Here is a 54,049-nt window from a genome sequence, read left to right on the forward strand (position 1 = left end):
GCGCGGAGGTCAGGGCCACGCACTGTTCGATAACGTTAACCAGCTGACGCACGTTGCCCGGCCAGCTGGCGGCCATCAGGCGCTTCATGGCGTCCGTGGAAAAGCTGCGTACGAAAGGTTTGTGGCGGTCGGCGGACTGGCGCAGCAGATGATTGGCCAGCAGGGGGATATCTTCCGCCCGCTCGTGCAGCGCCGGAATTTTCAGGTTCACCACGTTTAAACGATAAAAGAGGTCTTCGCGAAACTCGCCGCGCTCCATGGCCTTCGGTAAATCACGGTGGGTTGCGGAGATAATACGTACGTTGATATCCAGATCGCGGTTGCTGCCCAGCGGGCGTACTTTGCGCTCCTGCAACACGCGAAGTAACTTCACCTGCAGCGGGATCGGCATATCGCCAATTTCATCCAGGAACAACGTGCCGCCTTCTGCCGCCTGGAACAGCCCTTCACGACTGCTGACCGCGCCCGTGAACGCGCCGCGTGCGTGACCGAAAAGTTCGGACTCCAGCAGCTGTTCCGGCAGCGCGCCGCAGTTGATGGCGATAAACGCATTTTTGCCGCGCGGGCTGGCGTTATGAATGGCCTGCGCCAGGATCTCTTTGCCGGTGCCGCTCTGGCCGTTTATCAGCAGGCTGACGTCCGACTGCGCCACCATGCGGGCCTGCTCCAGCAGACGCAGCATGTTCGGGCTGCGCGTGACAATTGTTTCGCGCCACATGTCGTCGCCCGCGGCAACCGTGTGCTCCAGCGCATCATCAATCGCCTTATACAGCGCGTCTTTATCGACTGGTTTAGTCAGGAAGCTGAACACGCCCTGCTGGGTAGCTGCCACGGCGTCGGGGATCGAGCCGTGGGCGGTGAGGATAATCACCGGCATTCCCGGCTGTAATTTCTGGATTTCAGCGAACAGCGCCATGCCGTCCATCTCATCCATGCGCAGGTCGCTTATTACCAGATCAATCTTTTCGCGCCCCAGCAGCCGCAGCCCCTCCGCGCCGCTTTCCGCAGTCGTTACGGTAAAGCCTTCGCTGGTCAGCCGCATGCCGAGCAGCTTGAGCAGGCCCGGGTCGTCGTCTACCAGCAGCAGTCGTGCCGGTTTACGCTGCGTCATGGTTTAGTCTCCTGTTCGGGTTTGTCCGCGTCGCCCGACGGCGCAGGCCTGGTGATTTCATCGTCCGCATCGCCCTGAGCCGCCGGTGCCGCTGGTTTTTCAGCGCCTTTGCTTTCCGGCAGATAGCTGCCGGAAGGCTTGCGGCTGGAGAGCTGGCGTTCAATATCGGTCAGGTTTTCCAGCTTGCGGGTGGTCAGGTCCAACTGGCTTCGCAAGCGCTGCTGCTGCTCGCGCAGGGTATCCAGCTCGCCGTCCGTTGACTGCTGCAGCTTGCTGTAGCGGCTGCGCTCATCCGAAAGCTCCAGCAAAGAAGCCTGGCCGTCGCGCCAGACCTGGAACAGCGGCCGCACCTGGGTGGGCACTTCGCCGGTCATCGCATCCAGCTTCGTCATGTAGCGACGGCGTTCGGTGGGGGTAATTTTTGCGTTGGCGAGCAGAATGCCGCGCTTGAAGGTGTCCTGCCAGCTGTCGGATGGCCAGCGGCGGGCTTCCGCGCGGGCTTCAGCAGGCGGCAGGCGTTCAGCGCAGTCCATGCCGCGCAGCCAGAACAGCGGGTTATTAAGCGACTCGTGGGCCTGGATGTGCCAGATTTCCTGGCAGTCGGTGGAGAGGTAATCCGCCAGCTGCTGCTCCGGCTCCTGAGGCTGATGGGGTTGTTTAATGATGCTGGTCACCGGATTTTGCACGCAGCCTGCGAGCAGTAACGGCAGCAGAATCACGCCAATACGGCGACGAAGATTAAAAACTTTCATTGTTATTCATTCTCGGGAAAAACAGGCAATTCGATACGGAAACAGACGTCCGTCGTGTCATCGTCAACCAGATGCAGCTCGCCGTGCATTCGGCGGATGCAGTCCTGGGCAATGCTCAGCCCCAGGCCACTGCCTTTGACCGCACCTTTACGTTGTAAGCTGCCCTGATAAAAAGGCTCAAAGATCATCTCCCGTTCGGTCGCCGGAATGGGTTCTCCCGTATTGGCGACCTCGATACGCAGCACCTGTCCAACCCGGGCGCTGCGCAGATAAATGGTACCGGATTCACTGCCATAGTGCACCGCATTGGAGTAGAGATTATCCAGCACGCTCATCAGCAGCATGGGTTCAGCAAGGCAGGCCACCGGGCTCAGATCGCATTCCGTATGCATCATTTTAGCCCTTGCAGGCAAACTATGGGCCGAGATCACCACTTCCACCAGCGGCGCGAGCTCAACTTTTTCAAGTTCGACCTGGCCGTCCGCCAGTTTGCGGTTGTAATCGAGCAGCTGCTCGATGAGCTTTTGCAGGTGGCGGCTGCTGCTGTCGAGGATTTCAACGACCTCTTTCTGGTCCGTCGTCAGCGGCCCGGCAACCTGATCGGCCAGTAATTCCGTCCCCTCGCGCATGCTGGCAAGCGGCGTTTTCAGCTCGTGGGAAATATGGCGCAGAAATTCGTGGCGCTGGGATTCAAGCCAGGAGAGACGTTCGCTGAGCCACACGATGCGCTGCCCGACGGAGCGTAATTCACGCGGGCCTTTGAACAGAACGGAATCCCCAAGCGAGCGCCCTTCCCCCAGCAGATTAATCATTCTTTCAATGCCCTTCACCGGACCAATAATCATGCGGGTAAAGACGATGACCAGCCCGAGGCTCAGCAGAAAGAGCACCAGCGCCTGCCAGCCAAAGAACTGGCCTCGCTCGGCGATCTCCTGCTGCAGCTGCTGGCCGCGAGAGAAAACGACCGCGCGCGTCGCCTGCACCATTTCGGCATTAGCGTTGGCAAAGGTTTCAAGGTGCGCCGCAGCCGCCGCATCAGGGCCGCTATTTTTGCACTGCAGCAGCGCCAGATCTTTCAGGGAGCGGCTCAGGAGCTGATAGAGATGCTCGTCGGGCAGTACGTCAGCATGGGCCTCCAGCATCTGCGCGTAGCGCTTACGCTGTCCCTCATAAACTTTCGCCAGCGTCGCGTCATCCAGCACGCAGTACTGGCGATAGCTACGCTCCATTTCCAGGGCTGCGTTGGTCATCGCCTCGCTGCGACGCGCGTCAATTAGCGTGGTGCGGTTGGTCTGCGCAGCCTGGGCGCTCAGCGCATTCAGGCTTTGCCAGGCCTGCCAGGCAAGGACCAGCAACGGCACCAGCACCAGCAAAAAGGCCATCATCACGAGCTGTCGGAGCGAACGGGGGAAAAAGTGCCACTGGTTCAATAGCTTCATCTCATTCTACCTGCGAGACCTGATGCTAGCTGGGATTGGCGGGAGTTTAAAGGTTTGAATGCCAGAAACGACAAAGGCAGAGAAATTTCTCTGCCTTTGCTTTCGGAAACAGGCGGTGCCTTACTCAACGTTTCGCCCGATGCATGCCAGGTCTCGAAGACTGTTGGCAAAAGGTGGACGGCAGGCACCTTGAGTGCGTCATTCGATGGTTTATGTAGCGCGCTCTGTTAACAGAGGTCTGACATAAGAAAGTGAATGAGCCACTGGGCTAAGTAATGCAGTATGCGTGCCACTTTACAAGGCAAATACATACAATGATGAATTTAAAGGTTTTTTAACAAATATCGTTAAAACTGCGGTTGAGTGAAAATTCATCACCCTGTCGCTAATTAGCTACAGGTTCATAACACTTAAATAAACACACTTAAAAACAAGAAGTTAAATGTCTCTTTTTGGAGACACTAAAAATCAGCCGGTGTCGGGAATTGCAGACAAAAAAATCCCTTCGCCAGAGCGAAGGGATTATCAGGACCGCGACGAACCGGGTTCGGTTATCCCAGCTGTTTACGCGCGTTGCGGAAAATACGCATCCACGGGCTGTCTTCTCCCCACTCTGCCGGGTGCCAGGAGTTGCTCACGGTGCGGAACACGCGCTCCGGGTGCGGCATCATGATGGTGACACGCCCGCTTTCGTTGGTGACCGCCGTGATCCCGTTTGGCGAGCCGTTCGGGTTCGCAGGGTAGCTCTGCGTCACCTTGCCGAAGTTGTCGACAAAGCGCAGTGCCACCAGCCCTTTGCTTTCGATTTGCGCAAGGTGGTTTGCATCGCGCACTTCCACATGACCCTCACCGTGGGATACGGCGATTGGCATTTGCGAGCCGATCATGCCCTGCAGCAGCAGCGACGGGCTGGAGGCAACCTCCACCAGGCTGAAGCGAGCTTCAAAGCGGTCCGATTCGTTACGCACGAAGCGCGGCCACAGGTCGCTGCCCGGGATCAGCTCACGCAGGTTGGACATCATCTGACAGCCGTTACAAACGCCCAGCGCCAGGGTTTGCGGACGATGGAAGAAGGTTTCGAACTCGTCGCGCACGCGCTCGTTGAACAGAATGGATTTCGCCCAGCCTTCGCCAGCGCCCAGCACGTCGCCGTAAGAGAACCCGCCGCACGCCACCAGCGTCTGGAACTCTTCCAGACCTCGACGGCCCGCCAGCAGGTCGCTCATGTGTACGTCGATGGCGTCAAAGCCCGCACGGTGGAAGGCCGCAGCCATCTCTACGTGGGAGTTAACGCCCTGCTCACGCAGCACGGCCACTTTTGGTCGCGCGCCCGTCGCGATGAACGGCGCGGCGATGTCTTCTTTGATATCGAAGCTCAGCTTCACGTTCAGGCCAGGGTCGGTGTCGTTCGCCTTCGCTTCGTGTTCCTGGTCGGCACACGCCGGGTTATCACGCAGGCGCTGCATCTGCCAGGTGGTTTCCGCCCACCACATACGAAGCGTGGAGCGGCTTTCGCTGTAGACCGCGTGTCCAGCAGACTGGATGGTGAAACGGTCGCCGGAGACTGCTTTACCAATAAAGTGGGAGCAATCTGCCAGACCATGGTCGGCAAGGATTGTCTCAACCGCTGCGCGATCCGCTGCTTTCACCTGGATTACCGCGCCAAGCTCTTCGTTAAACAGCGCAGCCAGACGATCTTCACCCAGCGTGGCAATATCCGCTTCCACGCCGCAGTGGCCGGTGAAGGCCATTTCTGCCAGCGTCACCAGCAGGCCGCCGTCGGAGCGGTCGTGATAGGCAAGCAGCTTTTGTTCTGCCACCAGCGCCTGCATGGCGTTATAGAAACCTTTGAGCTGCGCTACGTTACGCACGTCCGCCGGCTTGTCGCCGAGCTGGCGATAAACCTGCGAAAGCGCCGTTGCGCCCAGCGCGTTATGGCCCGCACCAAGGTCAATCAGCAGCAGAGCGTTATCTTCCGTGCTCAGCTGCGGCGTTACGGTACGGCGCACGTCTTCCACTCGGGCAAAGGCGGTGATAACCAGCGACAACGGTGAGGTCATCTCGCGCTGTTCGTTGCCTTCCTGCCAGCGGGTTTTCATCGACATGGAGTCTTTGCCCACCGGAATGGTGATGCCCAGCTCCGGGCAGAGCTCTTCGCCAACGGCCTTCACCGCTTCGTACAGTCCGGCATCTTCGCCAGGGTGACCTGCGGCAGCCATCCAGTTAGCGGAGAGCTTAATGCGCTTCAGCGAGCCAATCTGCGTCGCCGCGATATTGGTCAGCGCTTCCCCTACTGCCAGACGGGCTGACGCGGCAAAGTCAAGCAACGCTACCGGCGCACGTTCGCCAATAGACATCGCTTCACCGTAATAGCTGTCCAGACTGGCGGTTGTTACCGCGCAGTTGGCAACCGGGATCTGCCACGGGCCGACCATCTGATCGCGGGCAACCATGCCGGTCACGCTGCGGTCGCCGATGGTTATCAGGAAGGTTTTTTCTGCCACCGCAGGCAGATGCAGAACGCGGTTTACCGCGTCGGCAAGGGTAATGCTGCTGTTGTCCAGCGCATCGCCCTTTGCCTTCAGGGTGGCAACGTTGCGCTCCATCTTCGGCGTTTTGCCCAGCAGCACGTCCAGCGGCATATCGATAGGCTGATTGTCAAAATGGCTGTCGTTCAGGGTCAGGTGCTTTTCTGCGGTGGCTTCGCCGATGACGGCATACGGCGCCCGCTCGCGGCGGCACAGCTCGTCAAACAGCGCAACCTGCTCCGGCGCTACGGCCAGAACGTAGCGTTCCTGAGATTCGTTACACCAGACTTCCAGCGGGCTCATTCCCGGCTCGTCGTTCAGGATCTCGCGCAGTTCAAACCGCCCGCCGCGGCCGCCGTCGCTCACCAGCTCCGGCATGGCGTTGGACAGGCCGCCCGCGCCAACGTCATGAATAAACAGAATCGGGTTGTCTTCGCCCATCTGCCAGCAGCGGTCGATCACTTCCTGGCAGCGGCGCTCCATTTCAGGGTTGTCGCGCTGCACGGAGGCAAAGTCCAGATCCGCATCGGACTGGCCGGAGGCCATAGAAGAAGCCGCACCGCCGCCCAGGCCGATATTCATCGACGGGCCACCCAGTACGATAAGCTTCGCGCCCGGAGGGATTTCGCCCTTCTGCACGTGGTCAGCACGGATGTTGCCGATACCGCCCGCCAGCATGATCGGCTTGTGGTAGCCGCGAAGCTCCACGCCGTTGTGGCTGTTAACCTGCTCTTCATAGGTACGGAAGTAGCCGGTCAGCGCCGGACGGCCAAATTCGTTGTTGAATGCCGCGCCGCCAAGCGGGCCGTCGGTCATGATGTCCAGCGCGGTGACGATGCGATCCGGCTTGCCGAAGTCTTCTTCCCACGGCTGTTCAAAGCCCGGAATACGCAGGTTAGAAACGGAGAAACCGACCAGCCCGGCTTTCGGCTTCGCGCCGCGCCCCGTTGCGCCTTCGTCACGGATTTCGCCACCGGAACCGGTAGCCGCGCCCGGCCACGGAGAGATCGCCGTCGGGTGGTTGTGCGTTTCCACCTTCATCAGGATATGCGCTTCTTCCTGATGGAAATCGTAGCGGCCCGCCTCGCGATCTGCGAAGAAGCGCCCGACGGAAGAACCTTCCATCACCGCGGCGTTGTCTTTATAAGCGGACAGCACGTGGTCCGGCGTCTGCTCGAAGGTATTTTTGATCATTTTGAACAGCGACTTCGGCTGCTGCTCACCGTCAATCACCCAGTCGGCGTTGAAAATTTTGTGGCGGCAGTGCTCGGAGTTCGCCTGCGCAAACATATACAGCTCGATGTCGTTCGGGTTGCGCCCAAGCTGCGTGAAGGCGGCCTGAAGATAGTCAATTTCATCTTCCGCCAGCGCCAGGCCAAGACGAATGTTTGCTTCGACCAGCGCATCACGGCCCTGCCCCAGCAGGTCTACACTCTGTACCGGAGCCGGTTCGTGGTGGGAGAACAGCTTCTCGCCGTCATTGAGGGAGGCAAAAACGGTTTCCATCATGCGGTCGTGCAGCAGGCCGTTAACCTCCTGCTGCTGTGCCTGCGTCAGCTCACCGCTGACGTAATAGGCTACTCCGCGCTCAAGGCGTTTCACTTTCGCCAGATCGCAGTTGTGGGCGATGTCGGTAGCTTTCGAGGACCATGGGGAGATGGTGCCGGGACGCGGCGTCACCAGAATCAGGTGGCCCGTCGGGGCATGGTCAGCAAGGGTTGGGCCGTACTTCAGCAACCGTTGCAGGCGTGCGTGCTCTTCATCAGTCAGCGGCGCATCGAGATCGGCAAAATGAACATACTCGGCATAGATATCGCTCACCGGTAGGTGGGCGTCTTTAAAACGGGCCAGCAGTTTGTTAATACGAAATGCCGATAGAGCGGGGGAACCACGCAGAATTTCCATCATCAAAGATCTCTCGTCTTCAAGCGTGAGCGACGCTCACGTGGGCGCAAGGGGAAAACGGGCGCCATTATAGAGAATCCAGGGCTGCGACGAAACCGTTTGCGTCGAAATAAACCGATAAGTTTTTTCGGTACAAATAACGCACGATATATCCGAATAAGTTGCTTACTGCCGTTTAGTTAAGCAAAATGCGCAGCATCTTACGATGGAACTACTGTTAGCATGACCAGTTGTTAGCGACCATGTGGCGCATATAAAAACAATAACCATTTGAAAAGATTCAAATTAAATTACCTCCTCATCGGTGTCGTAACCCTACTGCTGGCAGTGGCCCTTTGGCCCTCCGTGCCGTGGTTCGGGAAAGCCGAAAACCGCATCGCCGCCATTCAGGCGCGGGGGGTTTTGCGCGTCAGTACCATAGCCTCTCCTCTGACCTATACCAGCTTCAATGGCAAAGTTTCCGGGCTGGATTACGAACTGGCCCAGCAGTTTGCCGACTACCTCGGCGTGAAGCTGGAAGTCACTGTCCGCCCGACGATTAACGCGCTGTTTGACGATCTCGACAACAATGCGGCAGACCTGCTGGCCGCGGGCCTGGTCTATAACAACGATCGTAGCCAGCACTATCAGGCGGGGCCGACCTACTATTCCGTTTCGCAGCAGATGGTTTATCGCGTGGGTAGCCCACGTCCCCGAACGCTGGGCGGTGTGAAAGAGAACCAGCTTGTGCTTTCGCCTGGTCTTGCCGTGCTGAGCGACCTGCAGGCGCTTAAAGAGAGTAAATATCCCGACCTCTCCTGGCGCATTGACGACAAACGCACCAGCAACGAACTGCTGCAACAGGTTATCGATGGCAGCATCGCCTTTACGGTTTCTGATTCCATTGCCATCAGCATTTTCCAGCGGGTCCATCCGCCGCTTGCCGTTGCGCTGGACGTCACGGACGAGCAGCCGGTGACCTGGTACAGCCAGCGCGACAGCGACGACAGCCTCAGCGCCGCCCTGCTCGACTTCTACAATAAGCTGAGCGGTGACGGCACGCTCGCGCGCCTTGAAGAGAAGTATCTCGGACATATCGGCGACTTTGATTACGTCGATACCCGCACCTTCCTGAAGGCCATCGATACCGTGCTGCCGGATCTTCAGCCGCTGTTTGAGAAATACGCCACGGATATCGACTGGCGGCTGCTGGCGGCTATCTCCTACCAGGAGTCGCACTGGGACAGCCAGGCCACCTCCCCCACCGGGGTACGCGGCCTGATGATGCTGACCAAAAATACCGCCCAGAGCCTGGGCCTGACGGACAGGCTCGACCCGGAGCAGAGCATCGGCGGAGGAAGTCGTTACCTAAAGGACATGATGGGGAAAGTGCCGGAGACGGTGCCGGAAGATGAGCGAATCTGGTTTGCGCTGGCGGCCTATAATATGGGCTACGCCCATATGCTTGATGCGCGTCAGCTGACCGCAAAACTCAAGGGAAACCCGGATAGCTGGGCGGATGTAAAAATGCGGCTGCCTCTGTTAAGCCAGAAGCAGTACTACAGCAAAACCACTTACGGCTACGCGCGGGGCCATGAGGCCTACGCCTACGTCGAGAATATCCGTAAATATCAGCTGAGCCTGGAAGGGTATCTTCTGGAAAAGGAGAAGCAGGCGGCGCAGGAAGAGAAATTTGCCGAGGCGTACCCGGCGGTCGCCCCGGTAGAGCTGGCTATTCCCCGCTACGGGCCAGTTCCTTTAGGGCCTTTTTCTCCAGCCGACGGGCGCGAAAGAAATCACTCAGCATTGCCGAACACTGGTCTGCCATTACGCCCTCAATAACGCCACCTGGTGATTCATACCCGGGTGTCTGAGGACGTCCATCAATGAACCAATCGCGCCGGTCTTATTCCCGAAACTTTATGAGCATATGCCTGGCTGTAAATATTAATATGCTCGTTCTAAAAATTTATTACGTAATTTTTATTATTTAGCATTCACACAAAAGTCTAATAATAGACTTATCTGAAACGCCGGGCTTTGCTAAGTTAGCATATTAATAACCTTAATCCGTGAAGCGATTTCAATGCCTAATAGAAAATATGATTTATCTATCAACGAACATATCAAACTCATCATTGAACAGGGAAAAATAGAAAGAATTGCTCTACTAACCGAAATAAAAGATTTGCGCGATCGCTTATCATTCTATGGCATTAGTGATAATGACATTTCGTCTTGGGTTGAAAACAGTGATGATTTAATGGATAAATTATTACGCTATGAATTAGGTTATTGCGGCAAATTATTTAAAAGTAAGAAATTCTTCCTTCCTTATACTTTCCGACGCAGGACGAGAAAAAAATTATAATAAACCACTCTATGGGCATGCAGTTTGAAGGCTTCCTTGCCAGACATATATAATATTAAGCAGCTAATTATTGTACAGCTGTAGATACAAGTTTTTAATCTCTTTTTCTTTCTTCAAATCCCCGATTTTATGTGCAACGACAATCATATTTCGCAATATGTTTTTATCATTATGAAACTGGCTATATAATTCAGCCTGGCGCATATACTCCTTAAGATCATCAATATTTTTTGTTCTATTGTAATCCATTAGTAGCGCCACCATCCCATCGAAACGAGCCCGCTCTTGTTGAGTATTAAAATACCAAGGCATTTCTTCCGGATAGGCCTGTAATCCATTGCGCTCAAAAGTTGTCAACTGTTGACCAGCAGCAATGCCTGCAATGCTGAAAACAAGCAGGGCCAGCGCTACGGATCCATATAATATTCTCACCAGTAGCGAAGAAGATGTATCCGAACGTTTATAGCTTTCATCTATTACCCCCACGCGTAAAAGTAGGATAAACATCGCAAAGTGTATAAACGATTGATAAAACGGATATTCGGTATTTAGATGAATTAACAGCGGAAGAATCAGCAGCGTATAAGCGCCGGATAGTGGACTATTTCTGAAACCATCAACGACAATTTTAATCCATCCGATAAAAAGCATTAACATACCCGCGAGCGCCAGGACACCGCCCTGGAACCAGGCATAAAGTAGTTCATTATGCGGATGACTGAAGCTAGCAGAATTTTTAAAGTTTAGTTCAGGATGAGCCATAATATAGTGGCTAAATGCATGCTCAAAGCTACCATAGCCCCATCCAAACCAGGGTTTTTGGCCTATCATCATGCATGTGATTTTCAGGAGATTCCAGCGTTCGAAATTAGACTTAGTAAAATCACGAGCCAACAAATACTCTTTGCCATCAACGAGGAAATGAACGTGATTAGCGCACCACACGCCGACGAAAAAGGTCGCCAGTATTATTCCCCACGCAGCAAGCAGCCTTGATACGGACGTGGTTCGACATAAGGTTATAGTAATACCGATTAGCACTACCCCAGCCCCCAGTTCCCCAACCCGTGACTGGTTAATACCAAGAATAAAAGCTAAAGCACCCAACCCGGAAAGAATAGAAACAAGCCTGATGAGCTTCTTTTCGGTGATAAGCAGCAGGAAACCACACCCCAAACCGCTAGCAAGAAACGAGGCCACAACGTTGACCTGCTGAAAAATGCCGTAGGGTCTTCCCCCGTTTTTAAGCCAGACATATTCATACAGCTGGCCTGCCAGCTGCGGGAAAAATGACTGAATACTACAAACAATGGCCTGACTCAAAGCAAGAAAAAAGACCATCCATAAAATATATCTACGATGATATTGATCAATATTTTGCCGTGCAAGTAACTGCCATGCCAAAAAAGCCACCAGAACCAGCAAAACGCCATGACTGGATTTAATATCCATCAGCCATGGAACTGTTAATGCCCCCGTTCCCATGAGCAAAAATACATTTCTGTAATACTCTCTCGATACATTTTCTCGCCGACAGGAATAATATAAAAAACATAATCCTGTTAATAAAAGCGCCAGTAGGTTAAATGGCAATTCAACACCAATCCCTCCTGAGTTTTTGATATAAAAGATGGTGATTAAGGCTGTAAATGCAGAAAAAAACCGGTCATACGGCCAGTTTTGTTTTCTGCATGTATTTTGGCATTAACGTGCATTAAGGATAATCCAAAAAGAAGGTTGCGGTTGCGGTAAAATCCCCCAATTCAACAGTACGATCGGCTAATGCCGTGGGTTCGGCCTGAACGTAAGCATTAAAGTTCAGGACGTTACCACCGTTAGAAACATGAACCGGAGCACTTTCTTGTCCAAGTGGTAATGGCGCGCCCTGCTGTGTCAGTATTCTTATTGCAGCGCCTGTACCGGCTGTGCTCATGGCTAAATACCCAGGTAATTCAGCACTTTCGTTGCCTTCAAAGCGTGTAGTAACAGTCCCTTCGCCAGCTTCGCCAAAATCACAGCCGGAAAGTATAATGGTAAAGGTAAAGCTTCGTGAATGAGGATTATAATAGAGATCTGCATTGGGAATTTCGCCCATATCTACCGCTCTGTTCGCAAACTCCGGATTCATCCAGCAGGGTTGTGCCACTAGCGATCCTGAAAAATCCATTTCAGTCCCCCCCGTATCTGCGGAAATAGCAAAACTGGAGAACAGCAGCATTCCCCCGGAGAGTAAGGTCGATATATAATGAAACAGTTTCATTTTCATTTTACTCAAAAGTAGCCACTAAGGTCGCCGTCGCGGTAAATGCCCCTTCAGGCAGCGTTGCGCCAGGGTTTTTAACTGGTACAGCAGTCATTACAGGAGGATTGTTGGGTCTTATAATAATCGGTTTATTCAGTATAAAATCTTTGTTATCTAACAGAAGTTTAATACCTAAATCCGTGCTGCTGGAACCGTTAATTTGAGCTTGTATGGCTGCTGAATCATAAGATGTCGCTTCCCCTCTTACGGTCAGGTTTAGCACCCAGGGATTATTATTGGTCGACTGGCATACCAGCCCATAATCCACGGTTTTGGTATTATTTATCCCATCAACATCACTGATGCCCATTTCATCAAACACAACGTTTATTTTCTGTCCACCGTTGAGCGTACATACAGGTGGTACTATTAACGTGCCTTTCATCGATAATATTGTGGAGTTTGTTCCAGCCGTAACTATGCCGGATACTGCAATAGAACATATCACAATACCTCTAAGGATATAATGAAGCATTACGCCCCCATTTATTGATAGTCAACGGTCAGCGTAGCCGTTGCTGTAAATGCGCCACCCTCTAATTCAACTGAATCATCTTTTGCTGGTGTGACGCTCATGTATACAGAATGGTCGTGGTTTAAATAGGCAAATGATACTGCGCTGTTAACCGGGTATTTTTGATCTCCCCAGCGAAACTGTATTCCCAGCCCTTCCTTATCCGTTGCCAGTAACCCCTCCCCGAAAGGGGCCTCTGTTCCTGAAAGAGATAGATTAAGCATCGTATCTGCATTGACAGGCGTGTCACATTGGAGATCCAAAACTAACTGGTAGGACTTATAGGACGAGCCGTCTATACGCGTCGTCAGGACATCACCAAAATCGACAATCCCGTTATTTTTTTGCGTTATGGTGCAAGGAATACTGGTCACAACTCCTTTTACGGACACCGTACTATCCGCATGCACAGCTCCAGTGCCAAACAATAAGATGCATAATAAAACGCGAAGGATTTGTATTTTTCTCATCTTCAGGCCTTTACTGGTAACTTATCTGGAAATTAACGGTGGCAGTAAAGGCGCCTCCTACCAACCGCGAATTTGTTCTTTCCGGTGCTACGTAAAAAGTCAGCGTATCCTGGCCTGGGGAAATAAATGTTGGTCGCCCCCATGTGCTCAGGCGAATGTCGCTAAATTTATCGTCAGTAAGCCGTAGCCCGACACCGTTGACTTCTGGCCCAAACACTTTTACCAGCTCCGCATTATCAGCATCAGCCGGAGCAAGGAAGGCGACGGTTACCACGGGCTGGTTGCTGCTCCAGGCAATATTTCCTGAGCGATTGCCGTGTTTATATCCCTCTACACGCAAGCAGTCTTTCAGACGCAGATGAAATGCGACCGGTTCTCCCCGATCGCCCACGTGCACCAGCGTACCGATCGGAATATTTCCCAGTTCAATCTGCTGGAAATCAGAAGCCATATCTAGCGTGCAGGCAGCCTCGGTTAACATGCCTTCGACATAAATGTCCGCATGTTCACCATCGACGTCCCAGCCATCAGTTGTTTCGGCGTTGGCTGCCATAGAAATCATAAAAGCCAGCAATAAAGGCAAACCTGACGAGCGGCGAAGGGCTTTAGTACTGCATGGTGACATGGCCACTTTCCCGCTTAGCCCTGCTTAGAGCTGGTGACTTTACAGCTGCCGCCACCGCAGCCGAAGATCAGTTTTGGTCGTCCACCAAAGTCATTTATGTAAGTCAGTACCGGTGCGTTACCCACTTCGGCCGCCCCAACTCCAAGCGACATTTTGCCTTTAGGTGGCACCAGAACTGGCTTAAAGGATTTTGGAGCTTTTCCTGAAACCGATGAAGCGGCACTGATGAGCGTCACGTAATAAGGCGTTGGGTTATTAACTTCGTACTTACCTCCCTGACTACTGAGGGTGATTTTTTCCTGAGGAGGAGTATCCGATGTGTTAATTGCAATGGCTTCTGGGCGATAAAAAAGCTTAATACGGGTCTGTAAAGCAATCTGCAGGGTATTAGCCTTATTACTTTTAGGCGGTATCTCACGCAGGTTAAAGTAAAACATCGTTTCTCTGTCCTGCGGTAGCGCATGTAGGGCAGCATCCATGCCCTGTATTTTGATCTGACTTTTAGCGCCAGGCTCTACACGTTGTATCGGGGGGAGAGCCAGTAAAGGAGTGCTGATCTTATTACCCTGGGCATCCTCTACCCAGCTTTGCGCCAGGTAAGGCAGCGTTTTATTGCGGTTTTCAATATTAAGGGATAGCGATTTGCTTTTACCCTCGAAGATCGCACGGGTGCGATCCAGGGCAATTGCCGCACTGGCGCTTTGCACGGTGAGCGCACCGATAACCAGCGCCGTAACCAGAGTAATCTTTTTCATGTTCATTACGATACCTAACTTAAATTCACGAATTGATGATGCATGCCCTTGCTTTACTGTTTTGTACTGACCGGCGTGTCATCCCTAAGGCCGGTGCAAGGTAAGAGCAATGCCGAAGCTTGCCCCGGTAGCGTCGCAGGCAGCGAAATATCACAGACTTCACCATTCCATTTAACCGCCATTTTGCCATTGGGCTTAATGCCGCTGAGATAAACGCTGCCGTTATCGTTGATGATGCCGGTTTGATGAGATTGTTCATTAAACACGGTCGCACCGAACGGTGGCGTTGTGCCATCTGCCATACTCACCGTCGCCATCGCCTTTTCACCGCTTACCACGGAGAACTGGCGGTAACCAATAGCACCTTCGGTCAGCGTCGCCTGCACCACTGTGTTTGAAACATCAACACTGTCGCCTAACTTATCAAGATCGACGCTGGCGGCGCTTCGATAGTAGCTATTGAGATCGCCAAGTACCGCTTTACCGAAAAGGTTAGTACGGGTTACGGCTCCGGTGGATTCCACCGGTACATCTGCTACCCCATCGGCATCGATCAGCAGGCGAGTCCCACCCATGTCATTCATACGGTGAAGCGCGACACCTTTGGTTGTTGCCGTCATCCCACCTCGAACGGTCAAACCGAAGTTATTTGAATCCCCACTCTGGTAGCTGGCGTTAGCATCTACTTCCGCACGGTCGCCGAGATGGGTGAAATAAGCTCGGGCAGTGGCATCGCCATCAGATGCACCAGTGCTTAATTGATAGCTATTGTTACTATCAATATTATGAAAATAGCTAACTTCATTAGAATTATGACTATTGCTGACAGTCGAATACACGCTGACTGTCGAGTTATCACCGATCGGCACCGAAAGTGATAAATAGCTGCCATAGTCATCAACAGCACGGTATTGATTTTTATAAGCCGTCAGTGAAGCACTGAGATTACGCAGTCCCCAAATATCAAAGTTTTTACTTATCGACATACTAAAATTGTTATTTTTCGGGCTGTCCCAGTACGTCTCGTGGGAATAGTTCAGATAGATACTCATCGCCAGATCGCGGAACTGTTTGTTCATGGTGATGGTATAGAGCTGCTTGTCGTTATCGAGGGACGAATTCTCTTCGTGCGCGTCCAGATACTCATCCATCGTCATGAAGTCGCGGGTCGAAAAACGATACCCTGCGAAGGTGATCTGACTGTCGTAGTCATCAAAATCTTTCGAATAGCTGAGGCGATATGACGTTCCCGTTAACTTATGATCTTCATAGGGAACCTTCGCCGAAGATGCGCTGATATCAAAAGCTAGCGCGCCGTACTGAAAGAGATCACGACCAACACCTATTGATAAGGCATTGTAGTCTTCACCACCAATGGCACCGCCGTACAAGGACCAGCCGCTGTTAACCCCCCATGAAAACTCACCGGCAGCGAACATTGGCGCACCATATGTATGGTGCAGATCGGTATAGGTGTCGTGATCGTAATCACCCTCAGTGTCACCATCGTAGCTCTTGTATTCATATCCTTCTGGCTTACCTAAAGCCAGCTTATAGCGCAGGGAACCCGGCCGGGAAAGATACGGAATATCAGATGTATTGACAGTAAACTGCTGCACCTCACCATTCTGTTCTTCAATGCGAACATCCAGTCTTCCAGAGACGGCATCACTAAGATCTTGTATACGAAAAGGCCCTGGCGCTACCTGAGTTTCATAAAGCACGCGCCCCTTTTGCGAAACCGTGACCTTAGCGTTGGATTTCGCTACGCCCACAACTTCCGGCGCGTAGCCACGAAGATTGGGCGGTAACATACTATCGTCTGATTCAAGGCTGCCGCCAACGAAACGGAAGCTATCAAAAACATCTGAATTGTAATAAGTTTCGCCAACGGTTAGCTTCGATTTAATGCTTGAAATAGGACGATATGCATAAATCTGATTCCAGTCGAAGTTTGTGTCAGTTCCCTCACTATCACCGCTATCGTGATCGAGAGAACCTTGCCATTCGGCGCGAAAACGCCACGGGCCAATATTTAGGCCAGTTGTTCCGTTACCGGAGACATCGTAACTACGCCCGCTATCATAATCAGAATGATTTTTACCTGTCATAGCGTTCAGGTTGTAATCAAAAATAATACCCGGAATACCATTATCCCATCGCGAAGGGGGATCCCAATTATCTGAGGTGTATTCCATGTATGCCTGAGGAATCATCACATCCAGTGACGATGTACCTAAATTACCCGTCGCCGTCATACCGTCCAGGCTGGACATATCAAGACACTGACCGTCATGCGCCCACTTTAACTTTTTAAAATACTTATCTTTTAATCCAAGCTGAGCAGCTATGTCTTGAGGTATGCATACGAGAGAATTTTTAGGATCTTTATCATCCTGATAGTAAGTGATAGTTTTTTCGCCACCCAAGCTTTGCCCATTGACTTTGATTGTCAATGAATAGTCACCCGGCATTAAATAACCAGCCTTTGAGAACTGGTCCAGGCTAATATTGTCGCGGTCCTTTAAATCAAGCACATCAGTATTAAACTCAATATCATCTGCGCGTGCAGAAGAGTGATAAGCTGACAACGAGGCGAAGATCAGTGCCGCCAGCACTGATAATTTCGGTTTATAATTCTTGCCGTTATTTATTTTCATCTTCTGCCTGGTGTCATGTATCAATAATAATCAAGCTTATAACGTATGGTCGTGTGGTAAGCACCCGGCTGCAGCGTCTTTCCATCACCGACCAGTTTGATAAAATATTTCATACTACTTGCCCCTGGCTGAATATTTCTCTGGGGCATCGGCTCGCCGGGTAAAGCCATGTTACCGCCCTGATCATATATTTCTAACGCCACGCCACCTGCGTCACCACTCACGCCAAAATATTTATCGCTTCGTTCACCGTCAAAAGTTATCTGGAAATAATTCCAGTCTTCACCTTGCTGGCTGTTTTTACTTGCGCGTTGTAATGAGCAATTTTGTAAGCTAATAGTTAACGGTTTGGGTAACCCTTCCGTATTACTAATTATTTCACTGATCGGCTGAGTAAGCATATCTATTGTCTGATCGCTGTTAGCCATATCCAGACTACAGGCAGAATCAACAATTTCGCCATTCATTGAAACGCGGCCATGTTCATACCTCTGGGCATTAACGAAAAAACTCGTAAATACCAGGCACACAGCAAAGGGCTTCAAACAATTTTTGAACACGGTGCTTTTAGAATAAGACATAGTTGCCCACAGCCTGAATTATCGTCAGGGATATGCGTTATTTTCTGTTATCAGGTAAATTATCAACGCATATGATGGTTGAAACTTCATAGTGTAACGTCAAGCACTTAAGCCAACGGCACGCCTTTCAAGCCAGAATTGGTATAACGCTAGCGCAATGCAGGGCAGTTCAAAAACGATACAGTCCAGTTACTAATAATTATATTTCTTCCATTTTGTTTTTAATCAAAAATAAATCGGAAGAAGCATAATCTAAAAGACGGAGCAGAGCTTGCTCTGCTCCCTCTAAATTAGTTGTAGGCCAGAGTAAAGTTGGCTACAGACTGGAAGTCACCTGGGGTGACAGTCGCAGATGCGCCAGCTTCACCTTTCAGCCATGCAGAGAACTGCAGGGAGTTCGCGCCCTCAACCAAACCTGAGGCAGCAGAAGGAACACCCAGATCGATCTGCTGGCTGCCCGCGTCACCAATAACGATGCCAGCGCCAGAAGCAGTACCGGCGAGACCCAGCATGGTTGCATCAGTAGCATCAGCAGTACCGTCGAAGGTTACGCTAACGGTATCTCCGCCGGTTTTGTCGAGCGTACAGTTTTCCAGATCGATGGTGAATGGAACTGGCGTGGAAGTACCACCATTAGCAAGCGCAGCCGCGGAAACCTGACCCAATGGTACGGTCTGGTCAGCAGTTTGTGGTGTGATAGAACATGGCGCATCGATGATTGAACCAGTGAAGGTTACGGAACCGTTACCCTGGTCTGCAGCGTTAGCCGCGTTCATACCAACAAAACCCATACCTACCAGCAGTGCTACTTTTGCGAATTTCATACATATCCTTTAATAAATAATATCGAGCCAGGCTCTTACAGAAGAAGGTGGAAATAGTTAATCACCTCGAATTCGGGAGGTATTATGTCTACTTTTACGATTCTTCCTAGTCCATTACCAGACTAACTTGACTAATTATGACTTAACTTTACACTAGCAACTCGAGGATGCTGAAATAACACTCCAGACTTATCCTTAATTGCAATGAAAAAAGCCAGACAAACAAACGACAAATAAGTCCATTAATGGACTTATGTTTGTTAATAAATAATTTCCAGATTATCAGTCAGTTGCTGAACTATACTTCACCAACCGTCATTGAACACGAATGGAGAAAACAATGCCTATTACCTTTGATCAAACAGAAGTTGAGTACTCAAAAATAGACTTTAGCGTTCTTACCGAAGTACTAAAACAAGCCGGTAATATTCGAAAAGTCCCTAAAGGAACTCTTTTCACGGCTAAGCCCGACATCATTACCGTGATTTTAGAAGGAGGCGCAACAATTATGGACAGGGAGGAGGATGGGCTGGCGATGGGCCACACATTCAAACTGCAGCCCGTAGGATTAATCGAGCGCTATCACAAAAACGTAATTCTCTACTACCATGCCAATAGCCAAATGTCGGTTGTGGAGTTAACCTATGAAGACTTTGATAAAGTTATGCTAACATCGTTTTCAAATGCTTTGTTTTTCAGCAGAATAATGTCCTTTCTGGCGGCCAGCTTGATACATATCTATTATGAACGTAATTCTGACTCCGGCTATTCGACTATACGCCATATGCTTCACCGCTATCTCTATAAAAGTGAAGACAATACAATTCATGGCGAAGGCATAGCAATGTTCATACTCAAACGCACCCGGCTTTCGCGCAGCTATGTCTTCCAGATACTGTCAGGGTTAAAAACGGGGGGGTATATCACAGCGCAAAATGGGAAATTAATCTCAATTAACAAAGCAATACCACCGAAATTTTAAACATTTCATTATACATTTTTAACCTGAACGACTTTCCTAACAAAATATTGCTATTCTGGCATTCAGCACTCGTGTTTACAGTACGTATCTAACCCAGACTAGCAATATTTTCCAAACTTCAATTATACCGCACATCCATTAATGGACTTGAGCGGACATTCGGTTTTGTATACCCTTATTTATATTTGGTGGCATTATGAAATTACTATTATTACTTGTTTCGGTTTTTTTTATGAGTAACGCAATCGCATCCCGTGTTGGTGATGCGCAGGGCAATTATGGCAGTTACATTAAATTTATATCTACCAACGCAGATGGTTCGGTCAATGCACAATTTAGTTGTGGTGACTCTTATCCGTCCAGGCAGCCTGAACAAAAATACATTAACTCATATGGTGGTTATAGATATTACTGCAGATTATTTACCAGTACTCATGGTGGTTTCGACAACACTTACCCACAGCAAGATTCAGGTTATTCTTCATATTATTCAGAAGCTGGTATTCCGGTCACTGATATCCCTGTGACTAATATCGTAATCCCTAAATCCAGCCGCTACGGAATCTTCGACATCTGGGTATACACAGCTACTGGCCCCTATGACAATATGTATAGAGACCAGATCATGTTTGCTAAAGAAGCAGTCCCCTTCCCGACCTGTAACGCGACTAACCTGGAGATTAATTTTGGAAATATTGAACAACATTATTATGACGGTAGCGTAAAAGACGGAAACAGCACGGTCAGCTGTACTGGTTCGGAAGCGGATATCACCCTTACCTTCATGAACCCCACGATAAATTTGTCGAACAATACGACCGCGAAGTTAACTTTTCCTGATTCTGTTGATGAGGCTAAGGATCAGTTTACTCTCGACAATAATTCTAAAGTCGTTACGGTGCGGAGCACATTGTCCGGAGTTAATCCTTCTGAGGGGGCTTTTTCGGGAAGCACTACGATGAGGCTGGAAGTTCAATAAGTCTTCTCGCAAAGATTCGAAGTAGCAATGAGGTTTATTCATTGGGCGAGCGAGACTAAGTCATGACTTCAGGCCGTTAGCCCTAACAGAACCGCGTCTTTTAGCGCATAAATTATGTACATGTTGAGTCAGTGAAGACCACATAATTACTTTTTGACAGGATGTTGTCGCGTTCGCTTCATTCTGAACAAAAATCAGTGGTGGGATTTGATGATTAAAACTAAGAACATGATTCTTATAGTATTGTACTGTATCAGCACGCACGCATTTGCCAATAGCATCGATTTAGGCACCGCTTATTATGTTGATACTGATTATGAAGATTTTAACGCCCATGTAAGCTGCAGTCAGCATCCATTCGGTACTGAGGCTGGAGGTTATTACACCTGCTCCGTTTATTATCCCGATGACGAAACTCATAACGATAAGTTCTATAATGCCTGTAAAAGTTCATCACCAGTAGTAGCAGGCGACAGCTACCGTGGGCAGAATTGTAGCTATACCGTTAAAACTTATTATGATCCCGTCGATAAGCAACACAGGCCTACTTCCCGAGTCTGTGTAACCACTTTGTGGACCCAGGATGTTTTTACCAGCACGGTACCTATTGATAAAGGAACGGTGATTGAAGAAAGCTGCGTTATGCCGCCCCCACCACCCGGCTCCATCGTATGTTCCACCACAGATGTCACTGTCGACCACGGTACCTTAACTGCAGAGGAGTACAACGGTAATTCGGCTACTGGTACGGGCCAGATAAGCTGTACCGGTGGTGATGCAACGGTAGACCTGAGCTTGACACCTTCAACGATAGATTTAAGTAATGGAACACAATCGAAGCTGACCCTGGCGAATCAGCAAGCTGAGGAGACTGCCGAACTGAAAGAAAACGATCCCTATCCCTTTACGGTTACCAGCACATTATCCGCTGCTGGCCCGGTACCAGGCGGTGAATTTCACGGCAGCACTGTAATCATTGTCACCGTAGAGTAAACACTCATATTTATATGCATTTGATTTTATTAAATAAAATCATTACAAATCAACATTTCAAACACGGAAAACTTCGCCTACGTCGCAATTGAAATATTCTAATCGCCCCGGTTGAGCTGGCTATTCCCCGCTACGGGCCAGTTCCTTTAGGGCCTTTTTCTCCAGCCGACGGGCGCGAAAGAAATCACTCAGCATTGCCGAACACTGGTCTGCCATTACGCCCTCAATAACGCCCACCTGGTGATTCATGCCCGGATGTCTGAGGACGTCCATCAATGAACCAATCGCACCGGTCTTGGCATCGCGCGCGCCAAAGACAAGCGTGCCGATGCGGCTGTGCACCATCGCTCCGGCACACATTACGCAGGGTTCAAGGGTGACATACAGCGTGGTGTCCAGCAGACGATAGTTTTGCAGCACCATCCCGCCCTGGCGCAGCGCCATAATCTCGGCGTGGGCGGTAGGATCGTGACGGCCAATGGGCCGGTTCCAGCCTTCGCCAATTACTTTGTTGTCATGCACCAGCACCGCACCGACCGGAACCTCCCCCTCATCCCAGGCACGCTGTGCAAGCGTAAGCGCGTGGCGCATCCAGTATTCATGGGTAAATTCACTTTCTGACACGGCTAACTCCTGACGGGCTAAAGGGCGGCGCATTATACACAGCAGTTACCCGTTGCGAAACGCGTTACTCAAGCTGCTGGAGCTGCCCCTGCGGCGTGACGCGCCAGCGGTGCTGACAGAAATAGAGCAGCGGGTTGTCCTGATTGCTGTCGCTGTAGCCGCTGTAGAGCTGCAGCGGCGTGCCGATTTGCTGTTCGAGCTGGGCGACTTTTTCGTGCCCCAGGCAGCGCATCGTCAGCACCCAGCCGCCGTGGGAGCGTTTAATCTGGCTGGCAATAAGTTTGACCCGTGGCAGCCAGGGCGTATCGTAATAGACCTGCTGGACCAGCGGCTGAGGCGATCCGGTGATCAGCCAGACGTCCGCATCGGAACTGGTGAGATATTCCGTTAGCCGCTGTTGCACCACCGGAAACGCGGTGACCCGCGTGCGGAACCAGGTGACAAAGCTCATTTCAAGCTCTTTGAGGCGCGCCTCGCTATGGCCAAAGGTTGCCCCCCACAGCAGCAGGCTCATTGGCCAGCGCGCGGCACGGCCTTTGATCAGCAGCGCCCCACCAATCACCGGCAGGAGCGGAACAACCAGTAACAGATTGAGGGGCTGATGGCGCAGCAGGTAGCGCAAAAAGCTGCCGAACATATCCTGCTGATGCAGCGTGCCATCCAAATCGAAAAAGACTACCCGACGCTCACTCTGGTTTGCCAAACGCTGCTCCTCTGGATCGATTAATCCCATTAGTCCTGATGTCGTAAAACCGGCAATAGCCGTACCCACAAGCCTAACAGATAGACCGCGATTTTTCCGGTCGCATCATCCCCGCAGGCTGAATATTTAATTCCACCGGGCCTCGCATAAATGGAATTTAACAATCATGCCAGCGGGGAAAATACGTTACTATTTAACAATCTTACCTGGCTCAGACTTAACGGAGAGGAAATGAACTGTTTACTGCGAATCCGCCAGCGTTACACGACGCTCGCCCAGAGCGACCGCAAGCTGGCGGACTTTCTGTTAGCAAACGCAGAACATGCCCGCCATCTCAGCTCGCAGCAGCTTGCGCTGGAAGCCGGAGTCAGCCAGTCCAGCGTGGTGAAATTTTCCCAGAAGATGGGATTCAAAGGTTTCCCGGCGCTGAAACTTGCCATCAGCGAAGCCCTCGCCAGCGGCCAGGTCCCCCACTCGGTGCTGGTGCATAACCAGATTCAGGGAGATGACCCCCTGCGGCTGGTCGGTGAGAAGCTGATTAAAGATAATCTCGCCGCGATGCACGCCACCCTTGATATCAATAGTGAAGATAAACTGCTGGCCAGCGTCGCCATGCTGCGTAAGGCACGCCGGGTGCTGCTGGTTGGCATTGGTGCTTCCGGGCTGGTGGCGAAAAACTTCGCGTGGAAATTAATGAAAATCGGCATTAACGCGGTCGCCGAACTGGATATGCACGCCCTGCTGGCAACCTCGCAGGCGTTAAGCCCGGACGACGTCCTGCTGGCAATTTCTTACTCCGGTGAACGCCGCGAGATAAACCTCGCCGCTGACGAGACGCTGCGCACCGGTGCAAAAATTCTCGCCATCACCGGCTTCACGCCAAACGCTCTGCAGCAGCGCGCCTCGCTGTGCCTCTATACCATTGCCGAAGAGCAGGCCACGCGCAGCGCGGCCATCTCCTCCACCAGCGCCCAGATGATGCTGGCTGACCTTCTGTTTATGGCGCTGGTGCAGCAGGATCTGGAACACGCACCGGGGCGTATCAGGCATAGCGAGGCTTTGGTGAAGAAATTGGTCTGAGGAAAATATGCAGGGAAGCAACCCACGTTGCCATGGACCGCAGGTCATGTCGTAGGAATATACATGCATGGTATTGACTCGCCCCTCGTAAATGATAATAATTCTCACCAATGGTGGGTTCTATTCAAGGAAGATGGGGTCATGATAAAAAGAATTACTCTTTTAGTTATCTCAATATTCATTTTATTATTTATTCTGGAATACTCCCTATCTAATAAGAGATCTGGTTGTTCAGAGATATCTTATCAGCAGGCTCAAGAAATTATAAAAAAAGACTTTCTTACCCGATATTATCCGCGAATTAGTGGCTACGACGAACTTGGGCCGAATCCAATACTAACCTTCGTGAGCGAACAAAGCTCTGAGAAGGACACTTATTTCACGCAATTCCGGGTAGAAGGCAATGGCAAAAAGGTTAGATACTTTGCAATTTTTGAATGTAATACGGACTACATTGAATATAGCACTGACAGGGGATAACCCTGTCAGCTCTTTATCTTTAGCGTGTATCACCAGATAAAAACACCGGAACTTCGCCCGGAATTTCGATTTGAAAGGGCTTTCCCTCCATCCCTGAAAGGATATGCGTTAATGCTTCCCCAAGAGGACCACGGCTAGCGTCAGGATTCGCATCAAAGATATCGTTGTATGCTCGTACCACGCCCTTATAAGTCCAGGAATTACTACTATCAATGCGTAACTGCCCTTCAGTTCGAAGTGTAATACGTCCCAGCAAAAGCCAGATTGTATTATCTCTCCCCTGAAAGTTGTAGCTAAAATCGGCGGCGATACGATACTCTCCGGGAGCCTTATTTTTAAGGGCCGATGCAACCGGCGTAAGCGTCGCAAGAGATTTAGTTAAGTTAAGTTAATCCAGAGAAATACTTAAGGGTTTTCCACTTCCTTCTCTATAATGTTCCAGCGCGCGCAGCGGAGCAAATGCGCGATTAGTAAGTTTTTTTGTACTGGCAGATGATTTCCAGGTTTTAGGTGGGTGCCCCGATGTTTGATTAAAATAATCCACTTTAGGCCTGACCGAAGCTAAAGCTTCTCGGTATGCACAATCACGCAGCATCATTATTTTATGGCTTTGCTTTTCCTTGGGGTCAAGAAGGCAGGCCAAAAGAGCTTTCGTCCAGGTACCATCCTCCATAGCCTCCATCATGGGAAAATCACTTAATGGGTCACCATTCCCACGCGGGGACATGCTCATGCGATTTCTACCGAGATTAATTTCACCCAGGTTTCCAAAGTTAAAAGTTTTCACCGGCGAGCCAGTAACCACTATTATATCTTTCGACATATAATATCCTTATTAAATTTCACTAAAACATTGAAAAATTAACTCGATTATCGGTATTAACCGTTGTTATTTTATTTCTCCTTTATCGTTAGAATTAAGACACTGTTGCCGGACATACTCCTGAAGCCCAGCCAGCTGTTTTAAGGCGAGGGCGGTGCGGCTTCGGAGACGGAAATAATCCCGTTCAGCGGCGTCTGTAAGTCCGGGGCTGGCTGCATCATCCACGCCGGTGGGGGCGCTGGCGGCTGGCACTGGCTGACAGGTGGCCCGGAGGCGCAGCCGCTTAGTGCCAGCAGCCACGTCGCGCTGCAAATCATCAATAGTTTTCTGAGCATTGTTCAACTCCGAGGTATAGCGGGCATCCAGTGCAGCCAGCTGCTGCTGACGTTCACGCAGGCTATTCATGATGCTCTGCTGCTCAAGTAGCCGGGTCTGCGCCGCTGCCGTTTGCTGTCGCTGCTGCTGATATAGGGTCTGATAGCGATATAAGCCAAGCGTGCTCCCCAGCAGCAGGCAAACCGTCACAATGATTAAAAGCTTCATGGCTGACTCCTGCGCCAGTGACAAACTTCGTATTCGACGTCGCGTCGATTAACCAGCCCCTGCCATTTTCTGCCGCCGGCCCAAATCCACTGCCTGAGGCCAGCGCAGGCTTTTTCCGTCTCCCCTGCGTTCAGGTAACGTAAAACGGATGAGTGCTCGAAAGCGGAGATCCCCACGTTGTAGCTAAAGCTGATTAAAGCGGCTTTTTGGTATTCATCTGCCGGAACTGTGACGGCCTGTTCAACTGCGCGGGAAAACGGCTGTAAATCTTCACTGAGGATTTTTTCGCACTCGTTCTGGCCGTAGCGTTTGCCTGGAATAATGTCTTTGCCGGTATGGCCGTAACAAACGGTCAGCACACCCGCTACGTCCCGATAAGGCGTGTAGCGCACGCCTTCGAGCTCCGGCACCATAACGCTGGCTATCGTCAGCGCGCTGGCGCCAGTCAGGCTAATAAGTAATTTTCTAAGGCCTGGAGACATGCTTATCCTCCTGTCCGGTTGACGGCCTCGCGGGCGGCACCAGCTGCTGTTACCCGCTCGGCTACGCTTAGATTTTTTAAACTGACCAGATAGTCCTGTAATAACTGGGTTCGTTTCTCCTCCTCTTTTTGTCGGCGATGGGCATCTATTCGTGAGCTGATATAAGAGGCAAATGAAATTGCGACGCCCGCCAGCCCGAATATCATGTAAACCACATCCTGTGTTGTGATACCCAGACCGGCAGCCAATGCCGCAAGCCACGCAAAGGCCTGCGTCACCATATTTACTGGCTGGTCATTCATGAAGGGATCTCATTGTGGATTAACCCGAAGGGTAATAAGAGAGAGCAATCAGGAGTCTGGGCTTATTACAGGCGGAGGAGTAACCGATTTATATTGAAGTGTTACAATCCTTTTGAAATTAGCCGTTTGATATGCTCTTCATAAAGTTTGAGCGGCTTAACTTTGCAGCCGACTATTCCCGCAGTCTGGTTGATGGCGTCATAATGATCCATTTCATAATCTGAACGAATCACTTTACCAAGATGGGTGCTGAAACGCCCAACCAGCCCGTCATTCTGGAAACGCTCTTTGACAAATAATATTGAAAGGCCAACCATCGCTGCCCGCAGAGGATCGAGATTATTAATACCCTGCGTTAACGGGTTATAAGTGACGATACCGCTCCAGGAGTAATAATAAACGCCGTTTTCAACTTCTTTGCCTTCGCCTCCCCAGGTCTGCGGCAGCCCCTGCGGATATTTTTTATTAAAAGCCATCACGCTTTTAGTCGTAAGAGCATCAATAGCTTCTCTGGCCGACTGCGGCATATACGGGCGCCCTGCCAAAGTCGAAAGAAGCGTAGCCAGAGTGTTCATTACCGCATTGGCAATTGCTTCGGGAAGATAGCCTGGCTTAAAGACGAGCCTGACAAGGTCCGCAATTTCGGAACCGTGATTGACACCATTCACTGAGGTTACCGAAGCGACAAGCTCCGGATGAACGGCGGCAACATAGCGGCAGGCCAGCGGCCCCTGGCTGTGGCCGATTAGATTTACCTTATCAGCGCCAGTTTTAATCAGAACCTCCTCAATAAATTTGAGAAGCTGTTGCCCACGCACTTCGTTATTGTTGGACGCTGAAACGGAGGCGACGAAAACCTCTGCGCCTGCCTTCTCCAGCGCTTTCTGAACGCCGTAAAAATACGGATATACGCCAGCGATTTTATCAAATCCAAACAGGCCATGAACCAGAATAACCGGGTAATTCAATTTAGCTCTATTTTTCATAATATAACTTCCATTGTTATTAATATAATAAGCGCCGTCAGCCACGCGAACTGAGGCGCAGCAAACTTTGCCGTCAGGTAATACACGGATAACTATTTGGGGTACAATAATTAGCGGTGATGAAATAAATTTAAATTAATGGAATGGATTTACCGCGCCGGGTCTGTTTGCCGGTTGCATCTGGACCGGCCGAGCGCCTGGGTAGCGCCTGGTATATCCGTCGTTGTTTCTCATTTATGCTGCGACGAAGCGCGGCGTAATGTTCGGCATTCTGAAGAATTTGTAAACCATAGGCGTTAACCACTTCGAGGGAGTTAGCCACCCTGTCCGATGGTTTGCGGGTAAGAATGAGTGGCGGAGAAGCGACGGGTCCGGCAGTGATGCCGACGAGCAAAGGGTTAGCCGCTTTCCAGGCCGCCTGTTTCGCCTCACGCCGCTTGCGGCGGCGAGCCTGTGAATCCATACAACCTCCTGTCAATCAACTTTGGCGATATCCGCAGATATCCCAAAGCCTGTTGCTTTGGCGTATGCACCCTTTTTCAGGGCTGGCTGTTAATGAGCATTCACTTCCTGTGAGTCATACCTCCTGCTGATGAATCAATATTGAACCAAAGGTACAAATACGTCAAGAACCTAAAGTACGAATTACAAATAAAAAATGACCTCATTATCTTTATCATTGATTTATAAGGTATTTATTTTTTCCGACGGCGTAACTTCAGGCGTGGCGGCGAATTGAATGGCTGTACATCACCCTGCCGATGATCTTGAGATGCTGCTCGTTTTCTTCGTGAATGTTCCAGTCGGCGTATTTGGGATTGTCGGAATGTACCAGCAGGCTGTCGTGAGTCATTTGCAGGCGCTTGACCAGCAGCTGGCCTTTGTAGAGGAAGACGTAAATCCCGTCGCCGTCGAAGTAATCCTTCGCGATATCGACAAAAATGTAATCACCCAGTTCAATAGTGCCGGACATGCTGTCACCCGTAACGGTGATAACTTTGATACTGGAGGCGGGTCGGTGGCCGAAAAGCTCCAGCGCTTCCTGGCTGTCGTAGACGATGTGATTGATGGTTTCGGTCACATCGCTTGAGGTAATGCAGCCCGGACCCGCGCTGGCTTCAATGTCCAGCACGTCAACCCGGAAACCGGCTTCCGGGGTCGGGATATAAAATGGCGTAACGTCGTTCGCCGGGAAAGACTGCATGACTTCCCTGCCCTCCCCTGGGAACCCGCCCTCGTTACCGTGCTGCAGCCAAAGCACATCCGCACCCAGAAATGCAGCAAGTTCGTACATCTTGTCCTGCCGGGGAACAGACTCGGCGTTCAGCCACTTGCTGACGGCCTTTGACGACACGCCTAATGCCCTTGCAATCGCCATTCCCCGGCCAAATTCATCGAGGTTAGCCTGCGTACAGGCCTGGGCCAGGCGGCGGGAGAAGGCCTGGCGAAGCTGATCTCTCTGTACCATAAGTACGGTCATAACCTTTCTTTGTGAGACTAATGGTTCACAGTATAACACGTACTTAAAGTTCATACAGGCCCTTCACGCACGTGCAATGATAAGCATCCTACACCCAGAGCTGTATAAAAATACAGGTCTTTGACATATCGGAGAACGGATATATCCTTATTACTATTCCATGCATAAGAAAGTTAAGCGGCAGTTTATTTTTAAATAGCCAAAAGCATTTTTGGTTAATATGCCGACAGCAAATAAAACGATCATCCCGCCCTTATTTTAAGGAGAGTATGATCATGCATGGATTTATCACTGTCGCCGATGCAATACTTTTCTTTGCTTCGGTCTTTGGCCTGTTCGCCCTGTTCTCTGTTATCGCCTGAAGGAATCATCATGATGTTGACATTAGCCATTGTAATTATTAGCCTTTCTGCACTTACTGGCGTCGCGTTGATTCACGTAGCTAACACGATCTTCCCGGAAGACGTGACGTTGAATGATTCCAACTCTGCACAGTAATAGCAGCACATATTGTTCCATTTCAATTTTCCCGTACGGCCATCGGGCAAAGTAAACGCCAGGTTTATTTATTTTTAAACCTGGTTGTTGATATTCCCGCTGGCTACATTGGTTAATTACGATCTTTCTTTAGTTGCACTTAGCCAACAGGTATTGCTCGCACCGCGCGACGATTAAATATTCATCGTTATTGGGTGAAACCGGCTATTGTGGTAAAGTGCGCCCTTCGAAACTTATGCGCTTGCTGAAAGAAACTGGTAACTCGTTGAAATGGCTTTATTAATCACAAAGAAATGCATCAACTGCGATATGTGCGAACCGGAGTGCCCGAACCAGGCCATCTCCATGGGCGACAGCATCTATCAGATCGATGTCGATCGTTGTACGCAGTGCATCGGCCATTACGAAACGCCTACCTGCCAGCAGGTCTGCCCGATAGTGAATACGATTATCGTCGACCCGGCACATATTGAGAGCGAAGAGCAGCTGTGGGACAAGTTTGTGCAGCTCCACCACGCCGATAAGATCTAGTTCTCGATAATCACCGTGGCGCAGGCGTAATGACGTTCGTCAGCCAGCGTTACGTGTACTGAACGCACGCCCATTCGCTCGGCCAGCCGCTCCGCCTCTTCCCAGAACCGTAGCTGCGGTTTCCCTAAAGCATCGTTAAAGACCTCAAACTGGTTGAACGCCAGCCCGTTACGGATCCCCGTGCCGAAGGCTTTCGCCGCCGCTTCCTTAACGGCAAAGCGTTTGGCAAGAAAGCGCACCGGCTGCTGGTGCGCTTCGTACTGCTTCCATTCGTTGGCGCTCAGCACACGCTTCGCCAGGCGGTCACCCGAGCGGGAGATCACGCTCTCAATGCGCGCAATCTCCACGATGTCGGTGCCGAGGCCAAGAATAGCCATTAGCGGCGCGCTTCCTGCATCAGACGTTTCATTTCCGACACTGCTTCTTTCAGGCCGCTCATTACCGCGCGGCCAATTATGGCGTGGCCGATGTTCAGCTCGTGCATTTCTGGCAGACGCGCAATAGCCTGCACGTTGTGGTAGGTCAGGCCGTGCCCGGCATTGACCTTCAGGCCTTTGCCCGCGGCATAAGTCGCGGCTTCGGCAATGCGTGCCAGCTCTTTTGCCTGGGTCGCTTCATCTTCCGCATCGGCATAACAGCCGGTATGAATTTCGATATAAGGCGCGCCCACCGCTACTGCGGCGTCAATTTGCGCGTGGTCGGCATCGATAAACAGGGAAACCAGAATGCCGGCATCCGCCAGGCGTTTGCAGGCATCGCGCATTTTGTCGAGCTGCCCCGCCACGTCCAGGCCGCCTTCGGTGGTAACTTCCTGACGCTTTTCGGGCACCAGGCAGCAGAAATGCGGTTTGGTTTCGCAGGCGATGCCGATCATCTCTTCGGTGACGGCCATTTCAAGATTCATACGAGTGTCGAGGGTCTGGCGCAGGACGCGCACGTCGCGGTCGGTGATGTGGCGGCGATCTTCACGCAGGTGCACGGTGATGCCGTCGGCCCCTGCCTGTTCGGCGATAAACGCAGCCTGAACCGGGTCCGGATAAGCCGTGCCGCGCGCGTTGCGCAGCGTTGCGATGTGATCGATGTTTACGCCTAACAATAATTCAGCCATGACTATCCTCGGAAATCAGAACGATATGTCCGGCAGTGTACACCGGGGAGAGAAAGTATGGCTATGACCAGGATGTTATTGAGGGTCTTGCGGGGATTTGAGCGGTGGTTTTTTCGGCACAAACTGACGGAACAGCTCGCGGCTTTTGAGCGGCTTGCCGCCGAGGTAGGGCTTTAGCGCCATGCGGGTGAAGCGTTTAGCCGCCCGCAGGGTTGCGACATCCGGGAATTCGCGGGTCGCCAGTGCCTTAAGCTCATGGCCGGTGAAGCTCTTGTTGTCGATGACCAGGCTCGCGATAAATCCTTTCTCTTCGCGATAGCGGTAGGTCATGGTATCCGCAACTTCATCGCCGCTGCCTGCACAGTGCAGAAAATCGACGCCATAGCCAAGGTGCCCAAGCAGCGCCAGCTCAAAGCGACGCAGCGCAGGTTCTGGGGATCCATTGGTTCCGGCCAGTGCCTGAATGCAGTGCAGATAATCGAAGAAAAGCTCCGAGAATCGCGATTCCTGCTCCAGCACGCGGGAGACAAGCTCGTTAACGTAAAGACCGCTGTAGAGGGAGATACCGCTGAGAGGAAGGGCAAGGGAGACGGCTTCGGCGCTACGCAGCGTTTTAACTTCGCCACGTCCGCCCCAGCGTACCAGCAGGGGGGTGAAAGGCTGTAATGCGCCCTTCAGGTTAGAGCGACGAGAGCGTGCGCCTTTGGCAATAACACGAACTCGTCCGGACTCTTCAGAAAACAGGTCAAGGAGAAGGCTGGTTTCGCTCCAGGGGCGACTATGCAGGACAAAAGCCCTCTGCCAGCCTTCCATTGGTTAGTCGTCTGTATAACCGAGGCTGCGCAGCGCGCGCTCGTCATCAGCCCAGCCGGATTTAACTTTAACCCAAAGCTCCAGATGGATTTTCGCTTCGAACATGTCTTCCATGTCCTTACGCGCTTCAATACCGATAGTTTTGATTTTGGCGCCTTTGTTGCCGATAACCATCTTCTTCTGGCCTTCACGCTCCACCAGAATCAGACCGTTGATATCGTAACCGCCACGCGCGTTTGTCACGAACTGTTCGATCTCAACGGTAACGGAGTACGGCAGCTCAGCCCCCAGGAAACGCATCAGCTTTTCACGGATGATTTCCGAAGCCATAAAGCGCTGGGAGCGGTCGGTGATGTAGTCTTCCGGGAAGTGATGAATCGCTTCCGGCAGGCGCTTACGCACGATGCTGGCAATAGTATCGACGTTCATGCCGGTTTCAGCAGAAATTGGAACGATATCCAGGAAGTTCATCTGGCTGCCCAGGAACTGCAGGTGCGGCAGCAGTATGCCCTTATCCTGTACGTTATCCACCTTGTTTACCGCGAGGATAACCGGCGCGCGCGCATCGCGCAGCTTGTTAAGCACCATCTCGTCGTCTGCGGTCCACTTGGTGCCTTCGACAACGAAGATAACCAGCTCAACATCGCCGATGGAGCTGCTGGCAGCTTTGTTCATCAGGCGGTTGATGGCGCGTTTTTCTTCCATGTGCAGCCCCGGAGTATCGACGTAAATCGCCTGATAAGCCCCTTCGGTATGGATGCCCATGATGCGGTGACGCGTGGTCTGCGCTTTACGCGAGGTAATAGAGACTTTTTGCCCAAGCAGCTGGTTCAGCAGCGTGGATTTGCCGACGTTCGGGCGACCAACGATGGCCACGAACCCGCAAAATGTTTGTTCTTCGTTCATTCCAGCTCCAGCTTTTTAAGCGCCTGCTCAGCTGCAGCCTGTTCCGCTTTACGGCGGCTTGACCCGGTCCCAACGACCGGCTCAGGCAGGCCACTCACCTGACAGTGAATGGTAAATTCCTGATCGTGCGCTTCACCACGGACCTGCACCACCAGATAGGAAGGCAGCGGCAGATGGCGACCCTGCAGATACTCCTGCAGACGCGTTTTCGGATCTTTTTGCTTGTCGCCCGGGCTGATTTCATCCAGACGGGATTGATACCACGCGAGGATCAAACGCTCGACGTTCTGAATATCACTGTCGAGGAACACGCCGCCGATTAAGGCTTCCACGGTATCAGCAAGGATGGATTCCCGACGGAAACCACCACTTTTCAGCTCGCCCGGCCCCAGACGCAGGCATTCGCCCAGGTCAAATTCACGGGCAATTTCCGCCAGCGTATTACCACGCACCAGCGTGGCACGCATGCGGCTCATATCACCTTCGTCGACACGAGGAAAACGGTGATAAAGCGCATTAGCGATTACATAGCTCAGAATGGAGTCACCCAGAAATTCCAGACGCTCGTTGTGCTTGCTGCTGGCGCTGCGGTGGGTTAAAGCCTGCTGTAACAGATCCTGATGTACAAAAGTGTAGCCCAGCTTTCGCTGCAGCCTGGTGATTACGATGGGATTCATGCGATACCAATTAATGAATGCGTCAATTATTCAGCACACGGAACAGACCTGAAAAAGGGAAACCAACGCTGTTTCGTGTGCCGTGGCTCCTCATTGAGGAGCCAACCTTATTACGGGGGGATATTCTATAGATAACGACATAGAAAGTCGTTATCTGAATAGTTTTATTTGATCAATGAATTCCACCAATACGACTCAGACGAACGCCGGTTGGCCATTCACCTTCCTGCTTCTCGAAACTCATCCAGATGGCCGTTGCTTTGCCCACCAGGTTTTGCTCCGGAACAAAGCCCCAGTAGCGGCTGTCGGCGCTGTTGTCGCGGTTATCACCCATCATAAAGTAATGGCCCGGCGGGACAATCCAGGTGGCCAGCTGCTGGCCTGGCTGCTGGTAGTACATCCCCAGCTGATCCTGTGCGACCGGCACGGTCAGAATGCGGTGGGTGACATCACCCAACGTCTCTTTGCGTTCCGCGAGGCGGATGCCACCTTCTTTGGTCTGGTTCAGCGGCAGCTGGAAGAAGCCTGAACTTGCCTCACCGCCGTTACGACGCGCAAAGGTCTGAACGAAATCACTTGGCTCAACGTTGCTGTAAGTAATCGGCAGCGCGTTTTCACAGGCCTGACCGGAGCTGCAGTTTGGCTGTACGGTGACCTGTTTAGCGACCGGGTCGTAGCTTACGCGGTCACCCGGTAAACCCACTGCACGTTTAATATAATCAAGACGCGGATCTTCGGGATATTTAAATACCACGATATCGCCGCGCTTAGGATGACCGGTTTCAATGAGCGTTTTCTGGTAAATAGGATCTTTAATGCCGTAAGCAAACTTCTCGACCAGAATAAAATCGCCAATTAACAGCGTCGGCATCATCGAGCCTGACGGGATCTGGAACGGCTCGTAAACAAACGAGCGCACAATCAGTACGATTGCCAGCACCGGGAATACGGACGCGCCTGTTTCCAGCCAGCCGGGTTTAGGACCCACTTTCTTGAGGTTTTTTGCATCGATGCTTTCGCCGGCAGCAGCCTGAGCCGCCGCCTGCTTTTCACGACGCTTTGGCGCAAAAATAAACTTATCAATGCACCATAACAAGCCTGTCACCAGCGTGGCTATCACGAGGATCAAAGCGAACATATTCGCCATGCCAACTCCTTAAATTATTTGCCGTCTTTGCCAACGTGCAGAATGGCGAGGAACGCTTCCTGCGGCAGCTCGACGTTACCGACCTGCTTCATGCGTTTCTTACCGTCTTTCTGCTTCTGCAGCAGCTTCTTCTTACGGCTTACGTCACCGCCGTAGCATTTTGCCAGTACGTTTTTACGCAGCTGTTTCACGGTGGAACGGGCAATAATGTGCGCGCCGATTGCCGCCTGAATAGCGATGTCAAATTGCTGGCGTGGAATAAGTTCCTGCATTTTCTCAACCAGCTGACGTCCACGGAACTGGGAGTTGCCGCGGTGGGTGATCAGCGCCAGGGCATCCACGCGATCGCCGTTGATCAGCACGTCAACGCGCACCATGTCAGAGGCCTGGAAGCGTTTGAAGTTGTAGTCCAGTGACGCATAGCCACGGGAGGTAGACTTCAGGCGGTCGAAGAAGTCGAGAACGACTTCCGCCATTGGGATTTCATAGGTCAGGGCAACCTGGTTACCGTGGTAAACCATATTGGTCTGCACGCCACGCTTCTCGATACACAGAGTGATAACGCTGCCCAGATACTCCTGCGGCATCAGCATATGACACTCGGCGATCGGCTCACGCAGTTCGGCGATATTGTTCAGCGCTGGCAGCTTGGATGGGCTATCAACATAGATCGTTTCGCCGCCGGTAGTTTCAACTTCATAAACTACCGTTGGTGCCGTGGTGATCAGATCCAGATCGTATTCGCGTTCCAGACGCTCCTGAATGATTTCCATATGCAGCAGGCCGAGGAAGCCGCAGCGGAAGCCGAAGCCCAGCGCCGTTGAGCTTTCTGGCTCATAGAACAGGGAAGCATCGTTCAGGCTGAGTTTACCCAGCGCATCACGGAAGTTTTCGTAATCATCGGAGCTAACCGGGAACAGACCGGCATAAACCTGCGGTTTCACTTTCTTAAAGCCCGGCAGCGCCTTATCTGCCGGGTTACGAGCAAGCGTCAGGGTATCGCCAACTGGCGCACCCAGAATGTCTTTAATGGCACAAACCAGCCAGCCTACTTCGCCGCAGCCGAGCATATCGCGGTCTACGCGTTTTGGCGTAAAGATACCGATGCGGTCGGCGTTATACACCTGGCCGGTGCTCATTACCTTGATTTTGTCGCCTTTTCTCATAGTCCCGTTTTTGATACGCACCAGAGAGACAACGCCAAGGTAGTTATCGAACCAGGAGTCGATGATCAGCGCCTGCAGCGGCGCCTCCGGATCGCCATCCGGCCCCGGAATATCACGCACCAGGCGTTCCAGAACGTCCGTCACGCCCAGACCGGTTTTCGCTGAACAGCGCACCGCGTCGGCGGCGTCAATACCAACGATATCTTCAATTTCCTGCGCCGCGCGCTCGGGATCGGCGGCCGGCAGGTCAATCTTGTTCAGAACCGGAACGACTTCCAGATCCATTTCCAGCGCGGTGTAGCAGTTCGCCAGGGTCTGGGCTTCTACGCCCTGCCCGGCATCCACCACCAGCAGAGCGCCTTCGCAGGCGGCTAAAGAACGCGACACTTCATAAGAGAAGTCAACGTGGCCAGGGGTGTCGATGAAATTCAGGTGATAAGTTTCGCCATCGCTTGCTTTGTAATCGAGCGTCACGCTCTGCGCTTTGATGGTAATGCCGCGCTCACGCTCCAGATCCATGGAATCCAGAACCTGGGCTGCCATTTCGCGGTCGGACAGGCCGCCGCAAATCTGGATGATACGGTCAGACAGCGTCGATTTACCGTGGTCGATGTGGGCAATAATAGAAAAGTTACGTATATTCTTCATATTTAGAGGTTTTTATGCCTTACAAATGGCCTGAGAGCTCGGCGCTTCGCGCTGTACGGAGCAGGATGTCATGGCTGAATTCTGCCTGAAACGACGCATTCTACACTACAACCAGAAAGCGAGGAAACAGCTCATCCTGCAAGCTTCGCTGAGGTAATAACGGAGGCCGGGCGGAAGGTGTAAATCGGAGAGCAGCCGGAGGAGGATTACCGGCCATCTGCGGAGGTGATTGTCTCGACGCGCAGCGCATCGGGCGGTAACGCAACGCTAAGAATAACGGGCTGCCAGTCGGCACGGTGGCTCAGCTTTGCTGAAAACCCTCGCGCGACCAAAAAGCCGCCAACGCCGCCCAGCACCGCGCCACAAAACGCGGCGAGATCGGAGCCAAACAGCGCCTGGAAAAGCGCGGCAACGATAAACAGCCCTACCAGCGGCGAAATATAGACCAGCAATGCCGAGCCGATCAGGCTGCCTTCGGCAATCCCCAGCTCAACCTTTTGCCCTGCCACCAGCGGCTGTTCGATCGCTACGGACAGCATGTGGTGATTCTGCGGCCCCAGCTTGTTCAATAAGCGTGTACCGCAGCCAGCACGAGAGGCGCAGCTGCTGCAGGATGCCTTGACGTCACAGCGCAGAATGGCTTCGCCGTTCTGCCAGGAGACAACCGTTGCCCACTCTTTAATCATTGGGCATTCCTGAATTTAATGCTGTCCGCGATGCGCTTAGCCGTTTGCGGCGGCAGTTCACCGACGACGGTGATCTCGGTTTTATCACGCACGACAGAACTGACCGTACGACGACCGGTACGCAACAGCTGATCGCTACTGGCGGTGCCCGCCTGGCTGATATTCACCGAGAAGCTAAACAAGCCGTCGGAATAGAGACGTGACTCGATAGGAACATCAACGGTTGGCAACGGACGACGGCTGCTTGAAACTTCGCTGAAGCCCTGCGGCAGCCAGGTGGGCGCCCAGGTGAAGTTTGCTTTATCGCTGCTCGGCACAGAGAGCAGCGGCGGCAGGTTCGCTTTCGCGAGGTTTTGCATCGTGCCGCTGACCTGGGTGTTAACCGAGAAGGAGATAACCCGGAACTGCTCAAGCGTTTCACCGTCGCGGTCCAGTAAATCGACGCGCATCGGCAGCTTGGTTTCCGTGTCCATCCAGACGATATAGCTGTAACGCGTTCCATCCCGGGCGACCACGCGAATAACTTCGCACAGCCTGTCGGCAATGCGCGTGCGGCCCACGGCGATAAAATCGTAGTAGGGAGTTAAGCGTTTGAAATCGGTATAGACGATAGACGGCAGCGAATCAACGATGTAATCTCCGGTGAGCGTGAAAGGTTCCAGGCCCGGTTCAAAATAGCTGATTTCACTCCCACGCTGGACAACTTCCCGACGCGGGCCATCCATCTGAAGTAATTGCGCAAGCGGTCGGTTATCAAGCCGCGCATGGCGATAGCGTAAAGACTCTATCCCCTGCTTGTTAATGCTGATAAACGCCAGCTCGTAATCGAGGGACTGACTCGCCTGGTTCATCTGCTGCAACAACGCCCCGGACGAAACGGTGTCCGCCGAGGCGTTGGAGGTGAACAACAGGCTGCCCGCCATCAGAGACAGAGCACACCAAAGTTGCTTCATTACTGCGATTGAGTTCCTAAAGTCTGGTTTCCTGGCACCTGTACCGCAGCCTGCTGGGTTTGCGCCTGTTCAAACTGGAGCTGTTCAGAGTGTAAACGGCGCTGCAATTCGTAATCCTGCAGCATAGCGTTGATACGACGACGCTGTTCCTGAACCTGCTGCTGACCGGTACTGGCGGTGCTGTCAGACGGCACGCCTAAACTGACCGGGCTGGCTCTACCCATCATAGGTAAGGTATTGAAGACCGGCGTTTCTGGCTGTGCAGAATTATCTGACTGACCGTTATAGTGCTGCACCCCGACGATAACCGCAAGCGATACGCATGCGGCAACGCCCATTTGGGTGAGCTGGCTGGCCCATGGACGCACCTTTTGCCAGAACGGCATTTTCTGCCATTGCTGAGGCGAAGGCTGCTGCTCCGGAATAATTGGCGTGACCTGACGCACTGGTTCATTTTCAATCGCCGCCATCACTTTGGCAGAAATATCAAAATGAAGTAGCTCACTGGTATCTCCGCGCATGGTGTCGCGGATCAGGTGGTAGCTCTCCCAGCTTTGCTGCAACGACGCGTCTTTCGACAACGTACCCAGCAGCTCGCTGTCCAGAGTCTCCCCATCCATTAAAGCGGAAAGCTGTTCTTTCTGCATCCTAAATACCCTTCCAGTAACCCGCTATCGTCAACGCCTGATAAGCGGTTGAACTTTATTATCAATAGCTTCCCGCGCGCGGAAAATACGAGATCGCACTGTACCTACCGGGCAATCCATGATGGCGGCTATCTCTTCATAGCTTAAACCATCCAACTCCCGCAACGTGATTGCCATGCGTAAATCTTCGGGGAGCGACTCAATAGTACGGAAAACTATCTGTCTCAGTTCTTCAGACAACATTAAGTTCTCAGGGTTCGAAATTTCTTTCAGCGCACTGCCGCTTTCGAAGTTTTCAGCGTCTATGGCATCCACATCGCTAGCTGGCGGTCGACGCCCCTGAGCAACCAGATAATTTTTCGCGGTGTTGACCGCAATGCGGTACAGCCACGTGTAAAACGCGCTATCGCCACGGAAAGAATCCAGCGCGCGATAAGCTTTTATAAAAGATTCCTGTACCACATCCGGGACGTCCCCAGAGGGTACATAGCGGGAAACCAGACTCGCCACCTTATGCTGATAACGTATTACCAGCAAATTGAAGGACTTCTGATCTCCCTTCTGGACCCGTTCGACAAGGACCTGATCCGTTAACTGCTCGCTCATCCGAGGTAATGTCTCCCCAAACCTAATTTCCACGCGTAATCGAAAAGCCACCCGAACTCTGTAGTATGAGCAAGTTCAGGGTTTGAGCGCCCGACCGGAGCAAAGTTCCGTTACGCCTTTGTTTTTCTGTTCTGTTTTGCGACTGATCTCTTCTTAATTATAAGTTCGGCTACGCAAAACGGTGACAATCGGTTATCTGAAAATCTTTTTTCAGTCGACTGCAGAGTATCGCACGAATAGCTATTTTTCATCAGTAAATCTGTTACTAACGCCCCTTTTCACACATATTTTCATTTCTTTTCACGCTTCATTAGCTCTTCAGCTGTAATCCGCCACTTGTTTAGTTGAAATAACGGAAGCGGAAAAAAAGCGTGTTGCAGTTCGCAGCGGATGCTATGCTGGCCTGACCTTTGTTTAGTAAATTAAACACAATGAAGACAAATCCCGAACTTGCCTGTGATGTGCTGATCGTTGGTAGCGGTGCTGCCGGTCTCTCTCTGGCCTTACGCCTGGCCGAAAGCAGTAAAGTGATTGTCCTTAGCAAAGGGCCGATCAATGAAGGATCGACCTTATATGCTCAGGGCGGAATTGCCGCCGTATTCGATGAAACGGACAGCATCGATTCACACGTTGAAGATACGCTCATTGCCGGCGCGGGAATTTGCGATCGCGACGCCGTGGAGTTTGTCGCCAGTAATGCGCGTCACTGCGTGCAGTGGTTGATAGATCAGGGCGTTCTGTTCGATACGGAAATCCAGGCGAATGGCTCTGAGAGCTATCATCTGACCCGCGAGGGCGGCCACAGCCATCGTCGTATACTTCATGCCGCTGACGCCACGGGCAAAGAAGTCGAAACGACGCTTGTGGGTAAAGCCCTGAGCCATCCTAATATCCGGGTGATCGAACGCAGCAACGCCGTGGATTTGATTGTTTCAGATAAGATAGGCCTGCCGGGCACCCGGCGCGTGGTCGGCGCATGGATCTGGAACCGCAATCGCGAAGAGGTTGAAACCTGCCGGGCGAAAGCCGTCGTTCTTGCAACCGGCGGTGCTTCCAAAGTTTATCAATACACCACCAATCCTGACATCTCTTCAGGCGACGGTATCGCCATGGCGTGGCGTGCAGGATGCCGCGTTGCGAATCTCGAATTTAATCAGTTCCACCCAACGGCGCTTTTCCATCCTCAGGCCCGTAACTTCCTGCTGACCGAAGCGCTGCGTGGCGAAGGGGCTTATCTCAAGCGCCCTGACGGCACCCGATTCATGCCTGACTTTGATGAACGCGGCGAGCTTGCCCCGCGCGATATCGTCGCCCGCGCAATCGATCATGAAATGAAGCGTCTTGGCGCGGACTGCATGTATCTGGATATCAGCCATAAGCCCGAAGAATTCGTCCGCCACCATTTCCCGACCATTTACGAAAAGCTGCTGGGCCTGGGAATCGATCTGACGAAAGAACCTGTCCCCGTAGTGCCCGCCGCGCACTATACCTGCGGCGGCGTGATGATCGATGAGAACGGGCGTACCGATGTAGACGGGCTTTATGCTATCGGCGAAGTCACCTATACCGGTTTGCATGGCGCAAATCGCATGGCTTCAAATTCCCTGCTGGAATGTCTGGTGTACGGCTGGTCTGCTGCAGAAGATATTATCAAGCGCATGCCTTTCGCCCGGGAAGCGAAATCACTTCCGGACTGGGACGACAGCCGCGTGGACAACCCGGATGAGCAGGTCGTCATTCAGCATAACTGGCATGAGCTGCGCCTGTTTATGTGGGATTACGTGGGGATTGTCAGAACGACGCGTCGGCTTGAGCGCGCCCTGCGCCGCATCACTATGCTGCAACAAGAGATCGACGAGTATTACGCCAACTTCAGGGTATCTAATAACCTTCTCGAGCTTCGCAACCTTGTGCAGGTTGCTGAGCTGATTGTGCGCTGCGCAATGATGCGCAAAGAGAGCCGGGGCCTGCACTATACTCTGGACTATCCGGAGCTGGCGGAACACTCAGGGCCGAGCATTCTCTCCCCGCTTTACATAAACAAGTAGAAGTCCTGGGTCAGGCCACAGTAATCTTCTGACCAGTTCTGGTCTGGCCCACGGATAACCAGACGCTCGGTGAAATACTCCCCGTCCGTCGGCGACAGCGCCAGCATCACCCGATGCGGCAGGCGCGTTTCGTTATCTGCCACATCCGCGCGGTGACGCACAAACCAACCCTGGCTTTTTGCCATCTCGCTGAACGCTGTTCCCGCCGCCTCCGGCATGATCACACAGAAAAACCCGTCTTCGGTAATCAACTGCGCAGCGCTGTTAAGTAACGCGCTATGATCCAGAGTCGTGGTATATCGAGCCTGCGCGCGTTCAGGCGATGCGCAGTTGCTGCCCTGCTCAAAGAACGGTGGATTACTGACGATAAGGGTATAACGCTGGGTCGCCTGCTGCGCCCACTCGCGGATATCGGCACAATGTACGTTGATGCGGGATGCCCACGGACAGGCGCTGGCATTTTCCGCTGCCTGTTCTGCGGCGACAGGATCGAGCTCCACGGCATCGATGGGCACATCATCTCCGGTACGCTGTGCAAGCATCAGTGCCAGCAGGCCGCTGCCCGTACCGATATCCAGCACGCTCTTAACATTGGCGACCGGCGCCCATGCGCCCAGCAACGTACCGTCGGTACCGACTTTCATGGCACAGCGATCGTGCGCGATAAAAAACTGTTTGAATGTGAATCCATCACGACGCAAATTCGCTTTCTGCCTGGACATCTTTTTAACCCTGTAAAGAAACCGCAGTAGCATAAGGCAAAGCAGGAGCCAGGAAAAGCATCACATGGACACACTAACAGATGAAGATCGCAGCCATAACGTCTATAATCGGCGCCCCACATAGAGGTAGAACATGACTGTAAGCACTTTTTCCGAACTCGAACTAGACGAAAGCCTTTTGAATGCACTTCAGGACAAAGGCTTTACTCGACCGACAGCTATTCAGGCTGCCGCCATTCCTCCTGCGCTTGAGGGGCGTGACGTTCTGGGTTCCGCGCCAACAGGTACCGGCAAAACAGCCGCCTATCTGCTGCCAGTGCTGCAGCATCTGATCGACTTCCCCCGCAAGAAATCAGGCCCGCCGCGCATTTTGATCGTTACGCCAACCCGTGAGCTGGCGGTGCAGGTAGCGGAACATGCCCGTGAACTGGCGAAGCATACCCATCTGGATATCGCCACCATCACCGGCGGCGTGGCCTATATGAACCACGCTGAAGTATTCAGCGAGAATCAGGATATCGTCGTCGCGACTACCGGACGCCTGCTGCAGTACATCAAAGAAGAAAACTTTGACTGCCGCGCGGTAGAAACGCTGATTCTGGATGAAGCCGACCGTATGCTGGATTTAGGTTTCGCGCAGGATATCGAAACCATCGCCGCGGAAACCCGCTGGCGCAAACAGACCATGCTCTTCTCAGCCACGCTGGAAGGCAATGCGGTTAAAGATTTTGCCGAACGTCTGCTGGAAGATCCTGTAGAAGTATCAGCAACTTCGTCCACGCGTGAACGTAAGAAAATCCACCAGTGGTATTACCGTGCTGACGATGTTGAGCATAAAACAGCGCTGCTGGTAAACCTGCTTCAGCAGCCAGAAACCACCCGCTCTATCGTCTTTGTCCGTAAGCGTGAGCGAGTGCATGAGCTGGTTGCCTGGCTGCGCGAAGCGGGCATTAATACCTGCTATCTCGAAGGCGAGATGGTTCAGATGAAACGTACTGAAGCGATCAAACGCCTGACCGACGGCCGTGTAAACGTGCTGATTGCCACCGACGTTGCCGCTCGCGGGATTGATATCCCGGAAGTAAGCCATGTCTTCAACTTTGATTTGCCTCGTACCGCAGATACCTATCTGCACCGCATTGGCCGTACCGGCCGTGCTGGTCTGAAGGGCACGGCGATTTCTCTGGTTGAAGCGCACGACCATCTGCTGCTGGGTAAAATTACCCGCTACATGAAAGAGCCGCTGAAATCACGAGTGATTGACGAGCTGCGTCCGAAAACGCGCGCGCCGAGCGAGAAGCTGACCGGCAAGCCTTCTAAGAAAGTGCTGGCTAAGCGCGAAGAGAAGAAGAAGGACGAGAAAGAAAAACCGCGCGTGAAGGTACGCCATCGCGATAAGAAAAACGTTGGTAAGCGCCGTAAGCCAAGCGGGGCGAAAACCGACTCAGCTGAATAATTCATCAGCGTAACAATAAACCGTCTCTCCGGAGGCGGTTTTTTTATACCTTTAAATAAACTTATATCGCTTTCGCCTGCCGACAGTAACGAAACAATAAAAAAGCCGGCTCATTGCTGAGCCGGCTTTTGCAGCTGGTTAGCTATTACAGACTTTCGGTGAAAGTACGAGCAATAACGTCACGCTGCTGTTCTGGAGTCAGTGAGTTGAAACGCACTGCATAGCCAGAAACGCGGATAGTCAGCTGCGGATACTTTTCCGGATGCTCAACGGCGTCCATCAGCGTTTCACGGCGCAGAACGTTCACGTTCAGGTGCTGGCCACCTTCAACACGAACTTCTGGCTTCACTTCCATTGGAATTTCGCGGTATTCAAACTGACCCAGTTTGTTTACGGCTACTACTTCATCTTCTGCAAAGCCTGCTTTCGCACAAACACAACGTGCTTCGCCTTTTTCGCTGTCCAGCAGCCAGAAAGAGTTCAGAAGTTCGTCGTTTGCTGCTTTAGTAATCTGGATACCAGTAATCATTTTATGTCTCCCTATGGGTAATTTTTTGGGCCACATTCTGGCTCATTGGTAAAACCTTTGTTGCCTTGCTGATCTATATACCAGTCGAACCACCGGCAAACATTGATTTAAATCAATAAAATCCATGTGGTAATTGTGGGTATGATAGCATTTATTTGTTTTACATCAACTTAGACAGGCCCGATAAAATTAAAAAAAATGTAAATTTTCAAATTTTTTTAGGGTCGTCCCCGTTCTGTGAGCAACAGATTTTGCTAAGCAGAAAGAAGAAGTTAAGCTATCGCCATGACAATTCGCAGGAGAGCGAGATGACCGCTTCACTCACATGGCACGACGTGCTGGCAGAAGAAAAGCAGCAGCCTTATTTCATTAATACGCTCAGCACCGTTGCGGCTGAACGTGCCGCAGGCGTCACCGTCTACCCACCGCAGAAAGATGTCTTTAATGCCTTTCGCTTTACCGAGCTTGGGGATGTCAAAGTCGTGATCCTCGGGCAGGATCCCTATCACGGTCCAAATCAGGCGCACGGCCTGTCGTTTTCCGTGCTGCCAGGCGTAGCCGTTCCCCCTTCGCTGAGCAATATGTATAAAGAGCTGCAAAACAATTTCCCGGAGTTCGTGCGTCCAGACCATGGTTATCTTGAGAGCTGGGCGCGCCAGGGCGTGCTTTTGCTAAACACGGTTTTAACCGTTGAGGCAGGGAAAGCACATTCGCACGCTAAGCTGGGCTGGGAGACTTTCACCGATAAGGTGATCGCGCTGATCAATCAGCATTGCGAAGGCGTGGTGTTTTTACTCTGGGGATCTCACGCGCAGAAAAAGGGCAGCATTATCGATCGCAATCGCCACCACGTGCTACAGGCTCCTCACCCCTCCCCGCTTTCCGCTCACCGGGGTTTTCTGGGCTGCGGGCACTTCGCAAAAACCAATGAGTATTTGATTAGCCGGGGGCTGCCGCCAATAGACTGGACGCCGAAGCTACCTGAATAGCAGCTACAAAAAAGCCAGCTTGCGCTGGCTTTCTAATTTCTGAAGCTTAAGCGTTCTTACGCTTTGTTCTGACGCCACCACTCGGCCAGCAGTACGCCGGTCGCTACGGACACGTTCAGACTTTCAACGTTGCCCGTACCGTCGATGGCAATGCTCATATCAGCATTATCGAAAGTCGCTTCCGTTACACCTTCGCGTTCCTGACCCAGCACCAGCACCATTTTCTTCGGCAGCTCTGCTTTGAACAGCGGAGTGCCCTTGTGGCTGGAGGTGGTTACGATGGCGTAACCGGCTTTGCGGAACTGTTCGAGACCGTCGGTGAATGTATCACCGCTGATTGCCTGAACATGCTCTGCGCCACCTTCTGCGGTACGTACCGCCGCGCCGGATTCCAGCAGCGAAGCATCCTGAACTAACAGGCCTTTCACGCCGAAGTGCGCACAGCTACGCATGATGCCGCCGAGGTTATGCGGGTTGCCGACGTCTTCCAGGGCCAGAACACAATCGTCCTCACCCGCTTTAGACAGCCAGCTCTGTACGCTAATCCCACTGCGCTTTTTGATCAGGAAGCAAACACCACCGTGGTGCTCCGTACCTGATGCCTTGGTCAGCTCCGCGTCGTCTACCACATGATAAGCTTTACGGTTTGCTGCCATCCAGCGCAGTGCTTCCTTAAAGCGAGGCGTTACACCCTGGATAAACCAGGCGCGTACGATGCAGTCCGGACGGCTCTGGAACAGGGCCTGACAAGCATTTTCGCCATAAACACGCGTTTCTTCCGCGCGCTGACGGCGGATAACTTCGGGATCTACAAAGCTCTTACCGCTGATACCACCGTGATCGGGCGTAGTAGACTCTTCCACCGCACGAGGTGGCCGGGAAACTGTGCGCCATGGTGAATCACCACGGTCATCACGATCGTCACTACGACTCCGCTCGCGCCCGGCGCCAGGTTTATCATCGCGACGTGGACGGCGACCGCCCTCTGCGCGTGACGGAGCTGTCGCACGCCCACCACCTTTACCAGTACGCGGGTTTTGGCTGCGTTTTTCGCTGTCATCGTCACCGCGGACATACATCACTTTGACCTTGCCGCTTTTACCTTTTAAATCGTCGTTCATTCTTCTCTCCACCTGGCTGAGCGCGTGGCGCGCAGATTACCCGATGTGGCACCGCTTAGCCATTAACTTTGGTCAAAAGCTAATAACTATTGTACCCATCGAATAAATCGCTTTGTTGACAGCAGAATAATCACCGATACTCTTTAACATCTCAGAAACATCATCGGTTATCCCACCGAGAATCTGGCCAAATATCTTTAGAGGTTAGCTATGAATACCGTTTGTGCCGCCTGTCAGGCGATAAATCGCCTCCCTGACGACCGTATTGACGATGGTGCTAAATGTGGCCGCTGCGGCCATGAGCTGTTTGATGGTGAAGTGATCAACGCCACCAGCGAGACGCTGGATAAGCTGCTGCAGGACGATTTGCCGGTTGTCGTCGACTTCTGGGCGCCGTGGTGTGGCCCGTGCGTTAACTTCGCGCCAATCTTTGAAGACGTGGCCGAAGAGCGCAGCGGAAAAGTCCGCTTCGTTAAGGTTAACACCGAAGCCGAACCGGCTCTGAGCGCCCGCTTCCGCATTCGCAGTATTCCAACCATTATGATTTTCAGGAAAGGCGAAATGGTGGATATGCTCAATGGCGCCATGCCAAAAGGTCCGTTTGACGGCTGGCTGAACGAAAATCTCTGACTTTCCTGCCGGGGCACTATTCCAGTGCCCCGCTCTCTTATCTACGTTAGAATAGCGTTTTTGCTCCCGTATCCCTGATGACCGATAACGCAGTCCTTCGTCTTCGCGCTGAACGCCTCGCGCGCGCAACCCGACCTTTTCTCGCCCGTGGTAACCGCGTACGCCGCTGCCAGCGTTGCTTATTGCCGCTGAAAAACTGCCTGTGCGATTCGTTGCGGCCTCAGTCCGCCCGCAGCCGCTTCTGTCTGGTCATGTTCGACACCGAGCCAATGAAGCCGAGCAATACCGGGCGTTTGATTGCCGATATCCTGCCGGATACCGAAGCTTTTCAGTGGTCCCGTACCGAGCCACCACGGGCGTTGCTCGATCTGGTCGCCAGTCCTGATTATCAGCCTATGGTTGTTTTTCCTGCCTCTTATGCCGACGCGGGCAGAACCGTGCTAACCGCACCGCCGCTGACCGGCAAGCCACCGCTGTTTATTATGCTGGACGGGACCTGGACGGAAGCACGCAAAATGTTCCGCAAAAGCCCATGGCTTGACGAGCTGCCGGTTATTTCAGTTGATCTGAGCATTTCTTCGGCCTATCGCCTGCGTGTAGCCCACGCTGAAGGCCAATATTGCACGGCCGAAGTCGCCGCCGCCCTGCTCGAACAGGCGGGAGATGTCCAGGCTTCAGAAGGTTTGACGGAACATTTCACGCTTTTCCGTGAACGCTATCTTGCGGGTAAACCTCATCATCAGGGCAGCGTCACAGCAGCGGAGCCAGAAAGCGTTTAAACTCACGTAGATACTTCTCAGGAGAGAGAGCAATGAGTCAACGTGGGCTGGAGGCGCTGCTGCGTCCAAAATCAATCGCCGTGATCGGCGCGTCTGCCAAAACCGATCGCGCGGGCTATTTGATGATGCGCAACCTGCTGGCCGGAGGATTTAACGGCCCCGTTATGCCGGTCACGCCAGCCCATAAAGCCGTTTGCGGCGTACTCGCCTGGCCCGATGTTGCCAGCCTGCCGTTCCCGCCCGATCTGGCCATTATCTGCACAAACGCCAAACGTAACCCTGAACTGCTTGAGGCGCTGGGCGTGAAGGGCTGTAAAGCCTGTATTATTCTCTCCGCCACGCCTGAGCAGCTCCCTGAACTTCTCGCCTGTGCCATCCGCTGGCAAATACGGCTGCTTGGCCCAAACAGTCTGGGCCTTCTCGCTCCGTGGCAGGGACTTAACGCCAGCTTTTCACCTGTGCCAATCCAGAAAGGCAAACTTGCTTTTATTTCGCAGTCGGCAGCGGTGTCGAACACTATCCTCGACTGGGCGCAGCAGCGTGAAATGGGCTTCTCCTGGTTTATCGCTTTGGGCGACAGCCTGGATATAGACGTCGACGAACTGCTGGATTATCTGGCGCGGGACAGCAAAACCAGCGCGATTTTGCTTTATCTTGAACATCTCAGCGACGCCCGCCGCTTCGTTTCCGCAGCCCGAAGCGCCTCCCGTAACAAGCCGATTCTGGTGATCAAGAGCGGACGTAGCGCAAAAGCCCAGGCCCTGCTGAAAACGCATGCGGGCCTGGATTCCGCATGGGATGCCGCAATCCAGCGTGCTGGTCTGCTACGCGTACAGGATACTCACGAACTCTTTTCCGCTGTCGAAACGCTGAGCCATATGCGCCCGCTGCGCGGAGAGAAGCTAATGATTGTCAGTAACGGCGCGGCCCCGGCCGCTCTTGCGCTGGATGAGCTTTGGCTGCGCAATGGCAAGCTGGCCACCCTGAGCGAAGAAACTCTGATACAGCTGCAGAAGGCGCTGCCGGTAAGCGTCGAAAGCGGCAACCCGCTGGATTTACGGGATGACGCCACGCCCGAGCGCTACCTGCGTGCCCTGGAGGTTCTGCTTGATAGCCATGATTTTGACGCACTAATGATTATTCACGCACCCAGCGCTGCCGCCCCGGGTACGGCCAGCGCCTCGGCAATAATTGACTTACTTCAGCGCCATCCGCGAGGAAAATACCTCACGCTGATTACCAACTGGTGTGGTGAATTCTCTTCGCAGGATGCACGCCGGTTATTCAGCGATGCGGGCATACCGACCTACCGTACCCCGGAAGGGACGGTGACAGCGTTTATGCATATGGTCGAGTACCGCCGAAACCAGAAGCAGCTAAGGGAAACACCGGCCCTGCCGGCGAATCTTGCTGCGAATACCAGCGATGCTCATGAACTTATCCAGCGGGCGCTTCGGGATGGTATTACGGCGCTCGATACCCATGAAGTCAGCCCTATTCTCAAGGCATACGGGCTGAATACGCTCCCGACCTGGATCGCCTGCGACAGCGCCGAAGCCGTGCATATTGCCGAACAAATTGGCTATCCCGTTGCCCTTAAGCTCCGCTCGCCGGATATTCCCCATAAGTCGGAAGTACAGGGCGTGATGTTGTATCTGCGTACGGCGAGCGAAGTGCAGCAGGCCGCCGACGCTATAATCGATCGCGTAAAGATGGCGTGGCCGCAGGCCAGGATTCATGGGCTGCTGGTGCAAAGCATGGCGAACCGTGCCGGAGCCCAGGAACTGCGGGTGGTAGTGGAGCAGGATCCCATTTTTGGCCCCTTAATTATGCTGGGTGAAGGCGGCATTGAATGGCGGCCCGACCAACAAGCCGTGGTTGCCCTGCCCCCGCTCAATATGAATCTGGCCCGCTATCTGGTGATCCAGGCAATTAAGAGCGGCAAAATTCGTGGGCGTAGCTCGCTTCGTCCGCTTGATATACCCGGCATCAGCCAGCTGCTGGTTCAGGTATCAAACCTGATAGTCGACTGCCCGGAGATCCACCGGCTGGATATTCACCCGCTGCTGGCCTCCGGTAACGAATTCACGCTGCTTGACGTCACCCTGCAGCTGGCACCGTTCGAAGGCGATCCGGATGCACGCCTGGCCGTGCGCCCGTACCCTCACCAGCTGGAAGAGGTGGTGATCCTGAAGAATGGCGAAAGCTGTCTCTTCCGCCCTATCCTCCCGGAGGACGAACCACAGCTGCAGCGCTTTATAGCCCAGGTCACAAAAGAAGATCTTTACTATCGATATTTCAGTGAGATCAACGAATTTAGCCATGAAGATTTAGCCAACATGACCCAGATCGACTACGATCGAGAAATGGCGTTTGTGGCGATACGTCGGCAGGACGGCCACGAAGAGATCCTTGGCGTGACGCGTGCTATCTCAGACCCTGACAATATTGACGCCGAATTTGCCGTGCTGGTGCGATCTGACCTGAAAGGTCTAGGGCTGGGCCGCCAGCTGCTTGAAAAGCTTATCGCTTACACGGCTGAACATGGACTTCAGCGATTAAATGGCATCACGATGCCGAACAATCAGGGCATGGTAACGCTTGCCAGAAAACTGGGCTTCGAGGTCGACATACAGCTTGAAGATGGTATCGTTAGCCTGACTTTGCCCCTGATGAAAACCATCTCATCGTGAGTAACATACTGGAAAACATACTCACTTTGCCGTTCAGTAGTGGTATTATCAGCAGGTTCTGACGTCTGGATTTTGCAGAAGGCCATCCAATGAATAGAGAAGATACGCACTGTGATGTTGTCTAAATTTAAACGCAATAAACATCAACAACACCTTGCCCAATTACCCAAGCTTTCTCAGTCAGTTGATGATGTAGAAACCCTTTTCTCCCCTGCGGATTTCCGCGAAGCCTTGCTGCAAAAAATTGCCAGCGCCACCCGCCGCGTTTGTATTGTCGCGCTCTACCTTGAGCAGGACGACGCGGGTCAAAGTATTCTTTCGGCGCTGTACGAAGCGAAACAAAAGCGTCCGGAAATCGAAGCCACGATATTAGTCGACTGGCACCGCGCGCAGCGTGGCAGAATTGGCGTTGCGGCAACCAACACGAATGCGGACTGGTATCTGCGTATGTCCGAGCAGTTCCCGGGCATCGATATCCCGGTTTACGGCGTACCAATCAATACCCGTGAAGCCCTGGGTGTGCTTCATTTCAAAGGCTTCATTATTGATGACACCGTGATATACAGCGGTGCAAGCCTCAACGACGTATATCTGCATCAGCACGAAAAATATCGCTACGACCGTTATCAGGTCATCAGCAACCCTCGCCTTGCCGATGTGATGTATGACTGGGTTAATCAAAACCTCGTTCGCGGTCGCGCCGTACATCGGCTGGACGCCGAACATCGTCCGAAAAGCCCTGAGATAAAAAATGACATTCGCCTGTTCCGTCAGGAGCTTCGCGACGCCACTTTTCATTTTGAGGGCAATGCGGACAACGAGCAGCTGTCGGTGACCCCGCTGGTTGGGCTGGGTAAAACCAGCCTGCTGAATAAAACCATCTTCCATCTCATGCCCTGCACGGAGAAGAAGCTGGTTATCTGCACGCCTTACTTCAACCTGCCCGCGGTGCTGGTACGCAATATTATCCAGCTGCTGCGCGACGGCAAGCAGGTTGAAATCATTGTCGGCGACAAAACTGCCAATGATTTTTATATTCCCGAAGATCAGCCGTTTAAGATCATCGGGGCTCTGCCCTATCTGTACGAAATCAACCTTCGCCGCTTTCTGAGCCGCCTGCAATATTACGTAAACAGCGATCAGCTTATTGTTCGCCTGTGGAAAGACGACGATAACAGCTACCATCTCAAAGGCATGTGGGTGGATGACGAATGGATGCTGCTCACCGGCAATAACCTCAATCCAAGAGCCTGGCGCCTCGATCTTGAAAACGCGATTCTGATTCACGATCCTAAGCAGGAGCTGGAGCCTCTGCGCACCCGGGAGCTGGAGCTTATCCGCACCCATACCACTGTCGTCCAGCACTACCGCGACCTGCAAAGTATTGCCGAATATCCCGTCAAGGTCCGCAAGCTGATACGCCGCCTGCGCCGAATCCGGATAGACCGCCTGATAAGCCGAATTCTGTAATTCTTCTATACTTAAGGCCCTGCTTAGCAGGGCTTTTTTATAGGGAGCGTGAAGATGCGTTGGATAATCCTGCCCGCGATATTTCTGCTGACCGGCTGTAGCCATCTGGCACAGGACCAGTGGTCTGGCCAGGATAAGGCGCAGCACTTTATGGCATCTGCCATTCTCGCCGCAGCAGGTAATGAATACGGACAGCACCAGGGATGGAGTAATTCCAGCAGCGCCAGCTTCGGACTGCTTTTTTCCGTAGGACTTGGAGCATCAAAAGAGCTGTGGGACAGCCGCCCGGAAGGCAGCGGCTGGAGCTGGAAAGACTTCACATGGGATATAGCCGGTGCAGCCACCGGCTATACAATATGGCAGCTAGCGGAGCATTAAAGCTTAATCCCTTTTCCTTTGCGGTGAAGCATCAGAGAGACCAGGAAGGCTATCGCCGCCATTGCTGATACGTACCAGAAGAATGCCGTTTCCATGCCAACCGACTTAAGCGATAGCGCTACATACTCAGCGGAGCCGCCGAACAGCGCATTTGCAATGGCATAAGAAAGCCCTACCCCCAGGGCACGCACCTCCGGGGGAAACATTTCCGCTTTCAGAATGCCGCTTATCGAGGTGTAAAAACTCACGATCAGCATAGCCAGCATGACAAGCCCGAATGCAGCGTAAGGAGAACTCACGTTTTGCAGCGCCGTCAGAATCGGTACCGTCATAACCGTTGCAAGGCTACCAAAACAAAGCATAGATGCCCGACGGCCAATTTTATCTGACAGAGCGCCAAACAGGGGTTGCAGCAGCATAAAGATAAACAGGGCAAAGGTCATCAGTACGCTGGCAACGTTGGCATGCATACCCGAGGTGTTAACCAGATACTTCTGCATATAGGTAGTGAAGGTATAAAAGCTTAACGAACCTGCAGCCGTGAAACCAAGCACCATTATAAAGGCTCGGCGATTTTTCCAGAGTCCACCCAGCGTCCCGGCATCTTTATGCTCCCGGGTGGCTTTGTCTGACGTCTCGTCCAGCGAGCGACGAAGATACAGCGCCACAACGGCCAGCACTGCGCCAATCGCGAATGGAATTCTCCATCCCCAGCTGCGTAGCTCCCCGTCGCTTAATATTTGCTGGAGAACAACAACGACCAGCAAGGCCAGAAGCTGGCCGCCAATTAGCGTTACGTACTGGAAAGATGCGTAAAACCCTTTCCGCCCCTCAACAGCTACTTCACTCATGTAGGTGGCGCTTGTCCCATATTCCCCCCCAACTGACAATCCCTGGAATAAGCGAGCCAGTAGTAAAAGGGCCGGAGCCCACGTGCCGATGGTGGCGTAACCCGGCAAACAGGCAATGACCAGCGAGCCAAAGCACATCATGCAGACAGAGATGAGCATGGATGTTTTGCGCCCGTGCTTATCTGCAATATAGCCAAACAGCCATCCCCCTATCGGGCGCATCAGAAAGCCAGCGGCAAAAACGCCCGCGGTCTGTAGTAGCTGCGTCGTTGTATTTCCCGAGGGGAAAAAGATATGCGCAAAGTAGAGTGAACAGAATGAGTAGACGTAAAAGTCGAACCACTCGACCAGGTTACCAGATGAAGCTCCCACAATTGCCCAGATACGCCGCCGCGTATCGGAACCCGTAAGAGCAGCTTTGTTTTCGTTTGTTGCTGCTTCAGTCATTATTATCTCCTGTCTTCCTGAATGGGCAAAAGAACCCAGCATTCAGTACAGCAGGTAACAGCAAAAATGGGAGAGGGAGTAGTCAGTTACGCAGGATTTGCAGTGAATTTTGTGAGCAGGCTAAGCATTTTGGCTGGTTTATTCATAAATAACGGACGGCAAAAAGCCCTGTACAGGGTACAGGGCTTTCTACTTGTTTGGAGCCTGGCAGTTCCCTACTCTCGCATGGGGAGACCCCACACTACCATCGGCGCTACGGCGTTTCACTTCTGAGTTC

The 54,049-nt window shown here is 52.3% G+C and carries 52 protein-coding genes, 1 rRNA gene and 2 pseudogenes (1 of these 55 only partly in view); 15 read left to right on the forward strand and 40 right to left on the reverse strand.

Features of this window, described 5'->3' with window-relative positions; all coding sequences use genetic code 11:
• The 4 genes from glrR to purL form a co-directional block, all read right to left on the reverse strand.
• Positions 1 to 1,111 carry the 5' portion of a two-component system response regulator GlrR gene (gene glrR, locus AAE045_RS14025; protein WP_455548248.1) on the reverse strand. 227 nt of this gene lie to the left of the window's left edge, so 1,111 of the gene's 1,338 nt are visible here — the first part of the coding sequence; the start codon lies at positions 1,109 to 1,111; its stop codon lies off the left edge, out of view.
• On the reverse strand, positions 1,108 to 1,863 hold the full coding sequence (qseG, locus tag AAE045_RS14030; RefSeq protein ID WP_455548249.1) for a two-component system QseEF-associated lipoprotein QseG: 756 nt from the start codon (positions 1,861 to 1,863) through the stop codon (positions 1,108 to 1,110). The genes glrR and qseG overlap by 4 nt, the downstream gene beginning before the upstream one ends.
• A gap of 2 nt (positions 1,864 to 1,865) precedes the next feature.
• A complete protein-coding gene (qseE, locus tag AAE045_RS14035) occupies positions 1,866 to 3,302 on the reverse strand; it encodes a two component system sensor histidine kinase QseE/GlrK (protein ID WP_455548250.1) in 1,437 nt (478 codons plus the stop codon).
• Positions 3,303 to 3,853: 551 nt separating this feature from the next.
• Complete coding sequence (purL, locus tag AAE045_RS14040; RefSeq protein WP_455548251.1) at positions 3,854 to 7,738, reverse strand: phosphoribosylformylglycinamidine synthase; 3,885 nt, start codon at positions 7,736 to 7,738, stop codon at positions 3,854 to 3,856.
• Positions 7,739 to 8,005: 267 nt separating this feature from the next.
• Here purL and mltF point away from each other — a divergent pair, with 267 nt between their 5' ends.
• Both mltF and AAE045_RS14050 read left to right on the forward strand, forming a co-directional pair.
• Entirely contained in the window at positions 8,006 to 9,556 is a 1,551-nt protein-coding gene (gene mltF, locus AAE045_RS14045) for a membrane-bound lytic murein transglycosylase MltF (protein ID WP_455548252.1), read from the forward strand.
• A 244-nt stretch (positions 9,557 to 9,800) separates the two neighbouring features.
• Positions 9,801 to 10,085 carry a hypothetical protein gene (locus AAE045_RS14050; protein ID WP_455548253.1) on the forward strand — a complete coding sequence of 95 codons (285 nt, stop codon included), beginning with the start codon at positions 9,801 to 9,803 and terminating at the stop codon, positions 10,083 to 10,085.
• A gap of 63 nt (positions 10,086 to 10,148) precedes the next feature.
• Here AAE045_RS14050 and AAE045_RS14055 read toward each other — a convergent pair whose 3' ends face one another.
• The 9 genes from AAE045_RS14055 to AAE045_RS14095 form a co-directional block, all read right to left on the reverse strand.
• Positions 10,149 to 11,678 carry a Wzy polymerase domain-containing protein gene (locus tag AAE045_RS14055; protein ID WP_455548254.1) on the reverse strand — a complete coding sequence of 510 codons (1,530 nt, stop codon included), beginning with the start codon at positions 11,676 to 11,678 and terminating at the stop codon, positions 10,149 to 10,151.
• Between the two features lie 121 nt (positions 11,679 to 11,799).
• Positions 11,800 to 12,345, reverse strand: a complete 546-nt coding sequence (locus AAE045_RS14060; protein WP_455548255.1) for a fimbrial protein — start codon at positions 12,343 to 12,345, stop codon at positions 11,800 to 11,802.
• A 7-nt stretch (positions 12,346 to 12,352) separates the two neighbouring features.
• The gene (locus tag AAE045_RS14065; protein WP_455548256.1) at positions 12,353 to 12,862 is read right to left on the reverse strand and encodes a fimbrial protein; all 510 of its coding nucleotides are present in this window, start codon (positions 12,860 to 12,862) and stop codon (positions 12,353 to 12,355) included.
• 11 nt (positions 12,863 to 12,873) lie between these two features.
• Complete coding sequence (locus tag AAE045_RS14070) at positions 12,874 to 13,371, reverse strand: fimbrial protein (RefSeq protein WP_455548257.1); 498 nt, start codon at positions 13,369 to 13,371, stop codon at positions 12,874 to 12,876.
• Between the two features lie 10 nt (positions 13,372 to 13,381).
• Complete coding sequence (locus AAE045_RS14075) at positions 13,382 to 13,996, reverse strand: fimbrial protein (protein ID WP_455548258.1); 615 nt, start codon at positions 13,994 to 13,996, stop codon at positions 13,382 to 13,384.
• 14 nt (positions 13,997 to 14,010) lie between these two features.
• Complete coding sequence (locus AAE045_RS14080; RefSeq protein ID WP_455548259.1) at positions 14,011 to 14,757, reverse strand: fimbria/pilus periplasmic chaperone; 747 nt, start codon at positions 14,755 to 14,757, stop codon at positions 14,011 to 14,013.
• 47 nt (positions 14,758 to 14,804) lie between these two features.
• On the reverse strand, positions 14,805 to 17,411 hold the full coding sequence (locus AAE045_RS14085; RefSeq protein ID WP_455548260.1) for an outer membrane usher protein: 2,607 nt from the start codon (positions 17,409 to 17,411) through the stop codon (positions 14,805 to 14,807).
• A 20-nt stretch (positions 17,412 to 17,431) separates the two neighbouring features.
• Positions 17,432 to 17,992, reverse strand: a complete 561-nt coding sequence (locus tag AAE045_RS14090) for a fimbrial protein (protein ID WP_455548261.1) — start codon at positions 17,990 to 17,992, stop codon at positions 17,432 to 17,434.
• A gap of 290 nt (positions 17,993 to 18,282) precedes the next feature.
• Positions 18,283 to 18,816, reverse strand: a complete 534-nt coding sequence (locus tag AAE045_RS14095) for a fimbrial protein (protein WP_455548262.1) — start codon at positions 18,814 to 18,816, stop codon at positions 18,283 to 18,285.
• A gap of 340 nt (positions 18,817 to 19,156) precedes the next feature.
• Here AAE045_RS14095 and AAE045_RS14100 point away from each other — a divergent pair, with 340 nt between their 5' ends.
• From AAE045_RS14100 to AAE045_RS14110, 3 genes are all read left to right on the forward strand, one after another.
• A complete protein-coding gene (locus AAE045_RS14100) occupies positions 19,157 to 19,798 on the forward strand; it encodes a helix-turn-helix domain-containing protein (protein WP_455548263.1) in 642 nt (213 codons plus the stop codon).
• A gap of 196 nt (positions 19,799 to 19,994) precedes the next feature.
• Entirely contained in the window at positions 19,995 to 20,777 is a 783-nt protein-coding gene (locus AAE045_RS14105) for a hypothetical protein (RefSeq protein ID WP_455548264.1), read from the forward strand.
• 210 nt (positions 20,778 to 20,987) lie between these two features.
• Positions 20,988 to 21,770 carry an MrpH family fimbial adhesin gene (locus AAE045_RS14110; RefSeq protein WP_455548265.1) on the forward strand — a complete coding sequence of 261 codons (783 nt, stop codon included), beginning with the start codon at positions 20,988 to 20,990 and terminating at the stop codon, positions 21,768 to 21,770.
• 120 nt (positions 21,771 to 21,890) lie between these two features.
• Here the strand turns inward: AAE045_RS14110 and tadA are convergent, their stop codons facing one another.
• On the reverse strand, positions 21,891 to 22,361 hold the full coding sequence (gene tadA, locus AAE045_RS14115) for a tRNA adenosine(34) deaminase TadA (protein ID WP_455548302.1): 471 nt from the start codon (positions 22,359 to 22,361) through the stop codon (positions 21,891 to 21,893).
• Between the two features lie 97 nt (positions 22,362 to 22,458).
• On the reverse strand, positions 22,459 to 23,127 hold the full coding sequence (gene yfhb, locus AAE045_RS14120) for a phosphatidylglycerophosphatase C (RefSeq protein WP_455548266.1): 669 nt from the start codon (positions 23,125 to 23,127) through the stop codon (positions 22,459 to 22,461).
• Positions 23,128 to 23,328: 201 nt separating this feature from the next.
• Between yfhb and AAE045_RS14125 the strand changes: the two genes are divergently transcribed.
• Entirely contained in the window at positions 23,329 to 24,177 is an 849-nt protein-coding gene (locus tag AAE045_RS14125; RefSeq protein ID WP_455548267.1) for a MurR/RpiR family transcriptional regulator, read from the forward strand.
• Positions 24,178 to 24,676: 499 nt separating this feature from the next.
• On the opposite strand, the pseudogene AAE045_RS14130 reads toward AAE045_RS14125, so the two are convergent.
• From AAE045_RS14130 to AAE045_RS14165, 8 genes and pseudogenes are all read right to left on the reverse strand, one after another.
• Positions 24,677 to 24,985, reverse strand: a pseudogene (locus AAE045_RS14130) (lipid II-degrading bacteriocin); the annotation flags it as partial.
• 60 nt (positions 24,986 to 25,045) lie between these two features.
• Positions 25,046 to 25,480, reverse strand: coding sequence for a hypothetical protein (locus AAE045_RS14135; RefSeq protein WP_455548268.1), 435 nt, complete (start codon positions 25,478 to 25,480; stop codon positions 25,046 to 25,048).
• A gap of 66 nt (positions 25,481 to 25,546) precedes the next feature.
• Positions 25,547 to 26,023, reverse strand: a complete 477-nt coding sequence (locus tag AAE045_RS14140; RefSeq protein ID WP_455548269.1) for a lysis protein — start codon at positions 26,021 to 26,023, stop codon at positions 25,547 to 25,549.
• Positions 26,020 to 26,505 (reverse strand): lysozyme, encoded by a 486-nt coding sequence (locus AAE045_RS14145; RefSeq protein ID WP_455548270.1) that lies wholly within the window; start codon positions 26,503 to 26,505, stop codon positions 26,020 to 26,022. Before AAE045_RS14145 ends, AAE045_RS14140 begins: the two co-directional genes overlap by 4 nt.
• Before the next feature lie 2 nt (positions 26,506 to 26,507).
• A complete protein-coding gene (locus tag AAE045_RS14150; protein WP_455548271.1) occupies positions 26,508 to 26,807 on the reverse strand; it encodes a hypothetical protein in 300 nt (99 codons plus the stop codon).
• Positions 26,808 to 26,908: 101 nt separating this feature from the next.
• The gene (locus tag AAE045_RS14155) at positions 26,909 to 27,793 is read right to left on the reverse strand and encodes an esterase/lipase family protein (RefSeq protein WP_455548303.1); all 885 of its coding nucleotides are present in this window, start codon (positions 27,791 to 27,793) and stop codon (positions 26,909 to 26,911) included.
• 130 nt (positions 27,794 to 27,923) lie between these two features.
• Positions 27,924 to 28,256: an antitermination protein N gene (locus tag AAE045_RS14160; protein WP_455548272.1), complete on the reverse strand. Its 333-nt coding sequence runs from the start codon at positions 28,254 to 28,256 to the stop codon at positions 27,924 to 27,926.
• Positions 28,257 to 28,511: 255 nt separating this feature from the next.
• Positions 28,512 to 29,261, reverse strand: a complete 750-nt coding sequence (locus AAE045_RS14165) for a LexA family transcriptional regulator (RefSeq protein WP_455548304.1) — start codon at positions 29,259 to 29,261, stop codon at positions 28,512 to 28,514.
• 780 nt (positions 29,262 to 30,041) lie between these two features.
• Here AAE045_RS14165 and AAE045_RS14170 point away from each other — a divergent pair.
• Positions 30,042 to 30,302, forward strand: a complete 261-nt coding sequence (locus tag AAE045_RS14170; protein WP_455548273.1) for a YfhL family 4Fe-4S dicluster ferredoxin — start codon at positions 30,042 to 30,044, stop codon at positions 30,300 to 30,302.
• Here the strand turns inward: AAE045_RS14170 and acpS are convergent.
• The 12 genes and pseudogenes from acpS to rseD all read right to left on the reverse strand — a co-directional run.
• On the reverse strand, positions 30,299 to 30,679 hold the full coding sequence (gene acpS / locus AAE045_RS14175; RefSeq protein ID WP_202303916.1) for a holo-ACP synthase: 381 nt from the start codon (positions 30,677 to 30,679) through the stop codon (positions 30,299 to 30,301). The two genes, AAE045_RS14170 and acpS, sit on opposite strands and share 4 nt — an antisense overlap.
• Positions 30,679 to 31,410, reverse strand: a complete 732-nt coding sequence (gene pdxJ, locus AAE045_RS14180; protein ID WP_455425426.1) for a pyridoxine 5'-phosphate synthase — start codon at positions 31,408 to 31,410, stop codon at positions 30,679 to 30,681. Before pdxJ ends, acpS begins: the two co-directional genes overlap by 1 nt.
• A 75-nt stretch (positions 31,411 to 31,485) precedes the next feature.
• Positions 31,486 to 32,223 carry a DNA repair protein RecO gene (recO, locus tag AAE045_RS14185; protein WP_455548274.1) on the reverse strand — a complete coding sequence of 246 codons (738 nt, stop codon included), beginning with the start codon at positions 32,221 to 32,223 and terminating at the stop codon, positions 31,486 to 31,488.
• A 3-nt stretch (positions 32,224 to 32,226) separates the two neighbouring features.
• Complete coding sequence (gene era / locus AAE045_RS14190) at positions 32,227 to 33,129, reverse strand: GTPase Era (RefSeq protein ID WP_202303913.1); 903 nt, start codon at positions 33,127 to 33,129, stop codon at positions 32,227 to 32,229.
• Positions 33,126 to 33,806 carry a ribonuclease III gene (gene rnc / locus AAE045_RS14195; RefSeq protein WP_202303912.1) on the reverse strand — a complete coding sequence of 227 codons (681 nt, stop codon included), beginning with the start codon at positions 33,804 to 33,806 and terminating at the stop codon, positions 33,126 to 33,128. Before rnc ends, era begins: the two co-directional genes overlap by 4 nt.
• A 172-nt stretch (positions 33,807 to 33,978) precedes the next feature.
• Positions 33,979 to 34,953 carry a signal peptidase I gene (gene lepB / locus AAE045_RS14200; RefSeq protein WP_455548275.1) on the reverse strand — a complete coding sequence of 325 codons (975 nt, stop codon included), beginning with the start codon at positions 34,951 to 34,953 and terminating at the stop codon, positions 33,979 to 33,981.
• Between the two features lie 14 nt (positions 34,954 to 34,967).
• The gene (lepA, locus tag AAE045_RS14205) at positions 34,968 to 36,767 is read right to left on the reverse strand and encodes a translation elongation factor 4 (protein WP_455548276.1); all 1,800 of its coding nucleotides are present in this window, start codon (positions 36,765 to 36,767) and stop codon (positions 34,968 to 34,970) included.
• A 206-nt stretch (positions 36,768 to 36,973) separates the two neighbouring features.
• On the reverse strand, positions 36,974 to 37,453 hold the full coding sequence (gene rseC / locus AAE045_RS14210; protein ID WP_455548277.1) for a SoxR-reducing system protein RseC: 480 nt from the start codon (positions 37,451 to 37,453) through the stop codon (positions 36,974 to 36,976).
• A complete protein-coding gene (gene rseB, locus AAE045_RS14215; RefSeq protein ID WP_455548278.1) occupies positions 37,450 to 38,406 on the reverse strand; it encodes a sigma-E factor regulatory protein RseB in 957 nt (318 codons plus the stop codon). Before rseB ends, rseC begins: the two co-directional genes overlap by 4 nt.
• Entirely contained in the window at positions 38,406 to 39,053 is a 648-nt protein-coding gene (rseA, locus tag AAE045_RS14220) for an anti-sigma-E factor RseA (RefSeq protein WP_455548279.1), read from the reverse strand. Before rseA ends, rseB begins: the two co-directional genes overlap by 1 nt.
• 30 nt (positions 39,054 to 39,083) lie before the next feature.
• Positions 39,084 to 39,659 carry an RNA polymerase sigma-E factor gene (rpoE, locus tag AAE045_RS14225; protein WP_455425433.1) on the reverse strand — a complete coding sequence of 192 codons (576 nt, stop codon included), beginning with the start codon at positions 39,657 to 39,659 and terminating at the stop codon, positions 39,084 to 39,086.
• Positions 39,656 to 39,706: pseudogene (gene rseD, locus AAE045_RS14230) on the reverse strand (rpoE leader peptide RseD); the annotation flags it as partial. The pseudogene rseD and the gene rpoE, both read right to left, overlap by 4 nt.
• A 384-nt stretch (positions 39,707 to 40,090) precedes the next feature.
• Here rseD and nadB point away from each other — a divergent pair.
• Entirely contained in the window at positions 40,091 to 41,707 is a 1,617-nt protein-coding gene (gene nadB, locus AAE045_RS14235; protein WP_455548280.1) for an L-aspartate oxidase, read from the forward strand.
• Here nadB and trmN read toward each other — a convergent pair.
• Complete coding sequence (gene trmN, locus AAE045_RS14240; RefSeq protein WP_455548281.1) at positions 41,692 to 42,429, reverse strand: tRNA(1)(Val) (adenine(37)-N(6))-methyltransferase TrmN; 738 nt, start codon at positions 42,427 to 42,429, stop codon at positions 41,692 to 41,694. The two genes, nadB and trmN, sit on opposite strands and share 16 nt — an antisense overlap.
• A gap of 133 nt (positions 42,430 to 42,562) precedes the next feature.
• Between trmN and srmB the strand changes: the two genes are divergently transcribed.
• Entirely contained in the window at positions 42,563 to 43,885 is a 1,323-nt protein-coding gene (gene srmB, locus AAE045_RS14245) for an ATP-dependent RNA helicase SrmB (protein WP_455548282.1), read from the forward strand.
• Between the two features lie 145 nt (positions 43,886 to 44,030).
• Here the strand turns inward: srmB and grcA are convergent, their stop codons facing one another.
• Positions 44,031 to 44,414 carry an autonomous glycyl radical cofactor GrcA gene (grcA, locus tag AAE045_RS14250; RefSeq protein ID WP_455425437.1) on the reverse strand — a complete coding sequence of 128 codons (384 nt, stop codon included), beginning with the start codon at positions 44,412 to 44,414 and terminating at the stop codon, positions 44,031 to 44,033.
• 308 nt (positions 44,415 to 44,722) lie between these two features.
• On the opposite strand from grcA, the gene ung reads away from it, so the two are divergent.
• Entirely contained in the window at positions 44,723 to 45,403 is a 681-nt protein-coding gene (gene ung, locus AAE045_RS14255) for a uracil-DNA glycosylase (protein ID WP_455548283.1), read from the forward strand.
• A gap of 56 nt (positions 45,404 to 45,459) precedes the next feature.
• Here the strand turns inward: ung and AAE045_RS14260 are convergent, their stop codons facing one another.
• Positions 45,460 to 46,524, reverse strand: a complete 1,065-nt coding sequence (locus tag AAE045_RS14260) for a tRNA/rRNA methyltransferase (protein ID WP_455548284.1) — start codon at positions 46,522 to 46,524, stop codon at positions 45,460 to 45,462.
• A gap of 210 nt (positions 46,525 to 46,734) precedes the next feature.
• Here AAE045_RS14260 and trxC point away from each other — a divergent pair, with 210 nt between their 5' ends.
• The 5 genes from trxC (at position 46,735) to AAE045_RS14285 (ending at position 52,474) form a co-directional block, all read left to right on the forward strand.
• Positions 46,735 to 47,154 carry a thioredoxin TrxC gene (gene trxC, locus AAE045_RS14265; protein WP_455425440.1) on the forward strand — a complete coding sequence of 140 codons (420 nt, stop codon included), beginning with the start codon at positions 46,735 to 46,737 and terminating at the stop codon, positions 47,152 to 47,154.
• A 77-nt stretch (positions 47,155 to 47,231) separates the two neighbouring features.
• On the forward strand, positions 47,232 to 47,933 hold the full coding sequence (locus AAE045_RS14270) for a tRNA-uridine aminocarboxypropyltransferase (protein ID WP_455548285.1): 702 nt from the start codon (positions 47,232 to 47,234) through the stop codon (positions 47,931 to 47,933).
• A 32-nt stretch (positions 47,934 to 47,965) separates the two neighbouring features.
• Positions 47,966 to 50,626, forward strand: a complete 2,661-nt coding sequence (locus AAE045_RS14275; protein ID WP_455548286.1) for a bifunctional acetate--CoA ligase family protein/GNAT family N-acetyltransferase — start codon at positions 47,966 to 47,968, stop codon at positions 50,624 to 50,626.
• 114 nt (positions 50,627 to 50,740) lie between these two features.
• The gene (gene pssA / locus AAE045_RS14280; protein ID WP_455548305.1) at positions 50,741 to 52,096 is read left to right on the forward strand and encodes a CDP-diacylglycerol--serine O-phosphatidyltransferase; all 1,356 of its coding nucleotides are present in this window, start codon (positions 50,741 to 50,743) and stop codon (positions 52,094 to 52,096) included.
• Positions 52,097 to 52,150: 54 nt separating this feature from the next.
• The gene (locus AAE045_RS14285; RefSeq protein WP_455548287.1) at positions 52,151 to 52,474 is read left to right on the forward strand and encodes a YfiM family lipoprotein; all 324 of its coding nucleotides are present in this window, start codon (positions 52,151 to 52,153) and stop codon (positions 52,472 to 52,474) included.
• On the opposite strand, the gene AAE045_RS14290 is transcribed toward AAE045_RS14285, so the two are convergent.
• Positions 52,471 to 53,772 (reverse strand): MFS family transporter, encoded by a 1,302-nt coding sequence (locus tag AAE045_RS14290; protein ID WP_455548288.1) that lies wholly within the window; start codon positions 53,770 to 53,772, stop codon positions 52,471 to 52,473. The genes AAE045_RS14285 and AAE045_RS14290 overlap by 4 nt on opposite strands.
• Before the next feature lie 202 nt (positions 53,773 to 53,974).
• Positions 53,975 to 54,049: ribosomal RNA gene (gene rrf, locus AAE045_RS14295) — 5S ribosomal RNA — on the reverse strand; the annotation flags it as partial.

Origin of the sequence: Dryocola clanedunensis (genome assembly GCF_038405435.1) — a bacterium.
In the GTDB taxonomy this organism is placed as follows: Bacteria; Pseudomonadota; Gammaproteobacteria; order Enterobacterales; family Enterobacteriaceae; genus Dryocola; species Dryocola clanedunensis_A.

Coding starts and splice junctions, on each gene's coding strand:
- qseG (WP_455548249.1), bottom strand. CDS start 1,863: ATGAAAGTTTTTAATCTTCGTCGCCGTATTGGCGTGATTCTGCTGCCG.
- qseE (WP_455548250.1), bottom strand. CDS start 3,302: ATGAAGCTATTGAACCAGTGGCACTTTTTCCCCCGTTCGCTCCGACAG.
- purL (WP_455548251.1), bottom strand. CDS start 7,738: ATGATGGAAATTCTGCGTGGTTCCCCCGCTCTATCGGCATTTCGTATT.
- AAE045_RS14050 (WP_455548253.1), top strand. CDS start 9,801: ATGCCTAATAGAAAATATGATTTATCTATCAACGAACATATCAAACTC.
- AAE045_RS14060 (WP_455548255.1), bottom strand. CDS start 12,345: ATGAAACTGTTTCATTATATATCGACCTTACTCTCCGGGGGAATGCTG.
- AAE045_RS14065 (WP_455548256.1), bottom strand. CDS start 12,862: ATGCTTCATTATATCCTTAGAGGTATTGTGATATGTTCTATTGCAGTA.
- AAE045_RS14070 (WP_455548257.1), bottom strand. CDS start 13,371: ATGAGAAAAATACAAATCCTTCGCGTTTTATTATGCATCTTATTGTTT.
- AAE045_RS14075 (WP_455548258.1), bottom strand. CDS start 13,996: ATGTCACCATGCAGTACTAAAGCCCTTCGCCGCTCGTCAGGTTTGCCT.
- AAE045_RS14080 (WP_455548259.1), bottom strand. CDS start 14,757: ATGAACATGAAAAAGATTACTCTGGTTACGGCGCTGGTTATCGGTGCG.
- AAE045_RS14085 (WP_455548260.1), bottom strand. CDS start 17,411: ATGAAAATAAATAACGGCAAGAATTATAAACCGAAATTATCAGTGCTG.
- AAE045_RS14090 (WP_455548261.1), bottom strand. CDS start 17,992: ATGTCTTATTCTAAAAGCACCGTGTTCAAAAATTGTTTGAAGCCCTTT.
- AAE045_RS14095 (WP_455548262.1), bottom strand. CDS start 18,816: ATGAAATTCGCAAAAGTAGCACTGCTGGTAGGTATGGGTTTTGTTGGT.
- AAE045_RS14100 (WP_455548263.1), top strand. CDS start 19,157: ATGCCTATTACCTTTGATCAAACAGAAGTTGAGTACTCAAAAATAGAC.
- AAE045_RS14105 (WP_455548264.1), top strand. CDS start 19,995: ATGAAATTACTATTATTACTTGTTTCGGTTTTTTTTATGAGTAACGCA.
- AAE045_RS14110 (WP_455548265.1), top strand. CDS start 20,988: ATGATTAAAACTAAGAACATGATTCTTATAGTATTGTACTGTATCAGC.
- tadA (WP_455548302.1), bottom strand. CDS start 22,361: ATGCGCCACGCGCTTACGCTTGCACAGCGTGCCTGGGATGAGGGGGAG.
- yfhb (WP_455548266.1), bottom strand. CDS start 23,127: ATGGGATTAATCGATCCAGAGGAGCAGCGTTTGGCAAACCAGAGTGAG.
- AAE045_RS14125 (WP_455548267.1), top strand. CDS start 23,329: ATGAACTGTTTACTGCGAATCCGCCAGCGTTACACGACGCTCGCCCAG.
- AAE045_RS14135 (WP_455548268.1), bottom strand. CDS start 25,480: ATGTCGAAAGATATAATAGTGGTTACTGGCTCGCCGGTGAAAACTTTT.
- AAE045_RS14140 (WP_455548269.1), bottom strand. CDS start 26,023: ATGAAGCTTTTAATCATTGTGACGGTTTGCCTGCTGCTGGGGAGCACG.
- AAE045_RS14145 (WP_455548270.1), bottom strand. CDS start 26,505: ATGTCTCCAGGCCTTAGAAAATTACTTATTAGCCTGACTGGCGCCAGC.
- AAE045_RS14150 (WP_455548271.1), bottom strand. CDS start 26,807: ATGAATGACCAGCCAGTAAATATGGTGACGCAGGCCTTTGCGTGGCTT.
- AAE045_RS14155 (WP_455548303.1), bottom strand. CDS start 27,793: ATGAAAAATAGAGCTAAATTGAATTACCCGGTTATTCTGGTTCATGGC.
- AAE045_RS14160 (WP_455548272.1), bottom strand. CDS start 28,256: ATGGATTCACAGGCTCGCCGCCGCAAGCGGCGTGAGGCGAAACAGGCG.
- AAE045_RS14165 (WP_455548304.1), bottom strand. CDS start 29,261: ATGGTACAGAGAGATCAGCTTCGCCAGGCCTTCTCCCGCCGCCTGGCC.
- AAE045_RS14170 (WP_455548273.1), top strand. CDS start 30,042: ATGGCTTTATTAATCACAAAGAAATGCATCAACTGCGATATGTGCGAA.
- acpS (WP_202303916.1), bottom strand. CDS start 30,679: ATGGCTATTCTTGGCCTCGGCACCGACATCGTGGAGATTGCGCGCATT.
- pdxJ (WP_455425426.1), bottom strand. CDS start 31,410: ATGGCTGAATTATTGTTAGGCGTAAACATCGATCACATCGCAACGCTG.
- recO (WP_455548274.1), bottom strand. CDS start 32,223: ATGGAAGGCTGGCAGAGGGCTTTTGTCCTGCATAGTCGCCCCTGGAGC.
- era (WP_202303913.1), bottom strand. CDS start 33,129: ATGAACGAAGAACAAACATTTTGCGGGTTCGTGGCCATCGTTGGTCGC.
- rnc (WP_202303912.1), bottom strand. CDS start 33,806: ATGAATCCCATCGTAATCACCAGGCTGCAGCGAAAGCTGGGCTACACT.
- lepB (WP_455548275.1), bottom strand. CDS start 34,953: ATGGCGAATATGTTCGCTTTGATCCTCGTGATAGCCACGCTGGTGACA.
- lepA (WP_455548276.1), bottom strand. CDS start 36,767: ATGAAGAATATACGTAACTTTTCTATTATTGCCCACATCGACCACGGT.
- rseC (WP_455548277.1), bottom strand. CDS start 37,453: ATGATTAAAGAGTGGGCAACGGTTGTCTCCTGGCAGAACGGCGAAGCC.
- rseB (WP_455548278.1), bottom strand. CDS start 38,406: ATGAAGCAACTTTGGTGTGCTCTGTCTCTGATGGCGGGCAGCCTGTTG.
- rseA (WP_455548279.1), bottom strand. CDS start 39,053: ATGCAGAAAGAACAGCTTTCCGCTTTAATGGATGGGGAGACTCTGGAC.
- rpoE (WP_455425433.1), bottom strand. CDS start 39,659: ATGAGCGAGCAGTTAACGGATCAGGTCCTTGTCGAACGGGTCCAGAAG.
- nadB (WP_455548280.1), top strand. CDS start 40,091: ATGAAGACAAATCCCGAACTTGCCTGTGATGTGCTGATCGTTGGTAGC.
- trmN (WP_455548281.1), bottom strand. CDS start 42,429: ATGTCCAGGCAGAAAGCGAATTTGCGTCGTGATGGATTCACATTCAAA.
- srmB (WP_455548282.1), top strand. CDS start 42,563: ATGACTGTAAGCACTTTTTCCGAACTCGAACTAGACGAAAGCCTTTTG.
- grcA (WP_455425437.1), bottom strand. CDS start 44,414: ATGATTACTGGTATCCAGATTACTAAAGCAGCAAACGACGAACTTCTG.
- ung (WP_455548283.1), top strand. CDS start 44,723: ATGACCGCTTCACTCACATGGCACGACGTGCTGGCAGAAGAAAAGCAG.
- AAE045_RS14260 (WP_455548284.1), bottom strand. CDS start 46,524: ATGAACGACGATTTAAAAGGTAAAAGCGGCAAGGTCAAAGTGATGTAT.
- trxC (WP_455425440.1), top strand. CDS start 46,735: ATGAATACCGTTTGTGCCGCCTGTCAGGCGATAAATCGCCTCCCTGAC.
- AAE045_RS14270 (WP_455548285.1), top strand. CDS start 47,232: ATGACCGATAACGCAGTCCTTCGTCTTCGCGCTGAACGCCTCGCGCGC.
- AAE045_RS14275 (WP_455548286.1), top strand. CDS start 47,966: ATGAGTCAACGTGGGCTGGAGGCGCTGCTGCGTCCAAAATCAATCGCC.
- pssA (WP_455548305.1), top strand. CDS start 50,741: ATGTTGTCTAAATTTAAACGCAATAAACATCAACAACACCTTGCCCAA.
- AAE045_RS14285 (WP_455548287.1), top strand. CDS start 52,151: ATGCGTTGGATAATCCTGCCCGCGATATTTCTGCTGACCGGCTGTAGC.
- AAE045_RS14290 (WP_455548288.1), bottom strand. CDS start 53,772: ATGACTGAAGCAGCAACAAACGAAAACAAAGCTGCTCTTACGGGTTCC.